This is a genomic window from Paraburkholderia sejongensis, assembly GCF_020880815.1.
GTDB lineage: Bacteria > Pseudomonadota > Gammaproteobacteria > Burkholderiales > Burkholderiaceae > Paraburkholderia > Paraburkholderia sejongensis.
This window is the reverse complement of record NZ_JAJITD010000002.1, coordinates 458,282-513,233: the sequence shown is the minus strand read 5'-3', so window position 1 is coordinate 513,233 and position 54,952 is coordinate 458,282. Positions and strand designations below refer to the sequence as shown.

Annotated in this window: 58 protein-coding genes, 1 tRNA gene and 1 pseudogene (2 of these 60 cut by a window edge); 33 read left to right on the top strand and 27 right to left on the bottom strand. The window is 64.8% G+C overall.

Annotated features, from left to right (window positions below):
- From LJ656_RS05845 to gpmA, 3 genes are all read right to left on the bottom strand, one after another.
- Positions 1-50 carry the 5' portion of a HesA/MoeB/ThiF family protein gene (locus LJ656_RS05845; protein WP_230508312.1) on the bottom strand. It extends 709 nt beyond the left edge of the window, so the window shows 50 of its 759 coding nt (coding positions 1-50); its start codon is at positions 48-50; its stop codon lies off the left edge, out of view.
- 225 nt (positions 51-275) lie between these two features.
- Positions 276-1,859: a S41 family peptidase gene (locus LJ656_RS05840; protein WP_230508311.1), complete on the bottom strand. Its 1,584-nt coding sequence runs from the start codon at positions 1,857-1,859 to the stop codon at positions 276-278.
- 382 nt (positions 1,860-2,241) lie between these two features.
- Positions 2,242-2,988: a 2,3-diphosphoglycerate-dependent phosphoglycerate mutase gene (gpmA, locus tag LJ656_RS05835; protein WP_230508310.1), complete on the bottom strand. Its 747-nt coding sequence runs from the start codon at positions 2,986-2,988 to the stop codon at positions 2,242-2,244.
- A 136-nt stretch (positions 2,989-3,124) separates the two neighbouring features.
- On the opposite strand from gpmA, the gene LJ656_RS05830 reads away from it, so the two are divergent.
- The 5 genes from LJ656_RS05830 to LJ656_RS05810 all read left to right on the top strand — a co-directional run bounded on the left by LJ656_RS05830 (position 3,125) and on the right by LJ656_RS05810 (position 6,109).
- Positions 3,125-3,550, top strand: a complete 426-nt coding sequence (locus LJ656_RS05830; RefSeq protein WP_230508379.1) for a rhodanese-like domain-containing protein — start codon at positions 3,125-3,127, stop codon at positions 3,548-3,550.
- A complete protein-coding gene (gene grxC / locus LJ656_RS05825) occupies positions 3,547-3,807 on the top strand; it encodes a glutaredoxin 3 (protein WP_230508309.1) in 261 nt (86 codons plus the stop codon). The genes LJ656_RS05830 and grxC overlap by 4 nt, the downstream gene beginning before the upstream one ends.
- A gap of 148 nt (positions 3,808-3,955) precedes the next feature.
- Positions 3,956-4,432, top strand: coding sequence for a protein-export chaperone SecB (secB, locus tag LJ656_RS05820; RefSeq protein ID WP_075295238.1), 477 nt, complete (start codon positions 3,956-3,958; stop codon positions 4,430-4,432).
- Positions 4,433-4,453: 21 nt separating this feature from the next.
- The gene (locus tag LJ656_RS05815) at positions 4,454-5,452 is read left to right on the top strand and encodes an NAD(P)H-dependent glycerol-3-phosphate dehydrogenase (protein WP_230508308.1); all 999 of its coding nucleotides are present in this window, start codon (positions 4,454-4,456) and stop codon (positions 5,450-5,452) included.
- Between the two features lie 96 nt (positions 5,453-5,548).
- On the top strand, positions 5,549-6,109 hold the full coding sequence (locus tag LJ656_RS05810; protein ID WP_230508307.1) for an O-acetyl-ADP-ribose deacetylase: 561 nt from the start codon (positions 5,549-5,551) through the stop codon (positions 6,107-6,109).
- Here the strand turns inward: LJ656_RS05810 and trmL are convergent.
- Together trmL and LJ656_RS05800 are read right to left on the bottom strand one after the other, a co-directional pair.
- Positions 6,082-6,552, bottom strand: coding sequence for a tRNA (uridine(34)/cytosine(34)/5-carboxymethylaminomethyluridine(34)-2'-O)-methyltransferase TrmL (gene trmL / locus LJ656_RS05805; protein WP_230508306.1), 471 nt, complete (start codon positions 6,550-6,552; stop codon positions 6,082-6,084). The two genes, LJ656_RS05810 and trmL, sit on opposite strands and share 28 nt — an antisense overlap.
- Positions 6,553-6,570: 18 nt before the next feature.
- Entirely contained in the window at positions 6,571-7,308 is a 738-nt protein-coding gene (locus LJ656_RS05800; RefSeq protein ID WP_230508305.1) for a ComF family protein, read from the bottom strand.
- A 141-nt stretch (positions 7,309-7,449) separates the two neighbouring features.
- Between LJ656_RS05800 and LJ656_RS05795 the strand changes: the two genes are divergently transcribed.
- The 8 genes from LJ656_RS05795 (at position 7,450) to LJ656_RS05760 (ending at position 14,847) form a co-directional block, all read left to right on the top strand.
- The gene (locus LJ656_RS05795) at positions 7,450-8,415 is read left to right on the top strand and encodes a methyltransferase domain-containing protein (RefSeq protein WP_230508304.1); all 966 of its coding nucleotides are present in this window, start codon (positions 7,450-7,452) and stop codon (positions 8,413-8,415) included.
- A 395-nt stretch (positions 8,416-8,810) separates the two neighbouring features.
- Entirely contained in the window at positions 8,811-9,287 is a 477-nt protein-coding gene (locus tag LJ656_RS05790; protein WP_184026596.1) for a DUF2244 domain-containing protein, read from the top strand.
- 67 nt (positions 9,288-9,354) lie between these two features.
- Positions 9,355-10,959 carry a cytochrome c oxidase subunit II gene (gene coxB, locus LJ656_RS05785; protein ID WP_230508303.1) on the top strand — a complete coding sequence of 535 codons (1,605 nt, stop codon included), beginning with the start codon at positions 9,355-9,357 and terminating at the stop codon, positions 10,957-10,959.
- A 44-nt stretch (positions 10,960-11,003) separates the two neighbouring features.
- The gene (ctaD, locus tag LJ656_RS05780; protein ID WP_075295176.1) at positions 11,004-12,617 is read left to right on the top strand and encodes a cytochrome c oxidase subunit I; all 1,614 of its coding nucleotides are present in this window, start codon (positions 11,004-11,006) and stop codon (positions 12,615-12,617) included.
- Positions 12,618-12,743: 126 nt separating this feature from the next.
- Positions 12,744-12,881 carry a cytochrome oxidase small assembly protein gene (locus LJ656_RS05775; protein ID WP_230508302.1) on the top strand — a complete coding sequence of 46 codons (138 nt, stop codon included), beginning with the start codon at positions 12,744-12,746 and terminating at the stop codon, positions 12,879-12,881.
- Positions 12,882-12,924: 43 nt separating this feature from the next.
- Positions 12,925-13,557, top strand: coding sequence for a cytochrome c oxidase assembly protein (locus tag LJ656_RS05770; protein ID WP_230508301.1), 633 nt, complete (start codon positions 12,925-12,927; stop codon positions 13,555-13,557).
- A gap of 62 nt (positions 13,558-13,619) precedes the next feature.
- Positions 13,620-13,829, top strand: a complete 210-nt coding sequence (locus LJ656_RS05765; protein WP_075295180.1) for a DUF2970 domain-containing protein — start codon at positions 13,620-13,622, stop codon at positions 13,827-13,829.
- Positions 13,830-13,989: 160 nt separating this feature from the next.
- Complete coding sequence (locus LJ656_RS05760) at positions 13,990-14,847, top strand: cytochrome c oxidase subunit 3 (RefSeq protein ID WP_230508300.1); 858 nt, start codon at positions 13,990-13,992, stop codon at positions 14,845-14,847.
- A gap of 149 nt (positions 14,848-14,996) precedes the next feature.
- Here the strand turns inward: LJ656_RS05760 and LJ656_RS05755 are convergent, their stop codons facing one another.
- Positions 14,997-15,206: a twin transmembrane helix small protein gene (locus LJ656_RS05755; protein ID WP_075295184.1), complete on the bottom strand. Its 210-nt coding sequence runs from the start codon at positions 15,204-15,206 to the stop codon at positions 14,997-14,999.
- A 111-nt stretch (positions 15,207-15,317) separates the two neighbouring features.
- On the opposite strand from LJ656_RS05755, the gene LJ656_RS05750 reads away from it, so the two are divergent.
- The 5 genes from LJ656_RS05750 to LJ656_RS05730 are packed head-to-tail and all read left to right on the top strand — an operon-like array spanning position 15,318 to position 19,437.
- Positions 15,318-16,034 (top strand): SURF1 family protein, encoded by a 717-nt coding sequence (locus LJ656_RS05750; RefSeq protein ID WP_230508299.1) that lies wholly within the window; start codon positions 15,318-15,320, stop codon positions 16,032-16,034.
- A 51-nt stretch (positions 16,035-16,085) separates the two neighbouring features.
- Positions 16,086-16,760: an SCO family protein gene (locus LJ656_RS05745; protein WP_230508298.1), complete on the top strand. Its 675-nt coding sequence runs from the start codon at positions 16,086-16,088 to the stop codon at positions 16,758-16,760.
- Positions 16,761-16,782: 22 nt separating this feature from the next.
- Positions 16,783-17,892 (top strand): COX15/CtaA family protein, encoded by a 1,110-nt coding sequence (locus LJ656_RS05740; RefSeq protein WP_230508297.1) that lies wholly within the window; start codon positions 16,783-16,785, stop codon positions 17,890-17,892.
- Between the two features lie 5 nt (positions 17,893-17,897).
- Positions 17,898-18,803: a heme o synthase gene (gene cyoE / locus LJ656_RS05735; RefSeq protein ID WP_230508296.1), complete on the top strand. Its 906-nt coding sequence runs from the start codon at positions 17,898-17,900 to the stop codon at positions 18,801-18,803.
- A 4-nt stretch (positions 18,804-18,807) separates the two neighbouring features.
- The gene (locus tag LJ656_RS05730) at positions 18,808-19,437 is read left to right on the top strand and encodes an SCO family protein (protein ID WP_230508295.1); all 630 of its coding nucleotides are present in this window, start codon (positions 18,808-18,810) and stop codon (positions 19,435-19,437) included.
- Positions 19,438-19,455: 18 nt separating this feature from the next.
- Here the strand turns inward: LJ656_RS05730 and LJ656_RS05725 are convergent, their stop codons facing one another.
- Entirely contained in the window at positions 19,456-19,746 is a 291-nt protein-coding gene (locus LJ656_RS05725) for a YciI family protein (protein ID WP_230508294.1), read from the bottom strand.
- A 252-nt stretch (positions 19,747-19,998) separates the two neighbouring features.
- Between LJ656_RS05725 and LJ656_RS05720 the strand changes: the two genes are divergently transcribed.
- The gene (locus LJ656_RS05720; RefSeq protein ID WP_230508293.1) at positions 19,999-20,811 is read left to right on the top strand and encodes a MetQ/NlpA family ABC transporter substrate-binding protein; all 813 of its coding nucleotides are present in this window, start codon (positions 19,999-20,001) and stop codon (positions 20,809-20,811) included.
- Positions 20,812-20,911: 100 nt separating this feature from the next.
- On the opposite strand, the gene LJ656_RS05715 is transcribed toward LJ656_RS05720, so the two are convergent.
- Complete coding sequence (locus LJ656_RS05715; RefSeq protein ID WP_230508292.1) at positions 20,912-21,838, bottom strand: bifunctional helix-turn-helix transcriptional regulator/GNAT family N-acetyltransferase; 927 nt, start codon at positions 21,836-21,838, stop codon at positions 20,912-20,914.
- Positions 21,839-22,208: 370 nt separating this feature from the next.
- On the opposite strand from LJ656_RS05715, the gene LJ656_RS05710 reads away from it, so the two are divergent.
- The 5 genes from LJ656_RS05710 to nagE all read left to right on the top strand — a co-directional run bounded on the left by LJ656_RS05710 (position 22,209) and on the right by nagE (position 29,729).
- A complete protein-coding gene (locus LJ656_RS05710; RefSeq protein WP_230508291.1) occupies positions 22,209-22,943 on the top strand; it encodes a GntR family transcriptional regulator in 735 nt (244 codons plus the stop codon).
- A gap of 113 nt (positions 22,944-23,056) precedes the next feature.
- On the top strand, positions 23,057-24,160 hold the full coding sequence (gene nagA / locus LJ656_RS05705) for an N-acetylglucosamine-6-phosphate deacetylase (protein ID WP_230508290.1): 1,104 nt from the start codon (positions 23,057-23,059) through the stop codon (positions 24,158-24,160).
- Complete coding sequence (locus tag LJ656_RS05700; protein WP_230508289.1) at positions 24,144-25,160, top strand: SIS domain-containing protein; 1,017 nt, start codon at positions 24,144-24,146, stop codon at positions 25,158-25,160. Before nagA ends, LJ656_RS05700 begins: the two co-directional genes overlap by 17 nt.
- An 11-nt stretch (positions 25,161-25,171) precedes the next feature.
- Positions 25,172-27,763, top strand: a complete 2,592-nt coding sequence (ptsP, locus tag LJ656_RS05695) for a phosphoenolpyruvate--protein phosphotransferase (RefSeq protein ID WP_230508288.1) — start codon at positions 25,172-25,174, stop codon at positions 27,761-27,763.
- Positions 27,764-27,884: 121 nt separating this feature from the next.
- Positions 27,885-29,729, top strand: coding sequence for an N-acetylglucosamine-specific PTS transporter subunit IIBC (gene nagE / locus LJ656_RS05690; RefSeq protein ID WP_230508378.1), 1,845 nt, complete (start codon positions 27,885-27,887; stop codon positions 29,727-29,729).
- Between the two features lie 89 nt (positions 29,730-29,818).
- On the opposite strand, the gene cydX is transcribed toward nagE, so the two are convergent.
- The 5 genes from cydX to rpoH all read right to left on the bottom strand — a co-directional run bounded on the left by cydX (position 29,819) and on the right by rpoH (position 34,342).
- On the bottom strand, positions 29,819-29,935 hold the full coding sequence (gene cydX, locus LJ656_RS05685) for a cytochrome bd-I oxidase subunit CydX (RefSeq protein WP_230508287.1): 117 nt from the start codon (positions 29,933-29,935) through the stop codon (positions 29,819-29,821).
- A gap of 43 nt (positions 29,936-29,978) precedes the next feature.
- Positions 29,979-31,115: a cytochrome d ubiquinol oxidase subunit II gene (gene cydB / locus LJ656_RS05680; RefSeq protein WP_230508286.1), complete on the bottom strand. Its 1,137-nt coding sequence runs from the start codon at positions 31,113-31,115 to the stop codon at positions 29,979-29,981.
- Between the two features lie 34 nt (positions 31,116-31,149).
- A complete protein-coding gene (locus LJ656_RS05675) occupies positions 31,150-32,742 on the bottom strand; it encodes a cytochrome ubiquinol oxidase subunit I (RefSeq protein WP_230508285.1) in 1,593 nt (530 codons plus the stop codon).
- Positions 32,732-32,992, bottom strand: coding sequence for a cytochrome oxidase putative small subunit CydP (gene cydP, locus LJ656_RS05670; protein ID WP_230508284.1), 261 nt, complete (start codon positions 32,990-32,992; stop codon positions 32,732-32,734). Before cydP ends, LJ656_RS05675 begins: the two co-directional genes overlap by 11 nt.
- A gap of 414 nt (positions 32,993-33,406) precedes the next feature.
- Complete coding sequence (gene rpoH / locus LJ656_RS05665; RefSeq protein WP_230508283.1) at positions 33,407-34,342, bottom strand: RNA polymerase sigma factor RpoH; 936 nt, start codon at positions 34,340-34,342, stop codon at positions 33,407-33,409.
- Between the two features lie 316 nt (positions 34,343-34,658).
- Here rpoH and LJ656_RS05660 point away from each other — a divergent pair, with 316 nt between their 5' ends.
- Positions 34,659-35,222, top strand: coding sequence for an acyloxyacyl hydrolase (locus LJ656_RS05660; protein ID WP_230508282.1), 564 nt, complete (start codon positions 34,659-34,661; stop codon positions 35,220-35,222).
- A gap of 41 nt (positions 35,223-35,263) precedes the next feature.
- Positions 35,264-35,647: a nuclear transport factor 2 family protein gene (locus tag LJ656_RS05655; RefSeq protein WP_230508281.1), complete on the top strand. Its 384-nt coding sequence runs from the start codon at positions 35,264-35,266 to the stop codon at positions 35,645-35,647.
- A gap of 350 nt (positions 35,648-35,997) precedes the next feature.
- On the opposite strand, the pseudogene LJ656_RS05650 reads toward LJ656_RS05655, so the two are convergent.
- Together LJ656_RS05650 and ybiB are read right to left on the bottom strand one after the other, a co-directional pair.
- Positions 35,998-36,996 (bottom strand): annotated as a pseudogene (locus LJ656_RS05650) (2-isopropylmalate synthase); the annotation flags it as partial.
- Positions 36,997-37,442: 446 nt separating this feature from the next.
- The gene (gene ybiB, locus LJ656_RS05645; RefSeq protein ID WP_230508280.1) at positions 37,443-38,414 is read right to left on the bottom strand and encodes a DNA-binding protein YbiB; all 972 of its coding nucleotides are present in this window, start codon (positions 38,412-38,414) and stop codon (positions 37,443-37,445) included.
- 209 nt (positions 38,415-38,623) lie between these two features.
- Here ybiB and LJ656_RS05640 point away from each other — a divergent pair, with 209 nt between their 5' ends.
- Positions 38,624-39,322 carry a fumarylacetoacetate hydrolase family protein gene (locus LJ656_RS05640; RefSeq protein WP_230508279.1) on the top strand — a complete coding sequence of 233 codons (699 nt, stop codon included), beginning with the start codon at positions 38,624-38,626 and terminating at the stop codon, positions 39,320-39,322.
- Between the two features lie 34 nt (positions 39,323-39,356).
- Entirely contained in the window at positions 39,357-40,001 is a 645-nt protein-coding gene (maiA, locus tag LJ656_RS05635) for a maleylacetoacetate isomerase (RefSeq protein WP_230508278.1), read from the top strand.
- Positions 40,002-40,132: 131 nt separating this feature from the next.
- On the opposite strand, the gene ftsY is transcribed toward maiA, so the two are convergent.
- Positions 40,133-41,284, bottom strand: a complete 1,152-nt coding sequence (ftsY, locus tag LJ656_RS05630; RefSeq protein ID WP_230508277.1) for a signal recognition particle-docking protein FtsY — start codon at positions 41,282-41,284, stop codon at positions 40,133-40,135.
- Between the two features lie 240 nt (positions 41,285-41,524).
- Here ftsY and rsmD point away from each other — a divergent pair, with 240 nt between their 5' ends.
- The 3 genes from rsmD (at position 41,525) to LJ656_RS05615 (ending at position 43,088) form a co-directional block, all read left to right on the top strand.
- The gene (gene rsmD, locus LJ656_RS05625) at positions 41,525-42,139 is read left to right on the top strand and encodes a 16S rRNA (guanine(966)-N(2))-methyltransferase RsmD (protein ID WP_230508276.1); all 615 of its coding nucleotides are present in this window, start codon (positions 41,525-41,527) and stop codon (positions 42,137-42,139) included.
- Between the two features lie 112 nt (positions 42,140-42,251).
- The gene (gene coaD, locus LJ656_RS05620) at positions 42,252-42,761 is read left to right on the top strand and encodes a pantetheine-phosphate adenylyltransferase (RefSeq protein WP_230508275.1); all 510 of its coding nucleotides are present in this window, start codon (positions 42,252-42,254) and stop codon (positions 42,759-42,761) included.
- Between the two features lie 69 nt (positions 42,762-42,830).
- On the top strand, positions 42,831-43,088 hold the full coding sequence (locus LJ656_RS05615) for a YfhL family 4Fe-4S dicluster ferredoxin (protein ID WP_230508274.1): 258 nt from the start codon (positions 42,831-42,833) through the stop codon (positions 43,086-43,088).
- A 92-nt stretch (positions 43,089-43,180) separates the two neighbouring features.
- Here the strand turns inward: LJ656_RS05615 and hisC are convergent, their stop codons facing one another.
- From hisC to LJ656_RS05575, 8 genes are all read right to left on the bottom strand, one after another.
- Complete coding sequence (hisC, locus tag LJ656_RS05610; protein ID WP_230508273.1) at positions 43,181-44,260, bottom strand: histidinol-phosphate transaminase; 1,080 nt, start codon at positions 44,258-44,260, stop codon at positions 43,181-43,183.
- Positions 44,261-44,323: 63 nt separating this feature from the next.
- A complete protein-coding gene (pth, locus tag LJ656_RS05605) occupies positions 44,324-44,929 on the bottom strand; it encodes an aminoacyl-tRNA hydrolase (protein WP_230508272.1) in 606 nt (201 codons plus the stop codon).
- Between the two features lie 149 nt (positions 44,930-45,078).
- Positions 45,079-45,693 (bottom strand): 50S ribosomal protein L25/general stress protein Ctc, encoded by a 615-nt coding sequence (locus LJ656_RS05600; protein ID WP_230508271.1) that lies wholly within the window; start codon positions 45,691-45,693, stop codon positions 45,079-45,081.
- A gap of 164 nt (positions 45,694-45,857) precedes the next feature.
- Entirely contained in the window at positions 45,858-46,814 is a 957-nt protein-coding gene (locus LJ656_RS05595) for a ribose-phosphate pyrophosphokinase (RefSeq protein WP_075295262.1), read from the bottom strand.
- A 64-nt stretch (positions 46,815-46,878) separates the two neighbouring features.
- Positions 46,879-46,955, bottom strand: a tRNA-Gln gene (locus LJ656_RS05590).
- A 52-nt stretch (positions 46,956-47,007) separates the two neighbouring features.
- Entirely contained in the window at positions 47,008-47,889 is an 882-nt protein-coding gene (gene ispE / locus LJ656_RS05585; RefSeq protein ID WP_230508270.1) for a 4-(cytidine 5'-diphospho)-2-C-methyl-D-erythritol kinase, read from the bottom strand.
- Between the two features lie 112 nt (positions 47,890-48,001).
- The gene (gene lolB / locus LJ656_RS05580; RefSeq protein WP_230508269.1) at positions 48,002-48,634 is read right to left on the bottom strand and encodes a lipoprotein insertase outer membrane protein LolB; all 633 of its coding nucleotides are present in this window, start codon (positions 48,632-48,634) and stop codon (positions 48,002-48,004) included.
- A complete protein-coding gene (locus LJ656_RS05575; RefSeq protein WP_230508268.1) occupies positions 48,634-50,475 on the bottom strand; it encodes a tetratricopeptide repeat protein in 1,842 nt (613 codons plus the stop codon). Before LJ656_RS05575 ends, lolB begins: the two co-directional genes overlap by 1 nt.
- 86 nt (positions 50,476-50,561) lie before the next feature.
- On the opposite strand from LJ656_RS05575, the gene mutM reads away from it, so the two are divergent.
- Positions 50,562-51,392, top strand: a complete 831-nt coding sequence (mutM, locus tag LJ656_RS05570) for a bifunctional DNA-formamidopyrimidine glycosylase/DNA-(apurinic or apyrimidinic site) lyase (protein WP_230508267.1) — start codon at positions 50,562-50,564, stop codon at positions 51,390-51,392.
- 10 nt (positions 51,393-51,402) lie between these two features.
- Positions 51,403-52,560 carry an A/G-specific adenine glycosylase gene (gene mutY, locus LJ656_RS05565; RefSeq protein ID WP_230508266.1) on the top strand — a complete coding sequence of 386 codons (1,158 nt, stop codon included), beginning with the start codon at positions 51,403-51,405 and terminating at the stop codon, positions 52,558-52,560.
- A gap of 60 nt (positions 52,561-52,620) precedes the next feature.
- Here the strand turns inward: mutY and LJ656_RS05560 are convergent, their stop codons facing one another.
- The 3 genes from LJ656_RS05560 to hprK form a co-directional block, all read right to left on the bottom strand.
- Positions 52,621-53,256, bottom strand: coding sequence for an LON peptidase substrate-binding domain-containing protein (locus tag LJ656_RS05560; protein WP_230508265.1), 636 nt, complete (start codon positions 53,254-53,256; stop codon positions 52,621-52,623).
- A gap of 39 nt (positions 53,257-53,295) precedes the next feature.
- Positions 53,296-54,189: an RNase adapter RapZ gene (gene rapZ / locus LJ656_RS05555; protein ID WP_075295274.1), complete on the bottom strand. Its 894-nt coding sequence runs from the start codon at positions 54,187-54,189 to the stop codon at positions 53,296-53,298.
- 97 nt (positions 54,190-54,286) lie between these two features.
- On the bottom strand, positions 54,287-54,952 hold the 3' portion of the coding sequence (gene hprK / locus LJ656_RS05550; protein ID WP_230508264.1) for an HPr(Ser) kinase/phosphatase. 303 nt of this gene lie beyond the right edge of the window; 666 of the gene's 969 nt are visible here — the last part of the coding sequence; its start codon lies beyond the right edge, outside the window; the stop codon is at positions 54,287-54,289.

The following is a 54,952-nucleotide window of genomic DNA, read 5'->3' as shown; positions in this document are numbered from 1 at the left end:
TCGTCGACGAGAATATGGCGGGAGTAACGGAGGAGTTGATCGTCATTCATGGCGGGGGCGCGCGAGTGTGTCGCGCATCGGGATACGGACTGGCACGGTCCGCGGCGCGCGTGTTTGTCGCTATTTTAGTCGCGCGGGGAGGGTGGGGTTGGTGCGGCTTGCTGCGTCTGTTGCAGGCGATGCGACGAGGTGCTGCGAGGGACTACGGAGGGGCCGCAAGGTTACCGCGTGTCTTCGCAGCCCGACTCGCTGCGAAGACACGTACGGATGACTGCTTACTTGCCAGCCGGAGCCGGCACGGGGGCCGAAGCCGGCGCCGGTCCCGATGCACCCGGCACCGGTTGGGTCGGCTTCACCGCGACCGGCGCGGAAGCCGACGTGGCCGGCTTGTTCTGCGCGAGACGGCGTTCCATGATCGACTTCGATTGCTGCACCGCCTTGCCCTCGAGCTTGTTGAGCGCCTGCTGCAGCATGTAGTCGTCGGCCGAACCGAATTCCACCGGCTTGCGCTCGCGATCCTTCTGGCGCTGTTCCGGGGTCTTCTTGTCGTTCTGCTCTTCGAGCTGGCGCAACTGCTCCATGCGCTCCTGTTCGCGTTGCTCCGCTTCCTTCTTCTCGTTCGGATCCTGGGTGTTCGCGAGGTGATTCGAGTAGTCGACTTCGCGGGTCACCAGCGCGTCGTCCGGGTCGCCGTCCGCGTATTGATCGACCGGTAGATCGGGGCGGATGCCCTTGTTCTGGATCGAGCGGCCGCTCGGCGTGTAGTAGTACGCGGTGGTCAGGCGCAGCGCGGTGTCGGCGGTCATCGGCCGCACGGTCTGCACCGAGCCCTTGCCGAACGTGGTCTTGCCGAGGATCAGCGCGCGATGCTGGTCCTGCAGCGCGCCCGCGACGATTTCCGACGCCGACGCCGAGTACGCGTTGGTCAGCACGATCATCGGCACGGTCTTGAAGATCGCCGGGACGTCCTTCAGCGGATCGCTGTCGAAGGATTGCAGGCGATAGTTGTCGTAGGTGTCGCGATAGATCTGCTTCGAATCCGGGATCTGGCCGTTGGTCGATACCACCACCGAATTCGGCGGCAGGAACGCGCCGGCGACGCCGACCGCGCTTTGCAGCAGACCGCCACCGTTGTTGCGCAGGTCGAGGATCACGCCCTTCAGGTTCGGTTCCTGGCGCGCGAGGTCCTGCAGCTTGGCCGCGAGATCAGGCGTGGTGCGTTCCTGGAAGCTGGTGATGCGCACGTACGCGAAGCCCGGCGCAACGATCTTGCCCTTGACCGACTGCACCTTGATGACGGCGCGCGTCACGGTGAGCGGGAAGGTGCGGTCGTCGGTCTTGCGGAAGATGGTCAGCGTGACCTTGGTGCCCGGCTCGCCGCGCATCTGCTTGACCGCCTGGTCGAGCGTCATGCCGCGCACGGGCTTGTCGTTGATACGCGTGATCAGGTCGCCCGGACGGATGCCGGCGCGGAATGCGGGCGTGTCCTCGATCGGCGAAATCACCTTAATCAGGCCGTCTTCCGACGAAATTTCGATGCCGAGGCCCGCGAAGCGGCCCTTGGTCTGCTCCTGCAGCTCTTCGTAATCGGTCTTGTCGAGATACGACGAGTGCGGGTCGAGGCTCGACACCATGCCCTTGATCGCGGAGGTGAGGAGCTTTTTGTCGTCGACCGGTTCGACGTATTCGTGCTTGATCTGCCCGAACACTTCGGCGAAGAGCCTGAGCTGGTCTAGCGGCAGGGGGGCAACCACGGCACTCGCGGGTTGCTCAGCCGAGGCGGAGAATTGCAGGGTGGCAAAGACACCGGTAGCAAGGCCCGCGGCAATCAGGCCGATATTTTTCAGGTTCTTTCGCATAGAGTCTGTTGCGGTCGGGAGCGCGTGGCAGCGTCGATAAAGATTGGACGGACAAGTATAACTGCACACCCGCCCGGACAGGGCGCGGTGCAGGCAATCGTGCTTCGACAGTACGGGAAGGTCCTGGTTCGCGCTGGCCGGTCCACAGCTCGCAAAGTCGCGCGATGACGCGGTAGAGGGACGGGTGGCGACTGCGGCGCGTCCGCCGCACGAGGGCAGCGATCGCAGGGGGCCCGTGACCGGTAACTTTGCCCGTTGCGCGAGGCGCTTAGGTGACCGCGACTCTGCCCGCCGGGCGCAATACAGTATTTCCCGTGCGCCCTGCCGACGACATGCGGCCCGTGCGGTTTTGCCGCGCCGGGCCGCATGGTGGGACGGGTGCTTAGCCCGCCTTGCCCTGGCTTGCGACCGCGGCTTGCGCCTTCGCGATCGCGTCCTGGTCGCCGAGGTAGTAATGCTTGATCGGCTTCAGGTCGGCGTCGAGTTCATACACGAGCGGCACGCCGTTCGGAATGTTGAGGCCGACGATGTCGTTGTCCGAGATGTTGTCGAGGTACTTGACCAGCGCGCGGATCGAGTTGCCGTGCGCGGCGATCAGGATGTTGCGGCCCGACTTGATGGCCGGCGCAATCGACTCGTTCCACAGCGGCAACACGCGCGCCACCGTGTCCTTCAGGCATTCGGTGAGCGGCAGCTGCTCGCGCGGCACCTTCGCGTAGCGCGGGTCGCTGTACGGCGCGCGCTCGTCGGTCGGCTCGAGCGCGGGCGGCGGCGTGTCGTAGCTGCGGCGCCAGACCAGCACCTGCTCGTCGCCGAACTTGGCGGCGGTTTCGGCCTTGTTCAGACCCGACAGCGCGCCGTAGTGGCGCTCGTTCAGACGCCACGAATGCACGACCGGCAGGTACATCAGGTCCATCTTGTCCTGCACGTGCCACAGCGTGCGGATCGCGCGCTTGAGCACCGACGTATAAGCGATGTCGAACGTGTAGCCCGATTCCTTGAGCAGCACGCCTGCCTGCTGCGCCTCGCGGTTGCCCTGCTCGGTAAGGTCGACGTCGACCCAGCCGGTAAAGCGGTTTTCCTTGTTCCACGTCGATTCGCCGTGGCGGATGAGAACGAGTTTGTACATGAGAATTGCCGGTCGGTAGTGAGGAAGCGGTCAGCGCTGCATGGCGCGCCCGCAGGAGCGTCGCCATCGCGTCAAACGGTTATTTTATAATGCGCGGATTCCTCTTTCCGATTTCTCTCTTACCGGCGACCTCTCTGTGAAGTTTTTCACCGATTACACCAACCTTGTACTGATCGCAATCGTCCTCATTTCTGGTGGGTTGCTGCTGTGGCCGACCATCAGCCGGCGCGGCCGCGGCGGCCTGTCGGCCGCCGAAGCGACCCAACTGATCAACCGGCGCAACGCGGTCGTGGTCGACGTACGGCCTGTCGCCGCGTACGCCGGCGGGCATCTGCCGTCGGCACGGCATCTGGATTTCGCGGAATTGCAGGCGAAGGTCGCGCAACTCGCGAAGAACAAGAGCAACCCGGTGCTGCTGGTGTGCCAGACCGGCCAGCAGTCGAACAAGGCAGCGCGTATCGTGCAGGAAGCGGGATACACGGAAGTCCATGTTCTCGAAGGCGGCGTCGACGCCTGGCAGAAAGCCGGTATGCCGGTTGTGAAACAAGGAGCAGCCAAGTGAATAAAGTGATCATGTACAGCACCCAGGTGTGCCCGTATTGCCAGATGGCCGAACGTCTTTTAAAGTCGCGCGGCGTCGAGCACGTTGAAAAAGTACTGATCGACAAGGACCCGGCCCGTCGTGAGGAGATGATGACCCGGACCGGTCGTCGCACGGTGCCGCAGGTGTTCATCGGCAAGACGCACGTCGGCGGCTACGACGATCTGTCCGCGCTCGATCGCGCCGGCGGTCTGATGCCGCTGCTCGAAGCAGCCTGAGTTCGACTGCCGCGCGGCGCGCGGGCGGATGACTCGGCCGGCCGGCGCAGGCGCGCCTCACGTGAGGCGCGCCTGCGCCGGCGCAACAATTCGGCGGCCCATGCGTGCATCGGCCGCCGCCATGCACACCTATCAGGGAATCACCATCATGTCCGACGAGAATAACCAGCCGTTCTTCAATATCCAGCGCATCTATCTGAAGGACATGTCGCTCGAGCAGCCGAATTCGCCGGCCATCTTCCTCGAGCAGGAAATGCCGTCGGTCGAAGTCGAAGTCGACGTGAAGGCCGAGCGCCTCGCCGAAACCGTGTTCGAGATCCTCGTGACGGGTACGGTTACCGCCAAGGTCGCGGACAAGGTTGCGTTCCTGATCGAAGCGAAGCAGGCCGGCATTTTTGACATCCGTAACATTCCTGCCGAACAGATCGATCCGCTCGTCGGCATCGCCTGCCCGACCATCCTGTTCCCGTATCTGCGCTCGAACATCGCCGACGCGATCACCCGCGCAGGCTTCCCGCCGATCCACCTCGCCGAGATCAACTTCCAGGCGCTGTACGAACAGCGTCTCGCGCAACTGGGCGCGGCCCAGCAGGACGGCGCGGCGCAAAACGGCGTCACGCATTAACGCGCCACAACGGTGCCGGCTATGAAGATTGCCGTTCTTGGCGCCGGCGCATGGGGCACCGCCCTCGCCGGTCATCTGGCCTTAAGGCACGACACGGTGCTATGGGCGCGCGAGCCCGCGCTCATCGCCGAACTTTCCGCTGCGCACGAAAACGCCCGCTATCTGGCGGGCGTTGCGTTGCCGCCGGCGCTTCGCTACGAGGCGCAGTTCGGCGCAGCGCTCGAGCATGTGCTCGCCGACGATGCGCTGTGCGTCGTCGCGACGCCTGTCGCGGGTCTGCGCGGGCTGCTGCGCACGATGCGCGACGCCGGCAAGGTGCCCGCGCACATCGTCTGGCTGTGCAAGGGTTTCGAAGCCGATTCGCAATTGCTGCCGCATCAGGCGGTCGCCGCTGAGTTGCCCGGGCACGCGAGCAACGGCGTGCTGTCCGGGCCGAGCTTCGCGCGCGAAGTGGGGCAGGGGCTGCCGGTCGCGTTGACGATCGCGAGTGCGTCGGCGGCCTGCCGCGAGCGCACGGTCGCCGCGTTCCATCACGACGCGATGCGCATCTATACCGGCGACGACGTCGTCGGTGTCGAAGTGGGCGGCGCGGTGAAAAACGTGCTGGCGATCGCAACGGGCATCGCCGATGGTCTCGGGCTCGGTCTTAATGCGCGTGCCGCGCTGATCACGCGCGGTCTCGCCGAAATGTCGCGCCTTGGCGTGACGCTCGGCGGTCGCGCGGAAACCTTCACGGGTTTGACCGGCCTCGGCGATCTGATCCTGACCGCGACCGGCGACCTGTCGCGCAACCGGACCGTGGGTTTGCAGCTTGCCACCGGCCGTACGCTCGACGATATCCTCGGCGCCCTCGGTCACGTGGCCGAAGGCGTGCGCTGCGCGCAGGCTGTGCTCTCGATCGCGCGTGCGCACTCGATCGAGATGCCGATCACGCAAGCAGTCTGCGCGGTGCTGTTCGACGGCGTGGCGCCGCGCGATGCGGTGAGCGCGCTGCTGCGGCGCGACTCGAAAGCCGAATAAGCCTTTCTCTTCAGCCGTTTAGCGCCGCTGCGCGTTGAACGGCTGCCTCACCTTGCTGTCCACTTCAGTATCGATGCACGGACCAGCGAGGCTCGCATGCCCACCTTCACTCTCAGTCACGGAACCTGCTCGCTCGAAGCACGCGTGGTCGACATCACGACGCTCGCGGTCGATGCGATCGTCAATGCCGCGAATACGTCGCTATTGGGCGGGGGCGGTGTGGATGGCGCGATTCATCGCGCGGCCGGCAAAGAGTTGCTGCGCGAATGCGAAACGCTCGGCGGCTGCGCGACCGGCGACGCGAAGATCACCGGCGGCTATCGTCTGCCCGCCACGCACGTGATTCACGCGGTGGGCCCGATATGGCGCGGCGGCGCGCACGGCGAGGCCGACCTGCTCGCATCGTGCTACCAGCGCTCGCTCGAAGTCGCGCGCGATGCGCATTGCACGAGCATCGCCTTTCCGGCGATCAGTTGCGGCATCTACCGTTTCCCCGCCGACGATGCGGCACGCATCGCGGTCGCCACCGTGCTTGACACGCTGCCGCGCACGCCGCGCATCAAACACGTGACGTTCGCCTGTTTCGACGACGCGATGTTCACGCGCTACGCGCTCGAACTCGAACGGGTTCAGCTGCCGCCTTCAAAGCCGGCCTGACGCCACGCTTCGAACACGACGACCGCGACGGTATTCGACAGATTCAGGCTGCGGTTGCCGGGGCGCATCGGCAGCCGCACGCGCTGCTGGTTCGGGAATTGTTCGAGCACGCCATCGGGCAATCCGCGCGTCTCGGCGCCGAACACGAACCAGTCGCCGGGCTGGAACGCATGGTCGTGAAAGCGGCCCGAGCCGCGCGTCGTGAACGCGAACATCCGCGCGGGATCCGGCGTTTCTTTCGCGACGAACGCGGCCCAATCGGCGTGCACGTTCATCTGCGCGTACTCGTGATAGTCGAGGCCGGCGCGGCGCATCCTGGCGTCGTCGAGCGGAAAGCCGAGCGGCTCGATCAGGTGCAGGCGCGCGCCGGTGTTTGCGCACAGGCGAATCACGTTGCCGGTGTTCGGCGGGATTTCAGGTTCTACGAGAACGACATTGAACATACAGGGACCACCTGGGGACTAGTTTTTTGGAGTGCGCAGCGCGACGAAGTTGGTGACCCGCCGCGCGCCCGCCGCCTTCAGCGTATGCGCGAGCGCTTCGAGCGTCGCGCCGCTCGTCATCACGTCGTCGACGATGCCGATGTGCAGACCGCGCACCGGATGCGCGAGCCGGAAAGCGCGACCGACGTTCCGCCGCCGGGCGTCGAGATCGAGCCGTGATTGCGGCGCGGTGTCGAGCGTGCGGGCGATCAGCGTAGCGTCGCTGCGCACGCCGAGCGCGCGGGCGAGCGGCTTCGCAATCTGCCACGCCTGGTTGTAGCCGCGCTCGACCAGCCGACGCTGTGCGAGCGGCACCGGCGCAATCACATCGGGCCACTCGCGCGGCTCGCGCCAGCTGTCCTGCGCGAGCCGCGCGAGGCGCTGCGCGAAGTCGCGCGCGAGCCGCAGCCTGGCGCGGAACTTGAGGCCGACCGCGAGCGTGTCGAGCGGCGCGCGATAGTCGGCGAGCGCGAAGCTCGCGTCGAACGGCGGCGGCGCGGTCACGCAATCGGCGCAGCGATAGTGCGCGCGAGCAGCCCACCGCGACGCGGCCAGCGGCACCGCGCAGACGGTGCAACGCAGGCGAGGCTCGTTCCAGTAAGCGTCGTCGCAACCGTCGCACAGCGCGTTATGCGACAAATTGCCGCATAACGCGCACAGATTCGGCAACGCGACTTGCAGCACGCGCGACGAGAGTGGATGCAGATCGCGCGCCAAACGCGCGACGCGCTCGCGACAGGACGAAGAAAGTGACTGAAATCGCACGAGTGGGCGCCCGGAAGGGCGTTGCAGGACCGTTCACGCTGAATGCGGGGAAGCGAACGAGTATACTTCGAGCTCTACGCCAGCACGACACTCATGTCTCCAACACCCGCTCAATCTGGCCGTCCGGCCAATGATTCACGGCGCCTCAGGCGTATTTTCGATCGCCGCGCCACCAGCTTCGACGAGGTTGCATTCCTGCCGCGCGAGATTGCGCAGCGGATGCGCGAGCGTCTCGATTACATCAAGGTGGCGCCCGCGAGCGTGCTCGACGCCGGCTGCGGCGCCGGCGACGACATACCCGGCTTGCGCGAACGCTTCCCCGAGGCGCCGGTGTTCGGCACCGATCTCTCGCACGGGATGCTGAGCCGCGCGCTGCGTCACGATGCGGGTGACACCAGCTGGCGGCGCTTTCTGCCGGCTTCGCTCGGCAAGGCGCTCGGCGCGCGCGGCCCGCGTTTCGCGCAGGCCGACTTCTCGGCGCTGCCGTTCGCGGCCGGCGCGTTCGAATTCATCTGGTCCAATCTCGCGCTGCACTGGCATTCGCGGCCCGATCTGGTGTTGCCGGAATGGCAGCGCGTGCTGAAGGTCAACGGCCTGCTGATGTTCAGCACGCTCGGTCCCGATACGCTGAAGGAGTTGCGCGGCGCGTATGCCGAGATCGAGGCCGCGCACGGCGTCGCGTCGCGCAAGCATGTGATCGACTTCGTCGATATGCACGATCTCGGCGACATGCTGGTCGAGGCCGGTTTCGAGATTCCGGTGATGGACCAGGAGACGCTGACAATCACCTACAAGTCGCCCGAGTCGCTGCTCGCGGACGTGCGCCGCTGGGGCGCCTATCCGTTCGAGCGCGGAGCGCTGCCGGGCGCCCTCGCGCGGCGGCTGCACAAGGCTTTGCTGGCTGCGCTCGAAGCGCGCCGGCGCGCCGACGGCACGATCGCGCTGACCTTCGAAGTGATCTACGGCCACGCATGGAAAGCGGTGCCGCGCACGACCGCCGAGGGGCACGGAATCGTGCGGCTCGAGGACATCGGACGGGGGCCGTCGAAGCGTCGTTAGCAGATTGCGCGCTTGTCATCAATAGCTTGTCGACGTTGCGGACGACGTGTTGTTAAAGCGGTAAAGACGACATCTGTTATGCCTGGAATTTGCTCTCCGGGAGAGCCGTAAAAGCCCGCAAAAAATGGCGCTAAGGCTTGTCGCGCCGGGCTTGCGGGCCATTCTGGGCTTGCTTGTCGTGCCTATGGATCGCGCCTATAATGCGTCAGTTTGTCGCCCGAGGTTCCTACATTTGGGGCGACGAGCGCCAACGCGCAGGGCTGCAATATGGGGTGATGCGGTAGTGGTTCGGGCGGTCGCACGCAGTGATGCAAGTGCAGGCAAACGCGGCGGCCGCAAGATGCATCCGGAGTAGAAGAAGGCAGGCCGGACGCGACGATTCGCAGGAGGCAGCGATGGGCGCTTCAGATCATCTGCTGGCGGATTCGGAGCCGGTCCTCAGGGACTGGACCATGAAACGCAACTGTTCGATATCGCCGCGGCAATTCGTCTGTCTGTACGTGTCGCTTGCGTTGTTCTCGCTGGCAATAGCTTTCATGCTGGTTCTGGTCGGCGCCTGGCTGGTGCTGCCGTTCACCGGAATCGAGTTGCTGGCGGTGGGCATCGCGTTTGCAATATATGCGCGTCATGCTGTCGATTACGAGCGCATCCGGTTGTTTCCGAACCGGCTCGTGATCGAGCAGGTCAGCGCCGAGCAGATTACGCAGTTCGAATTCAATCCGCGCTGGGTGCGGATCGAGCCGGGCGCAACGCCGCGCGATCAGATCAAGCTGGTCTCGCGCGGGCAGACGATCATGATCGGGCAGCATCTCGCGCAGAATCGGCGCGCGCAGTTCGCAGGCGAACTGCGGATGTGGCTGGCACGGTGTTGAAGGTGGTGCCGGGCACGCGGCGTTCAAGGGGCGCGCGACACGTTGCCAGCGGGGTCGAGGGGTTTGAATGGAAAATTTGGGTAAGGAAGCTATGAAAACAATCAAGCGAGCGCTCACGAGCGTGCTGGCGACGAGCGGAATGCTTTTCGCCGGTGCGGCCCTGGCAGTGGGCGATGCTCCCGGCGGCCCCGCCGTCAATGCGATCAATCTCCAGCCGCCTGCAACGAGAATCGCTGAGGAGCTGTTCAGCCTCCACATGTTCATGCTGGTCCTGTGCACGGTGATCTTCATCGGCGTGTTCGCGGTGATGTTCTATTCGGTCTTCGCGCACCGCAAGTCGAAGGGCTACAAGGCAGCCAATTTCCACGAAAGCACCACCGTCGAAATCATCTGGACGATCGTGCCGTTCGTCATCGTCGTGCTGATGGCGCTCCCCGCCACCAAGGCCGTCGTCGCGATGAAGGACACCTCGAACGCCGATCTCACGATCAAGGTCACCGGCTACCAGTGGAAGTGGGGCTACGACTACGTGAAGGGTCCGGGCGAAGGCATCAACTTTCTGTCGACGCTGTCCACCCCGCGCGCGCAGACCGAAGGCCGCGAGCCGATTTCCACGCTGTATCTGCAGGAAGTCGACAACCCGCTGGTGGTGCCGGTCGACAAAAAAGTGCGCATCATCACAACCGCGAACGACGTAGTCCACTCCTGGTACGTGCCGGCTTTCGGCGTGAAGCAGGATGCGATTCCGGGCTTCGTGCGCGACACCTGGTTCAAGGCTAATCGCACCGGCACGTTCCGCGGCTTCTGTACCGAACTGTGCGGCAAGGAACACGCGTTCATGCCGGTCGTCGTCGAAGTGCTGTCCGCCGAGGACTACGCGAAGTGGGTCGACGCGCAGAAGAAGAAAATGGCCGCCGGCCAGGACGATCCGAACAAGACCTACACGATGGCCGAGCTGATGGAGCGCGGCGGCAAGGTGTATGCGGCGAACTGCGCGGTCTGCCACCAGCCGACCGGCAAGGGCGCGGGCGCATTCCCGGCGCTCGACGGCAGCAAGATCGCCAACGGCCCGCTCGCGGAACACGTGAGCCTCGTGCTGAAGGGCAAGAATGCGATGCCGTCGTGGGCGCCGACGCTGAACGACGTCGAAATCGCTTCGGTGGTCACGTACGAACGTAACTCGTGGGGCAACCACACCGGCGACATTCTGCAGCCGAAGCAGGTGGCCGACGCGCGCAACGGCAAGCTGCCCGAAGGCGGCAACCATCTGGCCGACGCGGGCGCGGCTGCCGCGGCATCGGCTCCGGAAGCGGCCTCCGCGCCGGCTGCGGGCGCGGACAACGGCGCAGCTGCGGCCACGCTGCCGGCGAGCGTCTACTTCGAGACCGGCAAGAGCACGCTGCCGGCCGACGCGAAAGCGGCGGTCGACGCCGCTAGCGCGTACGCGAAGGCGCATCCGGATGCGAAATTCACGCTGTCGGGCTTCACCGACGCAAGCGGTTCCGCCGATCTGAACGCGAAGCTCGCAAAGGATCGTGCCGAAGCCGTGCGCGACGCACTGAAAGCAGCCGGCATTGCCGAAGACCATATTATTTTGAAGAAGCCGGAATCGATCACGGGCGGCACCGACGCGAAGGAAGCGCGGCGTGTCCAGATCAGTCCGGCGGCCTGACGTGTTCATGGTCAGCACCGCAGAATTCGCTTTAGGAGATAGTCATGTCTAGCATCGGACACGATGTAGTCGCGGGCCACGAGCACGTGCACGGCGACCACGGCCACGAAACGCCGCACGGCTGGCGTCGCTGGCTGTTCGCAACCAACCACAAGGACATCGGTACGCTGTACCTGATCTTCTCGTTCACCATGTTCCTGTCCGGGGGCGTGATGGCGCTGATGATCCGTGCCGAGTTGTTCGAGCCGGGCCTGCAGATCATGCGGCCCGAGTTCTTCAACCAGTTGACCACCATGCACGGGCTGATCATGGTGTTCGGCGCGATCATGCCGGCCTTCGTCGGCTTCGCGAACTGGATGGTGCCGCTGCAGATCGGCGCGTCGGACATGGCCTTCGCGCGGATGAACAACTTCAGCTTCTGGCTGCTGCCGGTTGCCGCGGTGCTGCTGGTCGGTTCGTTCTTCTCGCCGGGCGGCGCGACCGCCGCGGGCTGGACGCTGTACGCGCCGCTCTCCACGCAGATGGGCCCGGGCATGGACTTCGCGATTTTCGCGGTCCACCTGATGGGGGCGTCGTCGATCATGGGCGGTATCAACATCGTCGTGACGATCCTGAACATGCGCGCTCCCGGCCTCACGCTGATGAAGATGCCGATGTTCGTGTGGACCTGGCTGATCACCGCGTACCTGCTGATCGCCGTGATGCCGGTTCTGGCGGGCGCGATCACGATGGTGCTGTTCGACCGTCACTTCGGCACGTCGTTCTTCAATGCGGCGGGCGGCGGCGACCCGGTCATGTACCAGCACATCTTCTGGTTCTTCGGGCACCCCGAGGTGTACATCATGATCTTGCCGGCGTTCGGGATCGTCTCGCAGGTGATTCCGGCGTTCGCGCGCAAGCCGCTGTTCGGCTATAGCTCGATGGTCTACGCGACGGCATCGATCGCGATCCTGTCGTTCATGGTCTGGGCGCACCACATGTTCGTAACCGGCATGCCGGTCACCGGCCAGCTGTTCTTCATGTACGCGACGATGCTGATCGCGGTGCCGACCGGCGTGAAGGTGTTCAACTGGGTTGCAACGATGTGGCGCGGCGCGCTGTCGTTCGAAACCCCGATGCTGTTCGCGGTCGGCTTTCTGATCGTGTTCACGTTCGGCGGCCTGTCGGGTCTGATGCTCGCAATGGCGCCGCTCGACATCCAGTATCACGGCACTTACTTCGTGGTCGCGCACTTCCACTACGTGCTGGTGGCCGGGTCATTGTTCGCGCTGTTCTCCGGGTGGTACTACTGGGCGCCGAAGTGGACCGGCTGGATGTACAACGAGACGCGCGGCAAGATCCACTTCTGGGCGTCGATGTTCTTCTTCAACCTCGCGTTCCTGCCGATGCACTTCGTCGGTCTTGCCGGCATGCCGCGTCGTTATGCGGACTACCCGGCCCAGTTCACGGACTGGAACCAGGTGATCTCGATCGGCGCGTTCGGCTTCGGTCTCGCGCAGGTCTACTTCCTGTTCGCGGTCGCGCTGCCGGCCTACCGTGGCGGCGGCGAACACGTCGAAGCGGGCGACAAGCCGTGGGACGGCGCAACCGGCCTCGAGTGGACCGTACCGAGCCCGGCTCCGTTCCACACGTTCGAGCATCCGCCGACCGTCGAGTAAGCAGCACCGGTCGAGGTGCCGGGTTGCCGGGCTGCGCTAGCGCGCAGCCGGACAAGCCGGTGCTTCGCGAGGCGGCCGCCGCCAGCGCGGCGGCGCCACCCGAGACAGGTATTAAGAATGTCGAGCATGACGCGCAATCCACACGAACGACGTACGCCGGAGCAGATTCGCGCGGGCAACCGGCGCATCGGGCTGGTGATGCTGGCCATCGCGGCGATGTTTTTCGCCAGCATCGTTGTCAAGCAGTGCTGGTTCAGCGGCTGACGCCGTCGCTTGAAGTCTGTTAGCAGGTTTGTTGAGGATTCAGATGTCGACGCAACCGCCGGCCGAGGCCGACCGCTCTTTCAACCGTTCGATGCTGATCAAGCTGTTCGTCGTCGCGTTGATGATGTTCGGCTTCGGTTTCGCACTGATCCCGATCTATCGGGCGATCTGCGAGATCACCGGCGTGAACAACCTTGTGCAGCGCGACACCAGCGCGCGCGAGGCGAAGAACACGCAGGTCGACATGAGCCGCACGGTGTCGATCGAATTCGACGCGAACGCGCGTGGTCCGTTGGGTTTCATGCCGGAGCAGCGCAGTATGGACGTGCATCCGGGCGAAGTGACGACGGTCATGTACGACGTCAGCAATCAGCAGGCGCGCACGATTCGCGCGCAGGCGATTCCGAGCTACGCGCCGAAGCAGGCGACCGAGTTTTTCAAAAAGATCGAGTGTTTCTGTTTCACGCAGCAGACGTTGACGGCGAACGAGAGCAAGCGGATGCCGGTGGTGTTCGTGGTCGACCCGAAGTTGCCGAAGGACGTGAAGACGATCACGCTGTCGTACACCTTTTTTGAGTTGAATACGCCGGCGGCGGCGAACGCGGACGAGGCGCTGCCCAAGGCGAATGCGGGCAACGCGGCCAACCCCGCGGCGACCGCCGCGAAGCCGACCTGAAGCCGACCTGAGGCCGGCGTAAGCGGTGAAGCCGGCGGAAGAAACGAGGAAGACGAAGCAAGATGAGCGATAACGGCGGCGGTCCGCGCAAAAGCAGTTTCGGGCAGTCGATGCGCGCAGTGTTCTGGTCGTTTTTCGGGGTGCGCAAGCGCAGCCATCTGGAGGCGGATGCGACGCAGTTGAACCCGCTGCACGTGATCGTGGCGGCGCTGATCGGCGCGGCGATCTTCATCGGGGTGCTGATCCTGATCGTGCGCGCGGTCGTCGGTTGAGCGGTCTTCAGTGCGCGCGCGTGCCGTGAGAGCGGCGGGCGCGAGCAGCAGCGGGGCGCGGCGGCGCCCACGAATTAGAGTGAAGCGGTGCGGTATCGACGCGCCGCCGAGGATACAGCCGGGGATTCCGGAACAACTGGACTGAAGTGGAGAATCAAGAATGAGCGGTCAAAACGAGAGCCCGTACTATTTCGTACCGCATCCGTCGCGGCATCCGATCAGCGCCGCTGCCGGGTTGCTGGTCATGCTCGGATCGCTTGCGGCGTGGATCAACGAGCAGAGCTGGGCGCCGCTCGGCGTGTTCGCCGGTTTGCTGTGGCTGCTGTTCACGCTGTGGCACTGGTTCGGCGACGCGATCGCCGAGTCGGAAGGCGGGATGTACGGCAAGAACGTCGACCGCTCGTATCGCTGGAGCATGAGCTGGTTCATCTTCTCCGAAGTGATGTTCTTCGGCGCGTTCTTCGGTGCGCTGTTCTATGCGCGCGAAATCGCGCTGCATCAGCTCGGCAGCCTCGACTTCAAGCTGATCTGGCCGGATTTCACCGCGGTGTGGCCCAACAACGGTCCGGCGGCGCTGGTGTCGACCTACAAGTCGATGCAACCGTGGCCGGTGCCGACCATCAACACCGCGCTGCTGCTGTCGTCGGGCGCGACGCTGACGGTCTCGCACCATGCGCTGCGCGACAACCATCGCAAGAAGGCGATCGGCTGGCTGGCGGCGACGCTGGTGCTGGGCGTCTGCTTCCTGTTCCTGCAGGGATTCGAATATTTCCACGCGTACAACGAACTGAACCTGACGCTGTCGTCGGGCATCTACGGTTCGACGTTCTTCCTGCTGACGGGCTTCCACGGTTTTCACGTGTTCCTCGGTGGCACGATGCTGGCAGTGGTTCTGGTGCGGCTGATTCGCGGCCACTTCACGGCCGAGCATCACTTCGCGTTCGAAGGCGCGGCCTGGTACTGGCACTTCGTCGACGTCGTGTGGCTGGGTCTGTACGTCGTCGTGTACTGGCTGTAACGCAGTCGGACCCGCGCGAGCCGCGGGTCGTGCGCGAAAACGCCCGCCGGGCGGCGCGCACGAGCAGTATGCAAGGATCAATGCAGCGCCGCCCTCGACCTGTCGGGGCGGCGTTTTGTTTGCTCGGGGGCGATTGCGGCGCGGCTGGCTCAGCGCCCGTATGGGATCCCGGTCGACTGAATCCAGCCCATCCAGTGCGCGAACAGGATCAGCAGGAACAGCGAGATCGACAGCCCGACCCGCGTGGCGAGCGACCAGACCATCCGCTTGGTCTTGCCTTTGTCGTGCATCATGAAATACAGCGCTGAAATCATGCTGGCGATGATCAGTGCAAAGGCAATGGGAACGATGATGTGCATGGAACCGACTGAAACCGGAAAGCGCAGTGGCAAGACATTTATTATCGCACCGCGCGCGGGCCTCTGCCGCAGGTCCCCGGCGGCCCTGAACACGGTGCCGGAGCGCCTCTCATGAAGTCTCGCCTGATTCCCGCGCTGCTGATCATGCTGGTGGTCGCCGTGACCGTGCGGCTCGGTTTCTGGCAGCGCGATCGCGCGCATCAGAAGGAAGCGCTCGAAGCGCGCATCACGCAGTTCGAGAACGCGCCCGCGCTGCCGGTCGGCGCCGCGCCGCTCGCGCTGAAGGACGTCGAATTTCATCGCGTGAAGGCGCGCGGCAGTTTCGTCGCGGACAAAGTCGTGTACCTCGATAATCGTCCGTATAACGACCAGCCCGGTTTTTACGTCGTGATGCCTTTTAAACTGGCCGACGGCGGCTACGTGCTGGTCAATCGCGGCTGGCTGCCGCGCAATATGAGCAATCGCGAGACGATCGCGCCGTACTCGACGCCCGCGGGCGAGGTCGAGATCGAAGGGATCGCGCGCGCCGATGCGTCGCGCGCGTTCGAACTCGGGCAGGGCGGTTCCGCCGCGCATCAGCGGATCCGCCAGAATCTCGACGTCCGCGCGTATGCGGCCGAAACCGGGCTGCCGTTGCAGGCGTTCGTGATCCAGCAAACCGGCAAGACCGGCGACGGCCTCGTGCGCGACTGGCCCGCGCCGACCACCGGCGTCGAGCGCAACTACGGCTACATGCTGCAGTGGTGGGGCATGGCCGCCGCCGCGCTCGGCTTCGGCCTCTATGCGGCGCGCCGCGCGGGCAGAAGGCGGCACGCGCCGGGCGCTTGAGGTAGTCTACGGCCGGCCGCGCGCCGTCCAATCATCGAAAGAGGTTCTGTAGTGTCGACTCAAACTCCCCGTTCGCCGCAAGCTGGCAAACCCGCCGGCAAGCCCGCCACGACCAAGCCGATCCCCGGTCAACCGAACGGCCCGGGCTCGTGGCAGCGCGGCCGCTGGGTGCTGTTGCTGCTCGCGGTGGTCTGCGCGGCGCCGATCGCGATCTCGTACTTCGTCTATTACGTGGTGAAGCCGGCGGGCGGCAGCACCAACTACGGCACGCTGATCCAACCGCAGCGGCCGATTCCCGACGCGCTGACGGTCACCGGCGAGGACGGCAAGCCGCTCAAGCTTGCGTCGCTGCGCGGGCACTGGCTGATGATTTCGGTCGACGGCAGCGAGTGCGACAAAGCCTGCGTGACCAAGCTCTACTTCATGCGACAAATCCGCGCAGCCCAGGGTCCGGAACGCGAGCGCGTCGTGGAGGTGTGGCTGCGCACCGATGCGGGCAAGGTCGCCGATGTGATACAAACCGCCTACCCCGACACCAACATACTGATCGCCGACCCCGCGCAGGTCGCCGCGTGGCTGCCGGCCGATACGGGGACGCGCGACACCGACCATATCTACCTGGTCGATCCGAACGGCAATCTGATGATGCGTTTCCCGAAGGACGCAAATCCGAGCAAGATCAAGAGCGATCTGACCAAGCTGCTGAAATGGTCGCGGATCGGCTGATGCCGCAAACAGGGTAACCAAGATGTTCGTACTGCAACTGGCCTTGATCGGCCTGTGTATCGCGTTGCTGCCGCTGTCCTACGTATGGGTCAAGGCCGACGACAACAAATTCCGCAAGCTGGTCTGGCTCACTACCTTCCTGACACTCGATCTGGTGATGTTCGGCGGCTTCACCCGCCTCACCGATTCCGGTCTCGGCTGCCCGGACTGGCCGGGCTGCTACGGCACCTCGTCGCCGTTCATCGCGCACGCGGCGATCTCCGCCGCCTATCAGGCGATGCCGAGCGGTCCCGTCAGCATGACCAAGGCGTGGATCGAGATGATCCACCGCTACTTCGCGATGGCGATCGGCGTGCTGATCATCGCGCAGACGGTGATCGCGTGGACCGCGCGCATCAAGCGCCGGCCGCTGCACGTGTCGCCGTGGTGGCCGACCTCGCTGCTGCTGCTGATCCTCGTGCAGGGCGCGTTCGGCGCGTGGACCGTGACGATGAAGCTGCAACCGGTGATCGTGACCATTCACCTGCTGCTCGGTCTCGCGCTGCTCGGCACGCTCGGCTGGCTCGCAGCGCGGCTGACGCCGCTGCCCGCCTACGAGCCGCAGATCGCGCGCTGGCGCGCGGCGGCGCTCGCGGGGCTGGCGCTGCTGGTCGTGCAGATCGCGCTCGGCGGCTGGGTCAGCACCAATTACGCGGTGCTCGCCTGCACCGACTTCCCGACCTGCAACGGCCAATGGCTTCCGCCGATGGACTTCGCGCACGGTTTCCACCTGTGGCGCGCGCTCGGCATGACCGCCAGCGGCGACGTGATCACGCAGGACGCGCTAGTCGCGATTCACTGGACCCATCGCACCTTCGCGTTCGTCGTGATCGCCTATCTGGTGTGGTTCGCGGTGAAAATGCGCCGCTTCGAATCGCTGCGCCGGCCGGCCGACGGCGTGCTGCTGGTGGTGCTGATCCAGTTCGTCACGGGCTTGTCGAACATCGTGCTGCAATGGCCGCTACCGGTCGCGGTCGCCCACAACGGTGGCGCCGCGATCCTGCTGCTATTGCTCGTTATGTTAAACTTTCGGATCGCTTATAGCCGTCCCGGCCGCGCCGTGCTCCCCGCGCGCGATGCCGCGCCAGCGTGACTCACATGGACAGCACGACACTCTCCCAGACGCCCGGTAGCCGGGTCTCCCAATATCTTGCACTCACCAAGCCGCGCGTTACGCAACTCGCGGTTTTTTGCGCGGTCATCGGCATGTTTCTGTCGACGCCCGGCATGGTTCCGTGGACCGTCCTGATCGGCGGCACCGTCGGCATCTGGCTGCTGGCCGGCGCCGCGTTCGCGATCAATTGCCTCGTCGAACAACAGATCGACGCGAAGATGCGCCGCACATCGTGGCGTCCGTCCGCGCGCGGCGAAATCACCACCACGCAGATTCTGCTGTTTTCGGCCGTGCTCGGCGGCCTCGGCATGTGGACGCTGTACACGTTCGCCAATCCGCTGACCATGTGGCTCACGCTCGCCACCTTCGTCGGTTATGCGGTCATCTATACGCTGTTGCTGAAGCCGGCCACGCCGCAGAACATCGTGATCGGCGGCGCGTCGGGCGCGATGCCGCCGGCGCTCGGCTGGGCCGCGGTCACCGGTCATGTGCCGGGCGACGCTTGGATTCTGGTGCTGATCATCTTCGTGTGGACGCCGCCGCATTTCTGGGCGCTCGCGCTGTATCGCCGCAAGGACTACGAAAACGCCGGTCTGCCGATGCTGCCGAACACCCACGGCGAAAAATACACGCGTCTGCATATCCTGCTCTATACGGTGATCCTGTTCGCGGTGTCGCTGATGCCGTTTATCTCGGACATGAGCGGCGTTGTGTATCTCGTGTCTGCGGTGCTGCTCGGCGCCGTGTTCCTCGCGTATGCGTGGAAGATCTACCGGGAGTATTCGGACGATCTCGCCCGCGCAACCTTCCGTTATTCGATCGTTTATCTGTCGCTGCTGTTCGCGGCGTTGCTGATCGACCATTACGCGCGCGTCGTGATCGGCGCGTAACACCATGCTCAAGAACCGCTTTGCGCGCGTCGCGCGCGCCGCTGTGATGGCTTGCGCGCTCGGCGGCGCGCTGGGCGCCACCTTGATGGTGACGGGCTGCGGCCAGCAGCCGCCGGCCTTCTCGAATCTCGACATCACCGGCAACACCCAGTTCGGCAGCGACTTCGCGTTGCCCGATACCTCCGGCAAGGTCCACACGTTGGCCGACTACAAGGGCAAGGTGGTGGTGCTGTTCTTCGGCTATACGCATTGTCCAGACGTCTGCCCGACGACGATGGCCGAACTGTCGCAGGCCTTGCAGCAGCTCGGCCCGGAAGACGCGAAGCGCGTGCAGGTGCTGTTCGTGACCGTCGATCCCGAGCGCGATACGCCGCAATTGCTCGCGCAATACGTGCCGGCGTTCAATCCGGGCTTTGTCGGTCTGCGTCCGGAAAACGACGCGCAGCTCGCGAAGATCGCGAAGGACTTCCGCGTCTATTATGCGAAGGTGCCCGGCAAGACGCCCGACAGCTACACGATGGATCACACGGCCGCGAGCTACGTGTTCGACACCGACGGCAAGCTGCGGCTGTTCGTCCGTGACGGGCAGGGTGCGACGCCGTGGGTGCACGACATCAAGCTGCTGCTTGGGTGATTCGTTATCTTCTAGCGCTCAAACCGGGATCGGTACATTCAGCCCCGCTGCGAGCCGCGTCGTTTTGAACTCCGTCACTTCATAGCGCGCCAGCCCCTGTTCGGCGAACGGATCGCTAGCGAGAATCCTGTCGAGCCGGTCGCGCTCGATGCGCACCGCAATGATGATGCCGCCGTCGCGCGGCACCTTCGGCCCCGCCGCTACGAAAATGCCCGCGTCGAACTGCTTCGCGAGAAACGCGCGATGCGCGTCGAGTGCGTCGTCGATGCGATCGAGCGGGGCGGTGTAGACGAGGTTGATTACGTACATGGTTGTTCTCAGTGGCGATCGAGTGGGGCCGTCGGCGGCCGCGGCCTTGATTATGCGACCATTCACGAACACTTAGCCCCGCATACCCATATGCGATCAGGGTATTTCCCAACTTGCCGGCCATATGAAACAATTCGTGGTTTGGCCGACGGCGCGCCTGCCTGAACGAGTGCGCCGCGAGTTTTCTTATCCGGTTCCGGCACTGTCCGGAGTCCGATCGACATCGAGTCGATCAGCAACAGCGAGAAACACATGCAGCGCAGAAATCTCCTCAAAGCCCTTATCGCGGTCGTCACCGGCGCGGCAATCCTGACCAGCTTCGGCGCGCACGCCGACGACAAGGTCATCAAGGTCGGCACGATCGGCGGCCCGGACGCGCAGATCTGGGAAGTCGTCACCAAGGTCGCGAAGCGCGACGGCCTGAACGTGAAGGTCGTCGAATTCAACGACTACATCCAGCCGAACGCCGCGCTCGACGCAGGCGACCTCGACGCGAACAGCTTCCAGCATCAGCCGTATCTCGACAGCCAGATCAAGCAGCGCGGCTACAAGCTCGCGAACGCGGGCCTCACGTACATCTCGCCGCTCGGCGCGTACTCGAAGAAGCTGAAGTCGCTGAAGGATCTGCCGCAGGGCGGCAAGGTCGCGGTGCCGAACGATCCGTCGAACGAAAACCGCGCGCTGCTGTTGCTGCAGTCGCAAGGCGTGATCAAGCTGAAGGCTGGCGCGGGCACCGGCGGCAACAATGCGACGCCGCTCGACATCGCCGAGAACCCGAAGAAGATCAAGTTCGTCGAACTCGACGCCGCGCAGCTGCCGCGCTCGCTCGCCGATGTCGACGCCGCCGTGATCAACACGAACTTCGCGCTGGCCGCCAACCTGCAGCCGACCAAAGACGCGATCGCGCTCGAAGACATCCACAGCCCGTACGCGAACCTGATCGCGGTGCGCGCGAAGGACAAGGATCAGCCGTGGGTCAAGAAGCTGGTCGCCGCGTACCAGTCGGAAGACGTGCGCCAGTTCATCAAGACGCAGTTCAAGGGTTCGATGGTGCCGTCGTTCTAACGACCACGGCGGTCGCGCTCACGCGCTGAGCGCGCCGCAGCGAATCATCGAATCATCGAATCAGAAGAAGGCACGTAGCCCCCGCGGCGCGTGCCTTTTTTCATAGCTCCAGCTCCCATCGTTCGATCGTCAGCTCGTGGCCAAAGCGGCGCTCCGCCGCCGCGCCGGCTAGCCTGAAGCCGGCGCGCTCGCACAGCCGCCGCGGTTCGACGAACATGCTCGCGGTGGTCAACGTGAGTTTCGTGTAGCCCGCGCGCCGCGCGAAGCGCACGCATTCGCCGAGCAGGTCGGTGCCGACGCCGAGCCGCCGCGCGTCCGGCTCGACCCACAGTAGACGCACGCCCGCCACGGTCGTGGAGACTCCGACGACGCATACCGAACCAACCACCACGCCATCCTGCTCGGCGATCCAGCAGCGCTCGCGCAGCGGATCGTTGCGCTGCGCATAGTCGGCCACGATGCGCGCCAGCAGGCCCTCGAAGGTCTGATCCCAGCCGTGTTGCGCGGCAAACCACTGCGCCTGGCGATGGACGAGCCAGCCGCACTCGCCGCTGCGCGGCAGGCGCAGTAGCACGCGCGCCTGCGTCGGCCGCTCGTCGAGCAGCCGTTCGATCCGCTTCATCGCGGCGATCAGATGTTCCTGTGACAGCGCGTTCAACTGGTCGAGCAGGCCCAGCACTTCCTGCACGGCGGCCGCATCGAGCGGCGCGTAGGTCGCGTGACCGTGTTCGGTGAGCGCGATCAGCGACTGGCGCGCGTCGGTATCGGACGGGCGGCGCGAGATCAGGTTGCGGCGCTCGAAACTGGTCAGCAGGCGGCTCAGATAGCCGCTGTCGAGCCCGAGCGCCCGCCCGAGCACCGACGCGGTTTGCGCGCGCCCGCGCGACAGCTCGTGCAGCACGCGCACTTCGGTGAGCGAGAACTCGCTTTTCGCCAGATGCTCGTGGAGCGCGCCAATGCGCCGCGTATAGAAGCGGTTGAAATGGCGGACGGCCTGAGCGCGTCGCAGCGCCTCGGAATCGGTCAAGGGCGACTCCCCGGGGAGTTTTTATCGATGGCTACACCGCACTATATTGGCCCGGCCCTGTTTTACCAAGCAGCGCGATCCGGTCGCTGACGATTGGTATTAAACAGGTATCAATCGAGGGGGCTGTCGCGGGTAAAGGAAGCGTTTAAGAAAGCCCGCTGGTATGTTTATCTCGCCGCTGATACGGGTAAATCCCGATCAATAAATCGCCCCATCCAGTCCCGCTGTAGAGGGCTGTGAGCCTTGCCCAGCAAGGCTCACAGCCCGGTCGATCCAGCATAGAACCAGTTTATTGACTGGTATTATGTTGGTTATATAATGGGCTCTCAAATTTTCGGGTCGCGCTGTCTGCGGCGTTGCTTGGAGCACCATGGAAACTCGCTGGTCCGCCTTGATGCCTGACGCGCGCAACGTCACGCCGCTATACCTGCAACTCGCCCGCAATCTTGCGACCGCGATCCATTGCGGCGTGTGGTCGGCCGGCGAGGCGCTGCCGTCGGAGCGCACGCTGTCCGATGCGATCGGCGTGTCCCGCATCACCGCGCGCAAGGCGATCGAACTGCTGGTCGAGCAGGGGCTGATCCGGCGCGCGCGTGGCGCGGGCAGCTTCATCACGCCGCGCGTCGAGGATCCGCTGTCGCGCCTAACCGGCTTCACGAAGAAGATGGAGCAGCGCGGCTTCCGGCCGGACTCGGTATGGCTCGAGCGTGAGGTGCGCGCCGCCAATCGCGACGAGCTGCTGCATCTCGGCCTGTCGCCGGGCGCGGCGGTCGCGAGCCTGCGGCGGCTGCGGCGCGCGGACGGGATCGTGATGGCGGTCGAGCACTCGGCGCTGCCGGTCGCGACGGTGCCGGATCCGCACGCGATCGGCGACTCGCTGTACAGCTATCTCGAACAACGCGGCGCGGCGGTCGTGCGCGCGCTGCAGCACTTTCGCGCGGTCAACGCGTCGAGCGAGATCGCCGCGCTGATGGACCTAGAACCGCGCACCGCGCTGCTGGTCATTACCCGTATCGGCTATAGCGCCGATCAGCGCGCGATCGAGCTGACCGATACTTACTGCCGCGACGACTACTACGATTTCGTCGCTGAGTTACGCACGTGAGTTGCGTACCTGAAGCGCGCATCTGCAACGCACCCCCGACGACGCGGCCCGAGCAGGCCGCGAACCCGGCGAACCCGAATTTGCCGCACACGTATCACGCACCAGAGAGACTCATGCTGACCGGAAACATACTCACCACTGATGGCTGGATCCACGGCACGCTCGAATTCGAAAACGGCCGCATCACGGCGCTGAACGGCACGCCCGTCGATCCGTCGAAGAACGACGCGCCGTACATCCTGCCCGGCTTCATCGATCTGCACGTGCACGGCGGCGGCGGCGCCGACGTGATGGAGGCCGGCAACGCGATCGAAACGATCACCCGCACGCATGCGCGCTATGGCACCACTAGCCTCCTCGCGACCACGATGACCGCGCCGCGCGACGAGCTGATGAGCGTGGTCGCCGGGCTCGGCGACGTCGCGCGGGTGCGCACACCGGGTTGCGCGCGCGTGCTCGGCGTGCATCTGGAAGGGCCTTACATCAACCCCGGCAAGCTCGGCGCGCAACCTGACGCGGCGGTCTCGGCGGTGATGGACGAGGTGCTCAAGTATCTGTCGATCGCGCCGATCCGCGTCGTTACGCTCGCGCCCGAAATCGCCGGCCATATGGAGATCATCTCCGAGATGGCGGCGCGCGGCGTGCGCGTACAGCTCGGCCATTCGCTCGGCACCTACGACGACGCGGTCGCCGCGCTCAAGCACGGCGCGTGCGGCTTCACCCATCTGTTCAACGCGATGTCGCCGCTGCATCACCGCAATCCCGGACTTGTCGGCGCCGCGCTCGCGCATGCGGAGTACGCCGAAATCATTCCCGATCTGCTGCACGTTCATCCGGGCGCGATCCGCGGCGCGTTGCGCGCGATCCCTCGCCTGTACGTGGTGACGGACAGCACCTCGGCCACCGGCATGCCCGACGGCGAATACCGCCTCGGCAGCCAGCACGTCACCAAGTGCCTCGGCGGCGTGCGCCTTGCCGATGGCACGCTCGCCGGCAGCACGCTGACGATGGACCAGGCGCTGCGCAATCTTGTCTCGATCGGCCTGCCGATCGCCGATGTATCCAATCGTTTGTCGCGCTATGCCGCCGATTATCTCGGCATCGAAGACCGTGGCCGCATCGCGCGCGGCGCGTGGGCCGACGTGGTCGTGTTCGATCGCGAACTGGCGCTCGCCGCAACTTACGTCGAAGGAGAAGCCATTGTCGAATATGCTTAAAGAGGCGCTCGCGTCCGCTGCCACGGTCGCCGCGCAACTCTCGGACACCTCGCGGGTCGCGGCGCTCGCCGCGAAGCTCGCGCAACAACCGCGTCACGTCGCGCTGACGGTCGCGCGCGGCAGCTCGGACCACGCCGCCAGTTACTTCGCATCCCTGACGATGAGCCGCCTCGGCGTGCCGGTCGCGTCGCTGCCGATGTCGGTCGCGACGTTGCAGCAGGCGCCGTTGCAGGTGCGCGATCAGCTCGCGCTGGCATTTTCGCAGTCGGGCAAGAGCCCGGATCTGGTCGGCACGATGAACGCGCTGCGCGCCGCCGGTGCGTTGACGGTCGCGGCGGTGAACGCGCCGTCCTCGCCGCTTGCCGACGCATGCGAATGGCAATTGCCGCTCCTCGCCGGGCCGGAACTGAGCGTTGCGGCCACCAAGAGCTATATCGCGATGCTGTCGATTTCCGCGCAGCTGGTCGCGCATTGGCAGAACGACGCCGAGCTGCTCGGCGCGCTCGCGTCGCTGCCCGATGCGCTGGAACGCGCGGGCCGGCTCGACTGGTCGATGGCGGTGGGCGAATTGCGCGGCATCGAGCGGATGATCGTGATCGGCCGCGGTCTCGGTCTCGCGATCGCGCAGGAAGCCGCGCTGAAGCTGAAGGAAACCTCCGGCATTCAGGCCGAGGCGTTTTCGAGCGCGGAAGTACGGCACGGTCCGATGGAGCTGATCGATCGCGACTATCCGCTGCTGGTGTTCGCGCCGCGCGGGCCGGAGCAGGCGGGTCTGCTGCAACTCGCGCACGACATGCGCGCGCGGGGCGCGCGCGTGCTGCTGGCGGCGCCGGACGATGTCGCGGAGGCGTCGCTGCCGCTCGCGCCGACCGCTCACGCGGCGCTCGATCCGATCGCCGCGATCCTGTCCTTTTACGTGATGGCTGCGGATCTTGCCGCCGCGCGCGGGCGCAATCCCGATGCGCCACGTCATCTCAACAAAGTCACCGAAACTCACTGACGAGAATGCAGATGCGACGTGTCGAGAAGTCCAGCCTGATGAGTCATTCCGAAGCTCACATTGTTTTGCTCGCGCCGTTGACCGGTCCGGTCGTGCCGCTCGCGAACGTGCCGGACCCGGTGTTTTCGGGTGGCATGTTCGGCGACGGCATCGGCATCGATCCGCTCGAGGGGCGTCTGGTCGCGCCGTGCGACGGCGTCGTCACGCATCTCGCGCGCACTGGTCACGCGGTCACGCTGGCGAGCGCCGAGGGTGTGGAAATTCTGCTGCATATCGGTATCGACACGGTCGAGCTGAACGGCAAGGGTTTTGCGCCGATGGTCGAGCAGGGTACACAGGTGCACGCCGGCGACGTGCTGATCGAGTTCGACCAGGACCAGGTTGCGCTGACTGCGCCGAGCCTCGTGTCAGTGATCGCGATTGCGAACTCGGATGCATTCGAGGTGCTCGAGCGCGCGCCGGCCGGGCTGGCACGCGCCGGTGAAACGCGGCTGCTGGTGGTGCGTGCTCGCGACGGCGTCAGCCATGATGCGGCGCGCGAGGCGAGCGCCGCGCAGGTCGTCGAGGAAGCGCGCCGGCAGATCACGTTGACGCAGCCCGGCGGTTTGCATGCACGGCCGGCGGCCCGCGCGCGTGAAGCGGCGCGCGCTTTCGACGCGCGCGTCGAGGTGCGTTACGACGGTCGCAAGGCGGCGATCGGCAGCGTGGTCGGTCTGCTGGGGCTGGGCGCAGGCGAAGGCGCGAGCGTCGAGTTGCTTGCTGTCGGTCCGCAGGCGCAGGCCGCCGTCGATGCGGTCGCTCACGAGCTGACCCGCGAGGTCCACGGCGAAGTCGAACAGAAACCGGCGCGCCAGCCGGCCGCGGCTGCGGCCGCTGCGCGTCCGACCAGCGGCGAGGCGCTCGCGCCGAACACCCTTGCGGGTGTGTGCGCGGCGCCGGGCGTCGCGGTCGGCAAGCTGGTGCGCTGGGACGACGCCGACCTCGATCCGCCCGAGCAGGCGAGCGGCACGTCGGCGGCGGAAAGCCGCCTGCTCGACAAGGCGATTGCCCTCGTCGACAGCGATCTCGACACGGTGGTGCGCGACGCGTCGCAACGCGGCGCGGTCGGCGAGGCGGGCATTTTCGCCGTGCATCGGGTGCTGCTCGAAGATCCGACGCTGCTCGATGCCGCGCGGGATCTGATTAGCCTCGGCAAAAGCGCCGGCTTTGCGTGGCGTGAAGCGATCCGCGCACAGATCGGTGTCCTTAGCAATGTCGAGGATGCATTGCTCGCCGAACGCGCGGCCGATCTGCGCGACATCGAAAAACGCGTGCTGCGCGCGCTCGGCTATACCAGCAGCGCGGCACGTGTGCTGCCCGACGAAGCGGTGCTCGCGGCCGAGGAATTCACGCCGTCCGATCTGTCGTCGCTCGATCGCACGCGGGTCACCGCGCTCGTGATGGCGCGCGGCGGCGCGACCTCGCACGCGGCGATTCTCGCGCGCCAGGCCGGCATTCCCGCGCTGGTCGCGATCGGCGACGCGCTGCATGCGATTCCGGAAGGCACGCAAGTGGTGGTGAACGCGGGCACCGGCCGGCTCGAATTCGCGCCGACCGAACTCGATGTCGAACGCGCGCGGCGCGAACGCAGCCGGCTCGCCGACGTGCGCGAAGCGAACCGCCGCACGTCGCAACAGGCGGCGGCGACCGCCGACGGCCGCGCGATCGAAGTGGCCGCGAACATCGCCACGCTCGACGACGCGAAGGCGGCCGCCGACAACGGCGCCGACTCGGTCGGCCTGCTGCGCACCGAGCTGCTGTTCATCCATCGCCCGGCCGCGCCGAGCGCCGACGAACATCGTCAGAGCTACCAGGCAATCGTCGACGCACTGGCCGGTCGCACCGCGATCATCCGCACGCTCGATGTCGGCGCCGACAAGGAAGTCGATTATCTGACGCTGCCGCCCGAACCGAACCCGGCGCTCGGCCTGCGCGGCGTGCGGCTCGCGCAGGTGCGCCCCGATCTGCTCGACGATCAGTTGCGCGGCCTGCTCGCGGTGCGCCCGCTCGGCGCGGTGCGCATCCTGCTGCCGATGATCACCGACGCCGCCGAACTCGTGCGGATCCGCAAGCGGATCGACGAACTCGCGCGCGAGGCAGGCCGCACCGAGCCGGTCGAAGTCGGCGTGATGATCGAAGTGCCGTCGGCGGCGCTGCTTGCCGACCAGCTCGCGCAGTACGCGGATTTCCTTTCGATCGGCACCAACGATCTGACCCAGTACACGCTCGCAATGGACCGCTGCCAGCCCGATCTCGCGGCCCAGGCCGACGGTCTGCATCCGGCGGTGCTGCGCCTGATCGCGGCGACCGTCGAAGGCGCGGCGAAGCACGGCAAGTGGGTCGGCGTGTGCGGCGCGCTCGCGGGCGATCCGCTCGCAATGCCGCTGCTCGTCGGGCTCGGCGTGACCGAGCTGTCGGTCGATCCGGTGTCGGTGCCCGGCATCAAGGCGCGGGTTCGCACGCTCGACTACCCGCTGTGCCGCCAGCGCGCGCAGGATGCGCTCGCGCTCGACTCCGCGCAGGCAGTCCGCGCGGCGAGCCGCGCGACCTGGCCGCTCGACTGAATTTACCCACCCGCTGCGCGTTAGCTGCTGCACACCAGCCGACGCGCGAGCGGCTTCAACCTCAATTAGCTGTGCAAATCAATCAACACGTTCGACTACGAGACAAGGATTGGAGATGGCCATGGATGGGAATCCGTTTCTGAAAATTCAGCAGCTGGGACGCGCGCTGATGCTGCCGATCGCGGTGCTGCCGGTTGCCGGCCTGCTGCTGCGCCTCGGCCAGCCCGATGTGTTCAACATCAAGATGATCGCCGATGCGGGCGGCGCGATCTTCGACAACCTGCCGCTGCTGTTCGCGATCGGCGTGGCGGTCGGCTTCGCGAAGGACAACAACGGCGTCGCGGGTCTGGCCGGCGCGGTCGGCTATCTGGTGCAGATCGCGGTGATGAAGGACATCAACGACAAGCTCAACATGGGCGTGCTGTCGGGGATCATCGCGGGGATCGTCGCGGGGCTGCTGTACAACCGCTACAAGGACATCAAACTGCCCGACTACCTCGCGTTCTTCGGCGGCAAACGCTTCGTACCGATAGCGACAGGGGTGGCCTGCGTGGTGCTCGGGATCATATTCGGGCACGTGTGGGCGCCGGTGCAGGGGGCGATCGACGTCGCCGGACACTGGCTGACCACCGCTGGCGCGCTGGGCGCGTTCGTGTTCGGCGTGCTGAACCGGCTGCTGCTCGTTACCGGTCTGCATCACATCCTCAACTCGCTGACGTGGTTCGTGTTCGGCACCTTCACGCCGGCCGGCGGCGCGCCGGTCACCGGCGACCTGCATCGCTTCTTCGCCGGCGATCCGACCGCGGGCACCTTCATGACCGGCTTCTTCCCGGTGATGATGTTCGGCCTGCCGGCCGCGTGTCTGGCGATGTATCACGAGGCGCGCAAGGAACGCCGCGCGATGGTGTTCGGCCTGCTCGCGTCGATGGCGCTGACCTCGTTCCTGACCGGTGTCACCGAGCCGATCGAATTCAGCTTCATGTTTCTCGCGCCGGTGCTGTATGCGATCCACGCGCTGCTGACGGGGCTGTCGCTCGCGATCTGCTCGGCGCTCGGCATTCACCTGGGCTTCACGTTCTCGGCGGGCTTCATTGATTACGTGCTGAACTTCGGTCTGTCGACCAAGGGCTGGTGGGCGATTCCGCTCGGCATCGTGTACTCGATCGTGTATTACGGGCTGTTCCGCTTCTTCATCCGCAAGTTCAACATGGCGACGCCGGGCCGCGAGCCGGCCGCCGCCGACGCGCCGGCAGAGCCGGTCGCGGCGAGCGGTGGTTTGGTGGCGCCGGCTGCGGCAACCGCAGCAGCTCCGCGTGCGCTGCGCTATATCGCGGCGCTCGGCGGCGCGGCGAATCTGTCGGTCGTCGATGCGTGCACGACGCGTCTGCGTCTGTCGGTCGTCGATGCGGACAAGGTGTCGGAGAGTGAGCTGAAGTCGATCGGCGCGCGGGGCGTGCTCAAGCGCGGCGGCAATAGCGTGCAGGTGATCATCGGGCCGGAGGCGGACATCATTGCCGATGAGATGCGTACCGCGATTGCGAAGGGTGAGGGCGGCGTAGCCCACGCCGCGGGCAGCGCTGCGGCTGCGGCTGGGGCTGGCGTGGCTGTGTCGAGCGTTCAGGTTGCGCAATCCGCGCAAGCGGCGCAAGGGGCGCAGGCGGCGCAGGCGGCGCAGGCGGCGCAAGGCGCCCCGCTCGGCCACGATCCGTTGCGTTGGCTCGACGCGTTCGGCGGTGCGGCTAACGTGGTGTCGCTCAATGCGGTCGCGGCGACGCGCCTGCGGGTGGTGGTAAACGATCCGGCGGCGGTCGATCGTCAGCGTCTTGCCGCGCTCGATACCGCATGGGTGTCGACCGACACGTTCCATATCGTCGTCGGCGAAGCGGCGCAGCGCTACGCGCAGACACTCGCCGAGCGTCTGCCGTCGCTGGGCGGAGCAGCGGGGGCGGCCGCGGTGCCGGCCTGATCGTCCGGCCCACCGGCCAGAAACAAAAAGCGGCACCTTGATTTCAAGGTGCCGCTTTTGCTTTGGCGCCTACAGCTCGCGCCGCAGAACTAGCGCGTCGTCTGCTTTGCCGCGTGCATCGCGTCGCGCGACTCGAGCCAAAGTACATTGATGACCCCGAACGCCAATGCGACGCCGACGCCGAGCACCCAACTGAAATACCACATCACGAACTCCTGTTGATTCCGTTAAACGTTACGTCGTTCAAGTTCAGTACATCGAATGGTTGTTTTCCTTCAGCGCCGCGGCGGTCACCTTGCCGCGCATCACCCGATACACCCAGCCGGTGTAGAGCAGAATCAGCGGCATGAAGATGATCACCGCGACCAGCATGATTTCGAGCGTCAGGTGGCTCGACGTCGCGTCCCACATGGTCAGGCTGCTGCGGCCGTCGAGCGAGGAAGGCATGATGAACGGGAACATCGAGAAACCCGCTGTCAGGATCACGCCGACGACCATCAGCGAGGTCGCGAGAAACGCCGAGGCCTCGAAGCGCGAGCGTGCGAGCAGCAACGCGAGCACGCCGCCGACGAGACCCGCGAGCGGCGCGATCACCATCCACGGATAGAGCGAGTAATTGGTGAGCCACAGCCCCGGCGCGCCGATCACGGTTTTGAGCAGCGGGTTAGCGACCGCGTCGAGCGGCGGCGCGTCGACGATCTGATAGCCGCCGATCACCGTGGCGACCAGCGCGCCGGCGATCAGGAACAGCACCACCGCGGCCAGCGCGGCGAGCCGCAGCGCTTTCGACGCGCGCTCGTGAATCACGCCGTCGGTCTTCCATTTGACGAACGCGGCCCCATGCGCGGTCAGCATCGCCACGCTGACGAGCCCGGCCAGCAGCGCGAACGGATTGAGCAGGCCCCAGAAGCTGCCGTGATAGGTGGAGCGCAGATCGGTGTCGAACGAGAACGGCACGCCTTGCAGCAGATTTCCGAACGCGACGCCGATCACGAGCGCCGGCACCAGCCCGCCGATGAAGAGGCCCCAGTCCCATGCGGTGCGCCAGCGCGGGTCGTCGCGTTTGCCGCGATAGTCGAAGCCGACCGGGCGGAAGAACAGCGCGAACAGCACCAGCAGCATCGCGAAGTAAAAACCCGAGAACGATGCGGCATAGGCGAGCGGCCACGCGGCGAACATCGCGCCGCCGGCGGTCACGAACCAGACCTGATTGCCTTCCCAGGTCGCGCCGACCGTGTTCACGACGATACGCCGCTCGGAGTCCGTTTTAGCGATGAACGGCAGCAGGATCGCCGCGCCCATATCGAAGCCGTCGGTGAGCGCGAAGCCGATCAGCAGTACACCTATCAAAACCCACCAGATCAGTTTGAGGGTTGCGTAGTCCATAGTGAGGGTTCCTCAAGAACGGTGTGGCGGCGCGTTACGCGGCCGTGCTCGACAGCGGCTGGCTCGCCCGCTGTTCGATTTCGTGGTGATAGCGGCCGGTATGCAGCGACGACGGGCCGAGCCGCGCGTACTTGAACATCAGCATGATCTCAATGATGAACAGCACCGTATAAAACAGCACGAAACCGGCGAGGCTCAGATACACGTCGCGCGGCGTCAGATTCGACGCGGCGAGGGTGGTCGGCAAAATACCCGCGATGCTCCACGGCTGGCGGCCCATTTCCGCGACGATCCAGCCGAGTTCGGCGGCGATCCACGGCAGCGGAATCGCCCATACGGCCCAGCGCAGGAACCAGCGGCGCTTCTCGAGCAGCAGCGTGCGTTGCGCGCAGAACCAGAACGCCAGCACAAAGGTCGCAAGGAACAGCAGGCCGAGGCCGACCATCAAACGGAACGAGAAGAACAGCGGCAGCACCGGCGGAATCGTGCCTTTGGCGGCTTCGGCGATCTGCGCCGGCGTCGCGTCGGTCACGTTCTCGGTGAAACGCTTGAGCAGCAGACCGTAGCCGAGGTCGTCCTTGTGCGCGTCGAACGCGGCGTGCGCTTCGTCGGACGAGTCGCCGCCCTTGAGCCTTTGCAGCGCGGAATACGCGAGCATGCCGTTCTTGATGCGCTCTTCGTTCCGCGTGATCAGCTCGCGCAGGCCGACCACCGGCTCGTCGAGCGTACGCGTGGCGATGATGCCGAGCGCGTACGGCACGCGGATCGCGTAATCGGTGCGTTGCTCCTGCTGGTTCGGAATCCCGAATACGGTGAACGGTGCCGGCGCCGGCGCGGTTTCCCACTCCGATTCGATCGCGGCGAGTTTTACCTGCTGGACTTCGCCGGTGCGGTAGCCGGATTCGTCGCCGAGCACGATCACGCACAGCGTCGACGCGAGGCCGAAGCCGGCCGCGATCGCGAACGAGCGCAACGCGAATTCGATGTCGCGGCGCTTGAGCAGATACCACGACGACACGCCGAGCACGAACATCGCCGCGGTCACGTAGCCGGCCGACACCGTATGCACGAACTTGACCTGCGCGACCGGGTTGAAGATCACCGCGGCGATGCTGTCCAGTTCCATGCGCATCGTCTGGTAGTTGAACCTCGCGCCGACCGGGTTGTTCATCCAGCCATTGGCGACCAGAATCCACAGCGCCGACAGGTTCGAGCCGATCGCGACGAAAAACGTAACGATCAGATGCTGGATTTTCGACAGCCGGTTCCAGCCGAAGAAGAACAGACCGACGAACGTCGATTCGAGAAAGAACGCCATCAGTCCTTCGACCGCGAGCGGCACGCCGAAGATGTCGCCGACGTAGTGCGAGTAGTACGCCCAGTTGGTGCCGAACTGGAACTCCAGCGTGAGGCCGGTGGCGACGCCCATCGCGAAGTTGATCCCGAACAGCTTGCCCCAGAACTGGGTCATGTCCTTGTAGATCTGTTTGCCGGTCATCACGTAGACGGATTCCATGATGACGAGCAGCCAGGTGAGCCCGAGCGTCAGCGGCACGAACAGGAAGTGATAAAGCGCAGTAATGGCGAACTGCAGGCGTGACAGCTCGACGACTTCGTTAACGGGCATGTTGATCACCTTCGGACGGGTGCGGGGCGGACGCGGACAGCAGTGCGTGCGCGACCTGATCAGGCGGCAGCGTCATGTGTCGCGCCTGCGGATGATTGAAGAACGTGTACTTGAGCACCATCAGTAGTACCAACTTGATGGCCAGGATGAGAGCGATATCGCGAGCCAGAGTTGGGCCACGCACCCACCTGGTGAACCGGTTACGCCAGCGCGACCGGACTGAGCTGCTGCGATTGATGGCTAGGGTCATGATCGGTCGAAAACGACTTCACGCCGGAGAGTCCGGCCGGATCCAGCTTGCCCGCGCTAAGGGACAAACTGGCGAATGCATGCCGATTGTATGAGTTGAACCTCGCGGGATCCGGTTTAGCCATGCGGCATCGAGTCGCGAAAATCGCCGCGTTTAGGCAGTATTGCTATGTTGATTGAGCTACGTCAAGAAAGGTGAACATTGCGCGAATTCGTAGCGAGCGAAGGGACTCACGCGAACGCGTAGTTTTGGGGGATGAAAAAAGCCCCACCGTCTTGCGAGGGAGGGGCTTGCGGGCACTGTGCGCGCGGACCGCGCGCTTCAGTCGACCAGTGTCGCGTTGCCTGCGGCTCGGCGAGTGTTACGGAATGTCACGCGACGGCGCTGCGGCCCGGCGTGGACGACCTCGATACGTCAGGCATACTCGGCCAACGCGCCGCGCATCTTCTTCATTGCGCTTGCTTCGATCTGGCGGATACGCTCAGCCGACACACCGAACTCGTCGGCCAGCTCGTGCAGCGTCGAGCCGCCCGAACCGTCGTCTTCGACCGCCAGCCAGCGCGCCTCGATGATGCGGCGGCTACGCGGATCGAGCGCATTGAGCGCGCTGGCGATGCCGTCGCTTTGCAGTCGGTCGCGCTGACGCGAAGCCAGCACCGCGGTCGGCTCGCTATGCGAGTCGGCCAGATAGGCGATCGGCGCGTAAGACTCTTCGCCGTCCTCGACCTGACCTTCGAGCGCGATGTCGCCGCCCGACAGCCGCGTTTCCATCTCCGAGACCTCTTCGCGCTTCACGTTCAGTTCCTTCGCGAGACCGTCGATCTCGTCCGGCGTGAACGCGCCCAGGCCCTGCTTGTGGCTGCGCAGGTTGAAGAACAGCTTGCGCTGGGCCTTGGTGGTGGCGACCTTCACCATCCGCCAGTTGCGCAGAATGTATTCGTGGATCTCGGCCTTGATCCAGTGCATCGCGTACGACACCAGCCGCACGTTCTGCTCCGGGTCGAAGCGCTTGACGGCCTTCATCAGGCCGATGTTGCCTTCCTGGATCAGGTCGGCATGCGGCAACCCGTAACCGAGGTAGTTACGCGCGATCGACACCACGAGGCGCAGGTGCGACAACACAAGACGGCGTGCGCCTTCCAGATTGTCATGCTCGCGAAATTCCGTGGCGAACTGGCGTTCTTCCGCCGGCGTCAGCATCGGGATCCGGTTGACCGCCTGGATATAGGCGTCGATGTTGCCCAACTGGCCGGGCAGCAGCGAGGAATGCGAGAGCGCCAGTGCACCTGCCGGAGCGGCCTTAGCCGACGACGGGCTCAAAGTACTCGGGAGGGTCATTGCATGGCTCACGTGTGAAACTCCTTTGGAATCAGACAATAGCGTACTCAGTAAACGACTCCAGCGATGGATGTTAGCACTCAGATCTAACGAGTGCTAATACTTAGAGGCGGTAGGGGCATCCAAGTTCCCGGCAACCTATTGAAATTTCATTTCTGATAGCCATGATACTCGCTATTTGTTCGGCCTGCCGACATCGTAGAAATTACCGGTTGAACAGTTTCCTATCTTACTTATCGCATTGTTTTCACGGTCATCCATATTAAGTTTTCATTTAAAATTTTTTGCATCGACGTATTGCTGAAGACGTAGTGAATACGGGTGCCAGATGAAAAGCCAAAATGCTGTGTTGCGTGGGCTGACTCTAAAAAGTCTGCTCCCAGCGCTGTTGCTCGGCGGAGCGGGCACGGCGTCGGCGGATCAGTTCGGTATTCAGGTCGCGGGCGGCGTGGGCGACCACCACGTCAAGAAACTCGATCTGGCTGCCGTGTGGGACCCGAATCTGACATGGTGGCAGATCGGTGACTGGCACTTCACGCTGCTCGGCGAAGCGCACGTCGCGTGGTGGCACACCAATGAAGGCAATGTGCATGGCGACATCGGCGAAGTCGGCGTAACGCCGGTGATTCGCTTCATCAAATCGTCGGGCCTCGTGCGGCCGTTCGTCGAGGTTGGCGCCGGCGTGCGGCTGTTGACGAGCCCGCGCATCTCGTCCGACTTCACGCTCAGCACCGCGTTCCAGTTTGCCGATATGGCGGGCGTCGGCCTGCAATTCGGCGGGCATCAGCAGTACGTCGCCGGCTACCGCTTTCAGCATGTCTCCAATGGCGGTATCAAAGAGCCCAATCCTGGTATAAATTTCAGCCAGCTATATTTGCAATATAACTTCTGACCGTGACCGCCTGCGGCCCACGGCGTGCGAGGGGCTCTGCAATGGCGGCAAAGATGATCGAAGCGATTCGCGGACTCGAACGGGAGCGTTTTCGCGCGATGGTCGACGGCGACGGCCAGTCGCTCGATACGCTGCTCGCGGACAACGTGAGCTACGTTCATACGAACGGCAAGCGCGAGACGAAGCGGCAGTTCATCGACGGAATCACGGCCGGGCGCCGGCGTTACCGGCAGATCGAGGTGCAGTCGCAGGAGGTGCTGCCGGCGGGCCGCGAGACCTACATCGTCACCGGGCGCGCGCTGATCGAGATGGAAGCGAACAACGGCGCCTTGCTGTTTCCGATTGCCTATACCGCGATTCATACGCACGAAGATGGCCAATGGCGGCTGATCGCGTGGCAGGCGACACGGTGCGCGCTGGAGTAGGTCACGCGTGATGTGAGCATGCACTGCGCGGTGCGCGTCGCGACGGCGGGAGATGGATGGTAGACGGGGTCGGCTGGCTCGCAGATCGTGCGAGCCAGCGCTGAATTCCCGGTGCGATTCCCGTCGGCTTCGGATCGAAGCGGTGACCGCTCGCCGGTCGCGCTTCGTGAGCGCGGCGGCGGCAGCAGCGGGCAATGCGGGTACGCATGCCGCTGCAATCAACTGATGTTTTCCAACCTGGTTCAGATGCAGGCGGCCTCGCGCTCGTGCGCCTGAGCATCGTTTTCCCGAGCAGGTTCGATCTCGCGACTCCCTGCGGTGGCGGAATCCTCGCCGCGTTCCACCTGCGCCGCGCGCAGCGCAACGTCGCCCGCGTACGGATGCCCCGCGGCCACCGGAAGCCGCGTGCAGCGCTCCGCGATCTGCCGAATCGCGGCGAGCGCCGAAAAGTCCAAACCGCTGTCGATCCCCATCGCGTCGAGATTCATCGCGAGCGTCACGAGATCGACGTTGCCGGTGCGCTCGCCATTGCCGAACAGGCAACCTTCGACGCGATCCGCGCCCGCCAGCAGCGCGAGTTCGGTGGCGGCCACCGCGGTGCCGCGATCGTTGTGCGGATGCACCGACAGCACGATGCTGTCGCGATAGCCGAGATTGCGGTGCATCCATTCGATCTGGTCGGCGAACACATTGGGCGTGGCCGCTTCGACGCTCGCGGGCAGATTGACGATCATCTTGTGATCCCGGGTCGGCCGCCACGTCTGCGCGACCGCGTCGCAGACCTCGCGCGCGAACGGCAACTCGGTCGTGTTGAAGGTCTCCGGCGAGTACTGGAAGGTCCAGTGCGTGCCGGGCCGCGCCGCCGCCTGCGCCTTGATCAGCCGCGTGCCTTCGACGGCCAGCGCCTTGATCTCGTCCTTCGACTGCCTGAACACGATGCGCCGGAACGACGGGCAGATCGCGTTGTACAGATGGACGATCGCGCGCGGCGCGCCGTCGAGTGCAGCGAACGTGCGCTCGATCAGTTCCGCTCGCGACGGCACGAACACCTCGATCGTGACGTCGTCGGGAATGCGTCGCTCGACGATCAGCCTTCGCACGAAATCGAAATCCGTTTGCGACGCCGACGGGAAGCCGACCTCGATTTCCTTGAAACCGATCGCGACCAGCATTTCGAAGTATTCGAGCTTCTGCGCGGCGTTCATCGGTTCGATCAGCGCCTGATTGCCGTCGCGCAGGTCGGTGCTCATCCAGACCGGGGCGGCGTCGAGCGTGCGGCTCGGCCATTTGCGGCCGGTCAGGCGGACGGTGGGAAACGGACGGTATTTGTCAGCGGGATTGCGCAACATGATGAGATGCCTCATTCGTGGTGTCGCCGGCGGGAGGGTGGGGCGTCGAGCGGTTAGCCGACTGCCCGGATGCACGCCGGAGCGTGCACTGAGTCCTCTCGCTTCGTCCGCGCGGTAAACGGACGAATGCAAACGACGACGGGTTGTGAAGAACTACGATTGGGGGTGAAACGAGCTGCGGGAACTGCCGGGAGGACCGCCGCTGGCAACTGGAGCTGCCGGCATGCGGCGCTACGCGTGACTTACGCCAGACGTAGCGATAGGGGCCGAGCTAGTCGGCCGAAGGTAATTCGGAGGGTGTTCGGAATGGAACGCATGGGCGCCAATGTATGACGGCGGGCGGCGGGCTGTCAACCCGCGGTGGCTGCGCGCGGCGCGTTAGCGTGAACTGGGACGCCTGGACCGAGGGAGCGCCGCTAGACGCGAGCCGCCTCGTCCGGACCATGTCAGCCCGCCGTTTTCGCGACGTCGGCGATCAGTTCGACCTGCCGCTCGATCGCGCTCGGCACCGGCGCTTCGCCGCGCAGCACCGCGTCGATCCACGCGGCGGTGGTGGCCGCATCGCGCGCTTCGGGCAACTCGACTTCGGGCGCATCGGCCGACGAACGCTCGTGCGGCAAGCGCGTTTCGCACACGCCGTCATGCAGCCAGTCCACTTGCACCTGGCGCCGCGTGTCGGCGACCGCTTCGCCCTCGGTGCCGCGCGCGAGCAGCGCGCCGCCGACCGCAGCGTCCGGGTGCGAATTGAACAATTTCGTGAGGCTGTCGCGATACGGCGGATGCGTATAGTTCACGAGCCGCAGTCCGGCGGGCGCGAACGGCTGCAGCAGCTTAACCAGCGTGTGCGTCGAATTGCGCACGCCCATGCGCCGGCGCAGCCCGAGCAGGCGCGCGAGTTTCGGCGCGAGCACGTCGATCGACGTGAACGCGACGCGCCGCTCGGCGAGGCCGTCTTCGATCTGCGCATGCGACTGCGCGTGCGCGATCCGCAGCTGCGCGAAGATTTCCGCGCTGGTCACCCGGCCCGGATCTTCGGTGACGCCGTGCACCAGCACCGGCACGCCTTCGCGCGCGAGCAGCAGCGCCAGCAGCGGCACGAGGTTCGGCTGTTTGCGCGCGCCGTTGTACGACGGAATCGACACCGGCCGGTACGCGCCATGCGGCAGCCGCACCGGCTCGAACGACGAGTGCGCGGCGGCCAGCATCGCGGCAAGTTCGTCGGCGGTCTCGCCTTTCACTCGATATGCGAGCAGCACCGCGCCGAGTTCGAGGTCGTCGACGCGACCGTCCAGCATCGCGGTGTAGAGCGCGCGGGTATCGTCGGCGGTCAGTGCACGGGCGCCGTTCGGCCCGCGGCCGATTTCCTTGATGAAACGGGCGCAGGGGAAGGGGGAGGCGGTGTCGGTGGAGTCGGTCATCGGGCGCAAGGGGGCGGGGCGTCGCGCGCCGCGCGGGCGGGGCGACGTCATTTAACAAATGCTGGTGGGTGTGAGTATCGCATCTATGACGGCCGCGCGAGAGAGGAGGCGCCGGCCACCGGCGCGCACCGCACCACTGCCGCGCGTTACACTCGATGCTTTCTCGCCGCCGCGGCGGCGTCACTCGAAAACGGAACACGGAGAACGCAATGGGTTACGTATTTGCACCCGCACCGCAGGTCGCGGTGCCGGTCGTTGGGTCGGACGAACAGTTCGCGGTACGGCGCATCTACTGCGTGGGGCGCAACTACGAGGCGCACGCGCGCGAGATGGGCCACGATCCGGATCGCGAGCCGCCGTTCTTCTTCACAAAACCGGCCGATGCGATCGTCTACGTTGCACCTGGCGCGACCGGCGAATTCCCGTATCCGTCGCAAACGGAGAACGTCCATTTCGAAATGGAAATGGTCGCGGCGATCGGCAAGGGCGGCAAGAACATCCCCGCCGACAGCGCGCTCAAACACGTGTACGGCTACGCGCTCGGCCTCGACATGACGCGCCGCGATCTGCAGGGCGAGGCGAAGAAATTGGGCCGGCCGTGGGACACCGCCAAGGGCTTCGATCACTCGGCGCCGCTCGGTCCGATCCATCCGGCGGCGACGGTCGGCCATATCGTCAAGGGCGCGATCTGGCTGTCGGTGAACGGCGAGGACAAGCAGCGCGCGGACGTGTCGCAACTGATCTGGTCGGTGGCCGAGACCGTTGCCTATCTGTCGACGTTGTTCGAGCTGCAGCCGGGCGACCTGATTTTCACCGGCACGCCGGAAGGTGTCGGCGCGGTCGTGCAAGGGGATCTGATGAAGGGCGGGGTCGACGGACTTGGCGAATTCAGCGTGCGGGTCGTCTGAAGCGGCTCGCGGGCAGGTGGAGGAGGTAGTCATCATGAAGCTTTACAGCTATTTCCGTAGCTCCGCGTCGTACCGCGTACGCATCGCGCTGAACGTGAAGAACCTGCCGTACGACTACGTGCCCGTGCACCTCGTGCGCGACGGCGGCGAGCAGTTGAAACCCGACTATCGCAAGGTCAATCGGGACGGCATCGTGCCGACGCTGGTCGACGGCCACGACGCGTTGCCGCAGTCGCTCGCGATCATCGAGTATCTGGAGGAGACGCATCCGGAGCCGCCGTTGCTGCCGAAGGCGCCGCTCGATCGCGCGTATGTGCGCTCGGTGGCGTTGCAGGTCGCGTGCGAGATTCATCCGCTGAACAATCTGCGCGTGCTGAAGTACCTGAAGCACACGCTGTGCGTGGATAACGACGCGAAAGATGCGTGGTACCGACACTGGATCGATGCGGGCTTCTCGACGCTGGACGCGCATCTGGCCGGCGACGCGCGAACCGGCAAACTGTGTTTCGGTGACACGCCGACCCTCGCGGACGCGTGCCTGATCCCGCAGGTGTTCAACGCGCAGCGCTTTAACATCGATACGACGAAGTATTCAACCATCCAGCGCATCTACGATCACGCGATGCAGCTCGATGCGTTCGCGCGCGCGGCGCCGGGCGTGCAGCCGGATGCGGAGTGATGGGGGCTCGCCTCCCGCTGTTCATTGAGAGGTAGAAACGAAAAAAGGGCACTCCGAGGAGTGCCCTTTTTGCTGTCTGGCGCGGGGATGAGCCTGCTTGCGCTCGCCGCGTGCTTGCCGCTCGCGCGCGCTCAGCCGCCCAGCAGCGCGTCCGAAAACTCTTCGGCGCTGAACGGCTGCAAATCCTCGACCTTTTCGCCGACGCCGATGAAATACACCGGAATCGGCCGCTGCCGCGCGATCGCCGCCAGAATCCCGCCCTTCGCGGTGCCGTCGAGCTTGGTGACGATCAGGCCGGTGAGGCCGAGCGCGTCGTCGAACGCCTTGACCTGGGTGAGCGCGTTCTGGCCGGTGTTCGCGTCGATCACCAGCAGCACCTCGTGCGGCGCGCCGTCCTGTGCCTTGCCGATCACCCGTTTGACCTTGCGCAGCTCTTCCATCAGATGCAGCTGGGTCGGCAGACGGCCGGCCGTGTCGGCCATCATCACGTCGATCTTGCGCGCACGCGCGGCGCCGACCGCGTCGAAGATCACCGCGGCCGGGTCGCCGCTTTCCTGCGCGACCACGGTCACGTTGTTGCGCTGGCCCCAGACCGCCAACTGTTCGCGCGCGGCTGCGCGGAACGTGTCGCCGGCGGCCAGCAGCACCGATTGATCGAAGCTTTGCAGATGCTTGGCGAGTTTGCCGATGCTGGTGGTTTTGCCCGCGCCGTTGACGCCTGCGATCATCATTACCAGCGGCTTCGCGCGGCCGAGCATCAGCGACTTCTCGAGCGGCTTGAGCAGCTCGATGAGCAGCGAACGCAGCGCCGTCTTGACCTGTTGCGGGTCGGTCAGCCGCTCGTTGCGAACCTTTTCGCGCAGCGATTCGAGCAGGAACTCGGTCGCCTCGACGCCGGCGTCCGACATCAGCAGTGCGGTTTCGAGCTCTTCGTACAGGTCCTCGTCGATCTTCGTGCCGACGAAGATGCCGGTCAGGCTCGAACTCGTTTTCGACAGCCCGCTTTTCAGGCGGGTGAGCCACGAACGCTTCGCGCTCGCATCCAGCATCGGCGGAGGGACGACTTCGACCGCGCCGGAGACGGCATCTTCCGGCTCGGGCTGCGGCTCGATGATGGTCGTGACCGCCGGCGCGGCGGACTCGGGGAACTCGAAGGCCTCGATTGGCGCATCCGGCTCGACAGGCGCGGCTTCGAGCGTCGCGTCTTCTGGCGCCGCCTGCGATTCGTCTGCCGCGGTATCGGACTCTTTCGAACCCTTGAATCGTTTGAAAAAGCTGAACATGATCTGGCGTATGGGAGAACGCGCCGGTGGCGCGCAGCCGGCACGGGACCGGCGAAGCGGAGGGCAGCGCCGCGCTGCGGATCGCAGGGCGCTGGCAGCCGCACATTTTATCAGGCGTGCCGCGGCGCGTCGTATCGGCTGATCGGCCAGGCTGGACGCGCGCCACCCCTGTGGTAACGTGGGCGCTCCGAACCCCGCGCAACGGCGCGGCGGGCGTTTTCATCACGTAATCGAAACTGCATGCCTCGTTCTGCACCCTCACGCGCCGCCGGCGCTTCGTCCAAAAGCGGTAAGCCCCATGCCATTCGCATCATCGGCGGCGACTGGAAACGCACGCCGCTGCCCGTGCTCGATCTGGACGGCCTGCGCCCGACCCCCGACCGCGTCCGAGAGACGCTGTTCAACTGGCTCGGCCAGCGTCTGGACGGCCAGCACTGCCTGGATCTGTTTGCCGGCAGCGGCGCGCTCGGCTTCGAGGCCGCGTCGCGCGGCGCGGCGCGCGTGCTGATGGTGGAGCGCAACGGGCGCGCCGCCGGTCAGTTGCGCGCGAACCAGCAACGGCTGGACGCGCGCATGATCGAAATCGCCGAAGCGGACGGCTTGCGGCTTGCTGCGAGTCTCGCGCCCGCGTCGTTCGACGTCGTGTTCCTCGATCCGCCGTTCGACGCCGACCTGCTCGGCAAGGCGCTCGAACTCAGCGCGCCGCTGGTGCGCGCGGACGGTTTCCTGTACGTGGAGTCGGGCGATGCGCTCGAGCCGGCCAATCACGCGCCGCTGGCGGGCTGGGAGCTCGTGCGGCAGGGCAAGGCAGGCGCTGTCCACTTTCATTTGCTGCAGCGCGAAAATAAGGAATAATGCGCGTTCCAAAAAGGGGCCGGGCGGTTTATCGTCACCCGCGGTATCGAGCAGGAAGCGTCGCGTGGATGCGCAGAAGTGTGCTTTTGTCTGAGAGAAGAGGAGAAGTCTCATGGTAGTCGCCGTGTACCCGGGCACGTTTGACCCGCTGACGCGCGGTCACGAAGACCTCGTTCGGCGCGCGTCGAGCATTTTCGACACGCTGGTGGTGGGCGTGGCCGACAGCCGCAACAAAAAGCCGTTTTTCACGCTGCACGAGCGTCTCGCGATCGCGCATGAGGTGCTCGGACATTATCCGAATGTCCAGGTGATGAGCTTCTCGGGGCTACTCAAGGATTTCGTGCGGACCAATAACGCGCGGGTCATCGTGCGCGGCCTGCGTGCGGTGTCGGATTTCGAATACGAGTTCCAGATGGCGGGGATGAACCGCTACCTGCTGCCCGACGTCGAGACGATGTTCATGACGCCGTCCGACCAGTACCAGTTCATCTCGGGCACGATCGTGCGCGAGATCGCGCAGCTCGGCGGCGACGTCAGCAAGTTCGTGTTCCCGTCGGTCGAAAAATGGCTGAAGGAGAAGGTCGCATCGATAGGGCCGCAAAGCGGCGCTCAGGCGACGTAGGCCGAACCGGCGTAAACTGTCGGTTTTGACGGATCAAAGCCGGCCGCGCCGGCATGAAGTGAGAAGAGCATGGCCCTGATGATTACCGACGAGTGCATCAATTGCGACGTCTGCGAGCCCGAGTGCCCGAACGACGCGATTTCGATGGGCCCGGAAATCTATGTGATCGACCCGAAGAAGTGCACCGAGTGCGTCGGGCATTTCGACGAGCCGCAGTGCATTCAGGTGTGCCCGGTGGAGTGCATTCCGCGCGATCCGGACCATCTGGAAACGGCGGAAGGTCTGATGGCGAAGTATCACGCGCTGCAGGCGGCCAAGGGCGCTTGAGTTTCGCGAGTCGGATGTAAAAAACGGCGAAGGCTGGAAGGCCTTCGCCGTTTTTCTTTTGCCGCGGCGCCTGGGTGTGTCTGCCTGGCCGCTTAGCCGACGTACGCGCTGAAAATCCCGCGCAGCGCGTCGAGCAGGATGTCGCATTCGGCGTCGGTGCCGACCGAGATCCGCAGATGCTGGTCGATGCGCGGCGCGTTGAAGTGGCGCACGAAAATTTCCTTCTCCCGCAGTCGCGCCACCAGCATCGCCGCGTCGTAGCCGGGATGGCGCGCGAACAGCAGATTCGCGGCCGACGGCACGACTTCGAAGCCAAGCGACGTCAACTGCGCCGCGAGTCGCTCGCGGCTCGCGATGACCTTCGCGCGGCAGTCGCGGAACCATGCGTCGTCTTCGTACGCGGCGGTCGCCGCGACTTGCGCGAGACGGTCGAGCGGATAGGAGTTGAAGCTGTCCTTCACGCGATTGAGCGCGTCGATCAACGCCGGGTCGCCGAACGCAAAGCCGACCCGCATGCCTGCCAGCGAACGCGACTTCGACACGGTTTGCACGACCAGCAGATTCGGATAGCGATCGATCAGCGCGATCGCCGACTGCGCGCCGAAATCGACATAGGCTTCATCGACGACCACCACCGATTCCGGCTGACTCGCGACCAGCCGCTCGATGTCCGCAAGCGGAAGCGGCCTGCCGGTCGGCGCGTTCGGGTTCGGGAACAGGATGCCGCCGTTCGGCGCCGCGTAGTCGTCGATCCTGATCGCGAAGTTTTCGTCGAGCGGGATGGTCCGGTAGTCGACCTCGAACAGCTTCGCGTAGGTGGGGTAGAAGCTGTACGTGATGTCCGGGAACAGCAGCGGCTTGTCGTGCTTGAGCAAAGCCTGGAACGTCAGCGCTAGCACTTCGTCGGAGCCATTGCCCGCGAACACCTGGTCGGCGCGGATGCCGTGATACGCCGCCACCGTTTCGCGCAGCTTGCGCGCGGTTGGGTCCGGATAGCGGCGCAGCGCGTCGGCGGTGTCGCCGAGCTCGCCGCGGATCGCGTCGAGCACGCGCGGCGACGGCGGGTACGGATTTTCGTTGGTGTTCAGCTTCACCGGATGCGCGAGCGCGGGCTGTTCGCCCGGCACATACGGCGTCAGACGGTGAACGATGTCACTCCAGTAGCGGCTCAAGCGATTCTCCTCGAGGGGCGGTTGCAGTATCGATGCAGCTGGCGCGTTTTTCAGCGCGCTCGGCTAGCTGTTGTTGCGATGCAGTTGCATCATTGCGCGCTCGAGCTCGCCCTTGATCACGTGTGGCATCACCGCGAGCGCGCGTTCGATCGACGCGTCGATCACGTCCTGCTCTTCGCGCCGCGGGGGCTTCAGCACGTAGTTCGCGACGTCCGGCTTCGCAGCGGCGCGCGCGCTTTCCGGAATCAGGTCGCGCGGATGGCCGATGCCGATGCGCAGCCGCCAGTATTGTTGCGACGACAGATGCGCGCTGATGTCCTTAAGCCCATTATGGCCGCCGCTGCCGCCGCCGAGCTTGAGCTTGACGCTGCCGGGCGGCATGTCGAGCTCGTCGTGCGCGACGAGGATCTCATCGGGAAGAATCTTGAAGAACTGCGCGAGCGCGACCACCGATTGCCCGGAGCGGTTCATATACGTTTGCGGCTCCAGCAGATGCACTTCTTCGCCGTGCAGCCGCGCCTTCGCGTAAAAGCCGTGAAAGCGCCGCTCGTCGCGCAGCGTCGTGCCGGCTTCGCGGGCGAGTTGATCGACCAGCCAGAAACCAGCATTGTGGCGCGTCGCGGTGTATTCGGCGCCCGGATTGCCGAGCCCGACGATCAGCTTGATCATGATTGAGTGGATCCAACTGGCCCGGCGGTGCAGCGCGGCCGGGTAAATTAAGCCGAAAAAAAACCCGCCAGGGCGAACCTCGGCGGGTCACATCGACCGTCTCATACGAAACGGATCGAGAGGATTGCTTGCTTCGAACCCGTGGGTTCTTAGGCAGCCGGCGTTTCGCCTTCGGCAGCAGCTGCGTCTTCAGCGATCGCACCAGCCGGGATCGTTGCGGAAGCAACGACCGGGTTTTCCGCGTCGACGTGAGCGACCAGCGCAACACCTGCCGGCAGCGGGATGTCCTTGGCGTGAACCGATTGACCAGCTTCGATCTTCGCGAGGTCGACTTCGATGAATTCCGGCAGTGCCGACGGCAGGCACTCGATTTCGATTTCGTTGATGACGTGCGAGATCACCGCGCTCGACAGCTTGACTGCCGGGTTGGTTTCCTGGTTCATGAAGTGCAGCGGCACCTTGGTGTGCAGCTTCTTCGACGCGTCGACGCGCTGGAAGTCCACGTGCAGCACGAGCTGACGGAACGGGTGGTATTGCACGTCGCGCAGCAGAACCTGTTGCGACTTGCCTGCCACTTCCAGGTCGAGGATCGACGAATGGAAAACTTCTTTCTTCAGCGCGTGCCACAGGGCGTTGTGATCGAGTTCGATCAGTTGCGTGTCAGCACCGGCGCCATAAACGATACCCGGGGTCTTGCCCGAGTTACGCAGGCGGCGGCTCGCACCCGTACCTTGCAGGGAACGCTCGAAAGCGACTACTTTCATGTTGAATCTCCAATGCACTGCCCGCGACCAGGCAGTAAAAAGCAGGGCCTCGAAGCCATAACGGCTGAGGCCCGGGATAGCGGCACGAACCTTCGTTCGTTCATGCCGATTGTGCAAAAACGCCGCGTTTCGCATGAAGCGATACGCGGCGTCTTCGCAAATGCTTAGCTTTCGGCGAACAGCGACATCACCGAATCGCCGCGGCGGATCCGCGAGAACGTTTCGGCGAGCAGGCCCGCGCTCGTCAGCGAACGGATCTTTGCGCACGAACGGGCTTCTTCGCCGAGCGGGATCGTGTCCGTGACTACCAGTTCGTCGAGTGCCGAAGCAGCGATTCGCTCGCCCGCGCCGCCCGACAGAACCGGGTGCGTAGCGTAGGCGAACACCTGCTTCGCACCGCGTTCCTTCAGAACCTGCGCAGCCTTGCACAGCGTGCCGGCGGTGTCGACCATGTCGTCCATGATCACGCAGGTGCGGCCGTCGACTTCACCGATGATGTTCATCACTTCGGCGACGTTCGCCTTCGGACGACGCTTGTCGATGATCGCGAGATCGCAATTGAGCTGCTTCGCCAGCGCCCGGGCACGCACCACGCCGCCGACGTCCGGCGAAACGACCAGCAGGTTCTCGTGATTCTGCTTGCGCAGATCGCCGAGCAACACGGGCGTTGCGTAGATGTTGTCGACCGGGATGTCGAAGAAGCCCTGAATCTGGTCGGCGTGCAGATCCATCGTGATGATCCGCTCGACGCCGGCGATTTCCAGCATGTTCGCCACGACCTTCGCCGAGATGGCGACGCGCGCCGAACGCGGGCGACGATCCTGACGGGCATAACCGAAGTAGGGGATGGCTGCGGTGATCCGGCCAGCGGATGCGCGTTTGAGCGCATCGACCATGATCATCAGTTCCATCAGATTGTCGTTTGCCGGCGCGCACGTGGATTGCAGGACGAAGACATCCTTGCCACGCACGTTTTCCTGAATCTCGACCTGAATTTCACCGTCCGAGAAACGGCTGACCATTGCTTTGCCGAGGGGAATACCGAGGTTTTTGACGACTTCCTGTGCAAGCGCGGGATTTGCGTTGCCAGTAAAAACCATCAGGCCGTCATGGCTGCTCATCGTGCACCTACTTCAGGCTGGGGGCGGGGAGAGAAATTGAACTACAGCGAACTACGAGAGTATTTGGCAGGGGAGAAAGGATTCGAACCTTTGCATGCCGGAATCAAAATCCGGTGCCTTAACCAGCTTGGCGACTCCCCTACACTAACTTTGAGCTCCGCCGAACGTGGAGTTTCGTTCGACGATGCAAAACTTATGACGCGAAAGCAAAGAGTGGATGTTGATCCAGGCCGGCGGCTACTGCGCTGTTCCATTCGCCGGGCAGTTTGGCTTGCGCCGCTTCTGCTTCAGCTTTACTGCGGAACGCTGCAAAAACGCTTGCACCTGATCCGGACATCCGCGCCGGCGCGATGTTTTCAAACCATCGCAACACTTGCGCTACTTCCGCGTACTTTTCTGCGACAACCTGCTGCATGTCATTCCGGCCAAAACTTTCTGGCCATTCAGTGTTGCAGCTAAGCCCTGCAGGAAAGTCCGTAATTATGAGAGGCTTCGAATCTCTTGTCAACGTTTTTTCTGAAAAAATCGCTGCCGTTGGAACCTGCACTCTCGGCGTCACTACCAGAAAGTGACGCGGCGGCAATTGTACAACGTCCAACGCTTCACCGACACCCTCTGCAAACGCATTTTTTCCGAACACGAAAAAAGGTACGTCCGCGCCGAGCTTCAGCGCGAGATCCTGCAATTCCTGGCGCGGCAGATTGAGCTTCCAGAGTCGATTGAGCGCGAGCAATACGGTCGCCGCGTCTGAACTGCCGCCGCCGAGGCCCGCGCCCATCGGCAGGCGCTTCTCGATTTCGATCTCAACGCCTTCGTTCGAGCCCGTATGCGCTTTCAGCAACACTGCTGCGCGCACGATGAGGTCCTGCTCGGCCGGCACGCCGGCGATTTCAGTGCGGCGCGTGATGAGGCCGTCGTTACGCCGCGTGAAGTGCAGCGTGTCGCCCCAGTCGAGCAGCTGGAATACCGTTTGCAGCGTGTGATAACCATCCGGCCGGCGGCCGGTGATATGCAGGAAGAGATTCAGTTTCGCTGGTGCGAGGCAGTCGCGCAGCGAATCGGCTGTTTCGATCATGAGTGAAAACTAAAACGACATGCGCCATGGACGGCGCTGAAGCGAAAACAATTGAAGAGCGAGAGGTCGGTCGAGGCGTTGTGGCCACAGCGTTGGCCGTGGCTACAACGTCTCACCGATCCAGCACCAGCTTGATGTCGAGCGGCGGGTCCGCGCGGCTCAGATTGACGCGCTTCACGCCGGTGGCGGGCGCATCGGCGTACGCGAGATAGTCGATGGTCCAGCCGTCCTGGGTGATCTGCTTCAGGCGCGACGGTTGTTCGGGGTCCTTCTCGGTTTGCGCGCGCGAGGTCGGGGCAGGCGACGGCTGCAGCCAGTACCGCAGTCCTTCGACCGGCAGCGTGAAGCCGAGCGCGTTCTGCATCAAGGTCGATACGTTATCCGCGGTGAGCGGCTCGCGGTTCGGCAATTCGAGCGTGGCCGAAGCGGGCGACGACGTGACGATCGCGAGCGTCTGACCGAGCGGATTGCGCAACTGCAGGGTGACGGTATTGCCGGTCTCCTGCCACGAGAAATTGCCGTAAGCGTTTTGCTGGTGGCCGTACTGGTCGCTGTACTGGACCGCGAAGCGGCCCTGGTACGAGCGGCTCGTCTGCGCGGTGACTTCGGTCGCGGCGTTCGACGTGGACGGCCCCTGCGGTTTCACCGATGCACAACCGGCCAGCGCGACAACCGCTGCCGCCGCGAAACCGAGCGCCATACCGCGCGGCGCCCGGGGAAAGGAGATCAAACGGGAAAGACGCATCAAAGATCGTTTACCTGAAGACGTTGCAACGTTTTGACGAGGGTTTCGTTGTCCGGTTCGAGCTTGCGGGCCTCGCGGAACGCTGCGCGTGCCTGCTCCTGCTCGCCGGCCTTCCACAGCACTTCGCCGAGGTGCGCGCCGATTTCGGCGTTCGGCTGGATGCTGTACGCCTTGCGCAGCAGCTTGATTGCTTCGGTCTTGTCGCCCATCCGGTATTTGACCCAGCCGACGCTGTCCATGATGAACGCGTCGTTCGGCGCCAGCGCCGACGCTTTCTCGACCAGCTTGTCCGCTTCCGGAAGGCGCTGGTTGCGATCGGCGAGCGAATAGCCGAGTGCGTTATATGCCTGTGGATTGTCCGGTTGAGTCTGGATCAGCTTGCGCAACTGCGCTTCCATCACGTCGTAATGGCCGGTTTTTTCGGCGACCATCGCGTAGTCGTAGGTCAGATCCGGGTCGTCCGGGAAGCGGGCGGTCGCTTGCTGCAACTGCTGTTCGGCTTCCTGATAGCGCTTCGCGTCGAACAGGATGGCCGCGTCGGTGCGGGCGATCAGCGCCATGTCGCGCGGATCGGAAGCGGGCAGATCGGCGAGCAGCTTGCGCGCGTCGTCGGTCTTGCCCTGCTTCGCGAGCAGTTGCGCGCGGGTGATCTGCGCGGCCAGGTATTGCTGGCTGGTCGGCGCGATTTTGTTCAACCAGTCGCTCGCGGCCGCTTCGTTCTTCTGTTCGAGCGACAACTGCGCGAGATAGATATACGCCTGACCCGGGTCCGCGCCCGGTGTTTTTTCAGCCTGCTGCGCGTACTGCGTCAGATAGCCCTGCGCGTCGGCGAAATTCTTCTGCTGGATCTTGATCAGCGCGAGCGCCATCAACGGCGTCAGGTCGTTCGGATTCGCTTTGCGCATGAGCTCGAACTGCTTCTGCGCGTCGTCGAGGCGGTCGCTCGCCAGATACATCTGCGCGAGCGCGAGCCGCGCGTCGTGCGATTTCGGATTCTGCTGCACGTACTTTTCGAGCGACGCGATGCCTTCCTTGCGCTCTTCCGGGCCCATCTGCGACAGCATCAGCGCGGCCGGCAGATAGTCGGGCTTGAGCGTCAGCGCCTGTTCGAGCGACTTGCGCGCGCCCGGCGCGTCGTCGGCCAGCAATTGCTGGCGCGCCAGCGCCAGTTGCGCTTCCGGCCGGTTCAGGTCGTTCTTCAGCAAATCCTGCAACACGTGCAGGCCGCCGACGCGGTTCGGCCCGCGCGACAGCAACAGTTGCAGCGCGAGGATCGCGCTGCCGCGATTTTCGGTGGGCACCTTCGCGAGTTCGCGCGACAGGATCGGGGCCGCGTCGTCGGGCTTGCCCGACAGCACCAGCAGCGACGCATCGATTTGCGCGGCGCGTTCCGAATTGGGCGCGTACTGTTGCCACAATTGCGCGGCCGTCAGCGCATCCGACGGGCTTTGCGCGGCCAGCGCGATTTCCGTGGCGCGTTGCGCCATGCGCGGATCGTGGGTGTCGCGAGTGAGTGCGAGGTAGGTTTGATAGGCGGGTGCCGGCTGATTGCGTTGCAACGCGATTTCGGCGGCGAGCACCTGGAACACGATCTGGCTCGACAGCGGCACGCCCGGCAGCGACTTCTCTTCTTCCGGCGTCGACGGACCCAGTGCGTCCGGTATCGTCACCGACGTGTCGTCCGAGTCCGGTGACGGATCCTGCGCATACGCGGACCCTGCGGCCAGCGCCCAGACCGCCAGCGCGGCTGCGCCGAGCATGCGCCGGGCGGACACCGCGAGCGGCACGTTGGACACGCGCGCGCGGCGCTTTGAGAGCAGCTTCACGAAGGACACGTTCATGGAAATCCAGTCAATGTTTCAGTCGATTGTAACGCGCTCGCTACAATACGCGCACCACCACTGACGCAAGTAGCAGACCAATAGACATGCCAGAGTTGCCAGAAGTCGAGGTTACCCGACGCGGGATCGAACCGTATGTGTCCGGCCGCAAGGTTGAGCGCGTCGACGTGCGTACCGGGGCGTTGCGCTGGCCGATTCCGGCCGAACTTGCGAAAACCTTGCGAGGTCACGTGGTGCGTAAGGTCGAGCGGCGCGGCAAGTATCTGCTGTTCGAGATCGACGCGGGCTGGTTCATCGTGCACCTCGGTATGACCGGCACGCTGCGGGTGCTGCGGCATGTGCCGCATCCGCCGGCCGCGGCGAAGCACGATCACGTCGACTGGGTCTTCGACGACTTCATCCTGCGCTACCGCGACCCGCGCCGCTTCGGCGCGGTGCTGTGGCATCCGCGCGAGGCCGGCGACATTCTCGAGCATCCGCTGCTCGCGAGCCTCGGCGTCGAGCCTTTTTCGCCGGCGTTTTCCGGCGCGCTGATGCACCGGCTGACGCGCGGGCGCAAGGTGGCGGTGAAACAGGCTTTGCTGGCCGGCGACATCGTCGTCGGAGTAGGCAATATTTATGCGTCGGAAAGCCTGTTTCGCGCGGGCATCCGGCCGACCACCGCCGCGGGCCGCGTATCGCTGGTGCGCTATGACCTGCTCGCCGACGCGGTGCGGGTCACGCTTGCCGCCGCGATCGAGAAGGGCGGCAGCACGCTGCGCGATTTCGTCGGCAGCGATGGCGAAAGCGGTTATTTCCAGCTCGACTACTTCGTCTATGATCGCGCGGGTCTGCCATGCCGCGTGTGTGGAACGCCAATCAAACAGATCGTGCAGGGGCAGCGCTCCACGTACTTCTGTCCTACCTGCCAGCGCTAGATTTTCTTCGATGCCTTCTCGTCTGACTCCAACTACCGACGCCCGCGCCGGATCGCGCCCGGCGACGCCCGCCACTACGCCCGCAGGTACGCCCGCATTTCCCGCGCTACCCGATTTCTCCGCGCGCCTGATCGCATGGCAGCGTCAGCATGGCCGCCATGATCTGCCGTGGCAGAACACCCGCGACCCGTACCGCATCTGGCTGTCGGAGATCATGCTGCAGCAGACCCAGGTGTCGACCGTGATTCCGTACTACGCGAAGTTTCTCGCGCGTTTTCCGGACGTCGCCGCGCTCGCGGCCGCGCCGTCCGACGACGTGATGGCGCTGTGGGCCGGCCTCGGCTACTACACGCGTGCACGCAATCTGCATCGTTGCGCGCAGGTCGTGGTCGAGCAGCATGGCGGTGCATTTCCTGCCTCGGTCGAGGAGCTCGCGGAGCTGCCGGGCATCGGTCGCTCGACGGCTGCGGCGATCGCGTCGTTCGCGTTCGGCGCGCGCGCGACGATTCTCGACGGCAACGTGAAGCGGGTGCTCGCGCGCGTGTTCGGGGTCGAAGGTTTTCCGGGCGAGAAGAAAGTCGAGAATGCGATGTGGACGCTGGCGGAATCGCTGCTGCCGTCGAATGCATCGAACGAGCAGGTCAGCTCTTATACGCAAGGGTTGATGGATCTCGGCGCGACGCTGTGCGTGCGCGGCAAGCCCGATTGTCTGCGCTGCCCTTTCGCGCCCGATTGCGTCGCCAACGTCACCGGCCGTCAGCGCGAACTGCCGACCGCGCGGCCGAAGAAGGCGGTGCCGACGCGCCGCACGTGGATGCTGGTGCTACGCGACGGTAACGCGGTGATGCTCGAAAAGCGTCCGCCGACGGGTATCTGGGGCGGCCTGTGGAGCCTGCCCGAAGCCGCCGACGAGGCGTCGCTCGCCGAACGCGCGCGCGCTTTGGGCAGCGACGGAACGGTGGCGCCGCTCGCACCGTTCGCGCACGTGTTCACGCATTTCAAGCTGGATATCGAACCGCGGCTCGCCGAGCTGGATCGCGGCGTCGGCGCATTGGCCGCGCTGAACGACGCCGATACCGCGTGGGTCTCGCTCAACGATCTCGATTCGTTCGGCGTGCCGGCGCCCGTGCGCAAGCTGCTCGCCAGCCTGCACGGTTCGTTGATCTGACAGGGTGGTCCGAAGGCGCCGTATCCGCGGCATGCAGCGCGAGCGGCGGCCTTGACGGATTCACAGCAGCTGGTGCTGCTGCATGTAGTGATGCACGACGTCGATGCGCGCGCCCGCATCGGTCAGTTCCATCAGTTTCTGGCGCGCGCGCAACGCGATCGGCAGAACTTCGGCGAGTCGGTTCGACACCCATGACGGATCGTCGAGCCTGAACGGTTCCGCGAACGGCAGACTATCCGGATCGCGTTCGCGGATCGTCGCGATGATCCGTTCCAGCACCTCCGCGCACGCGCCGAATTTGGCCAGCAGCTCGTTGCCTTCGAGAGGTTGATCGTCGGCGAGCGGCTCGGCCATTCCGACCAGCAGACCGCTCGCTTCGACGCGATGCGACAGCAGCCGAAAGCGTTTGGTGCCGCGCGCGCGGATCAGCAGCATGCCGAACGCTTCGACATCGCACTCCTCGATTTCGGCAAGACAGCCAATCGTTTCGGGCACCGAAGGTTCTTCCTCGCGGGCCACTTCGGCGCCGCTTTTCAGCATGCATACGCCGAACGGCGTTTTTTCGCGCAGACAGTCGCGCGCCATGTCGAGGTAGCGCGCTTCGAAGATCTTGAGCGGCAGCAAGCCATCGGGAAACAGCACCGTATGCAGCGGAAACAGCGGCAAATCGGCGAACACAGTAGGCGTAGAGGACATGGCGCAACGCTTCGGGTTAAGGCCGCGCGATGCGGCCGGTTAAGCCACAAGCTTCGATGATTCGCCGACGTCGACCGGCGCATCACGGTGCCGCACGATTACATTCGCCGATGTTGCGAGACGCGCGGCAAGCGTCTCCGCGATGAATACCGAGCGGTGCTGGCCGCCCGTACAACCGATTGCGACGGTTAGATAGCTGCGATTGTCGTCGCGGAAATGCGGCAGCCACTTGGACAGGTACTTCTCGATGTCGTCGATCATTTCGTGGACCACCGGCTGTGCATCGAGAAAATCCATCACCGGCTGGTCGAGACCGGTGAGCGGCCTCAATTCGTGATCGTAATAGGGGTTCGGCAGCGTGCGGACGTCGAACACGAAGTCCGCGTCGAGCGGCACGCCGCGTTTGAAGCCGAACGATTCGAACATCAGCACGAGGCCCGCATCTTCCTGCTCGATAAAGCGTTTGACCCATGCGCGCAGCACGTTCGCGCGCAGATTGCTGGTGTCGATCTGATGGCCGAATTCGGCCAGACCGGCGACCAGTTCGCGCTCGCGCTCGATCGCTTCGGCGAGCGACGTGAGCAGGCCCACGTCCGCGTCGTGCGCGGGGGAGCCCGACAGCGGATGGCGGCGGCGGGTTTCCGAAAAGCGCTGAATCAGCGATTGGGTGCTTGCGCTCAGGAACAGCACGCGCACGTCGTGCGAGCGCTTCAGGTCGCGGATCATCGCGGGCATTTCGTCGAGCGATGAGCCGGAACGCGCGTCGATCGCAACCGCGAGACGATCCTGGCCGTCCTCGGCGAGGTAGGTGGCGAGCTGCGGCAGGAAGCGCGGCGGCAGATTGTCGACGCAGTAATAACCTGCGTCTTCAAGCGCATTCAGCGCAACCGACTTGCCGGAGCCAGAGATACCGGTGATGAGAATTATGCGCATGGAGTCGTCGAAAGCGTACGTTTCATCATAGCATCAGGCCTCCCGGCGCGTACCTGGGGCATGCGCTGCGCCGCGGCTGTCGCCGCGCGCCGCCGGCTCAGATCAGCTTGCCCGGGAACTGGCTGTCGGGATCCTGCATGGCGAGGCGCTGGCGATCCATGAAGTCGCGCAATGTATCGATGCCGCGCAGTTGCAGGATCGTGTTGCGCACCGCCGCTTCGACCAGCACCGCGAGGTTGCGGCCCGCGGCCACTTGAATGGTGACCTTGCTGATCGGCAGGCCGAGCACGTCGACGGTCTGGCTTTCCAGCGGCAGGCGCTGGAATTCGCCGTCGGGGCGGCGCACCAGTTGCACGATCAGCTTCAGCTTCATTTTGCGGCGTACCGCGGTTTCGCCGAAGATCGTCTTGATGTCGAGCAGACCGAGGCCGCGCACTTCGAGCAGGTTCTGCAGCAGAGGCGGGCAGCGCCCTTCGACGAAGTCCGGGCCGAGCCGTACGAAGTCCACTGCGTCGTCGGCGACGAGACCGTGGCCGCGGCTGATCAGCTCGAGACCGAGTTCGCTCTTGCCGAGGCCCGAGTCGCCGGTGAGCAGCACGCCCATGCCGAGAATGTCGAGAAATACGCCGTGTAGCGTCGCGCGCGGCGCCAGAATGCGTGACATATAAAGGCGCAGGCTGTCGATCACCGCGGCCGCCGAGGTTGGCGTCGTGAACAGCGGCGTCGACGAACGCGTGCAGCGCAGTACCAGTTCGGGCGGCGC

Bases quoted from the DNA above. Each gene is read 5' to 3' on its own strand.
- LJ656_RS05615 (WP_230508274.1), top strand. From the start codon at position 42,831: ATGGCCCTGATGATTACCGACGAGTGCATCAATTGCGACGTCTGCGAG.
- LJ656_RS05765 (WP_075295180.1), top strand. From the start codon at position 13,620: ATGAGCGATAACGGCGGCGGTCCGCGCAAAAGCAGTTTCGGGCAGTCG.
- LJ656_RS05675 (WP_230508285.1), bottom strand. From the start codon at position 32,742: ATGCCCGTTAACGAAGTCGTCGAGCTGTCACGCCTGCAGTTCGCCATT.
- maiA (WP_230508278.1), top strand. From the start codon at position 39,357: ATGAAGCTTTACAGCTATTTCCGTAGCTCCGCGTCGTACCGCGTACGC.
- LJ656_RS05790 (WP_184026596.1), top strand. From the start codon at position 8,811: ATGGGCGCTTCAGATCATCTGCTGGCGGATTCGGAGCCGGTCCTCAGG.
- LJ656_RS05655 (WP_230508281.1), top strand. From the start codon at position 35,264: ATGGCGGCAAAGATGATCGAAGCGATTCGCGGACTCGAACGGGAGCGT.
- coxB (WP_230508303.1), top strand. From the start codon at position 9,355: ATGGAAAATTTGGGTAAGGAAGCTATGAAAACAATCAAGCGAGCGCTC.
- LJ656_RS05840 (WP_230508311.1), bottom strand. From the start codon at position 1,859: ATGCGAAAGAACCTGAAAAATATCGGCCTGATTGCCGCGGGCCTTGCT.
- LJ656_RS05660 (WP_230508282.1), top strand. From the start codon at position 34,659: ATGAAAAGCCAAAATGCTGTGTTGCGTGGGCTGACTCTAAAAAGTCTG.
- lolB (WP_230508269.1), bottom strand. From the start codon at position 48,634: ATGCGTCTTTCCCGTTTGATCTCCTTTCCCCGGGCGCCGCGCGGTATG.
- pth (WP_230508272.1), bottom strand. From the start codon at position 44,929: ATGATCAAGCTGATCGTCGGGCTCGGCAATCCGGGCGCCGAATACACC.
- LJ656_RS05730 (WP_230508295.1), top strand. From the start codon at position 18,808: ATGCTCAAGAACCGCTTTGCGCGCGTCGCGCGCGCCGCTGTGATGGCT.
- rapZ (WP_075295274.1), bottom strand. From the start codon at position 54,189: ATGCGCATAATTCTCATCACCGGTATCTCTGGCTCCGGCAAGTCGGTT.
- LJ656_RS05725 (WP_230508294.1), bottom strand. From the start codon at position 19,746: ATGTACGTAATCAACCTCGTCTACACCGCCCCGCTCGATCGCATCGAC.
- LJ656_RS05775 (WP_230508302.1), top strand. From the start codon at position 12,744: ATGACGCGCAATCCACACGAACGACGTACGCCGGAGCAGATTCGCGCG.
- mutY (WP_230508266.1), top strand. From the start codon at position 51,403: ATGCCTTCTCGTCTGACTCCAACTACCGACGCCCGCGCCGGATCGCGC.
- nagE (WP_230508378.1), top strand. From the start codon at position 27,885: ATGGATGGGAATCCGTTTCTGAAAATTCAGCAGCTGGGACGCGCGCTG.
- LJ656_RS05575 (WP_230508268.1), bottom strand. From the start codon at position 50,475: ATGAACGTGTCCTTCGTGAAGCTGCTCTCAAAGCGCCGCGCGCGCGTG.
- cyoE (WP_230508296.1), top strand. From the start codon at position 17,898: ATGGACAGCACGACACTCTCCCAGACGCCCGGTAGCCGGGTCTCCCAA.
- LJ656_RS05560 (WP_230508265.1), bottom strand. From the start codon at position 53,256: ATGTCCTCTACGCCTACTGTGTTCGCCGATTTGCCGCTGTTTCCGCTG.
- LJ656_RS05770 (WP_230508301.1), top strand. From the start codon at position 12,925: ATGTCGACGCAACCGCCGGCCGAGGCCGACCGCTCTTTCAACCGTTCG.
- gpmA (WP_230508310.1), bottom strand. From the start codon at position 2,988: ATGTACAAACTCGTTCTCATCCGCCACGGCGAATCGACGTGGAACAAG.
- LJ656_RS05755 (WP_075295184.1), bottom strand. From the start codon at position 15,206: ATGCACATCATCGTTCCCATTGCCTTTGCACTGATCATCGCCAGCATG.
- LJ656_RS05595 (WP_075295262.1), bottom strand. From the start codon at position 46,814: ATGAGCAGCCATGACGGCCTGATGGTTTTTACTGGCAACGCAAATCCC.
- LJ656_RS05600 (WP_230508271.1), bottom strand. From the start codon at position 45,693: ATGAAAGTAGTCGCTTTCGAGCGTTCCCTGCAAGGTACGGGTGCGAGC.
- LJ656_RS05740 (WP_230508297.1), top strand. From the start codon at position 16,783: ATGTTCGTACTGCAACTGGCCTTGATCGGCCTGTGTATCGCGTTGCTG.
- ftsY (WP_230508277.1), bottom strand. From the start codon at position 41,284: ATGTTCAGCTTTTTCAAACGATTCAAGGGTTCGAAAGAGTCCGATACC.
- ctaD (WP_075295176.1), top strand. From the start codon at position 11,004: ATGTCTAGCATCGGACACGATGTAGTCGCGGGCCACGAGCACGTGCAC.
- LJ656_RS05710 (WP_230508291.1), top strand. From the start codon at position 22,209: ATGGAAACTCGCTGGTCCGCCTTGATGCCTGACGCGCGCAACGTCACG.
- LJ656_RS05720 (WP_230508293.1), top strand. From the start codon at position 19,999: ATGCAGCGCAGAAATCTCCTCAAAGCCCTTATCGCGGTCGTCACCGGC.
- LJ656_RS05810 (WP_230508307.1), top strand. From the start codon at position 5,549: ATGCCCACCTTCACTCTCAGTCACGGAACCTGCTCGCTCGAAGCACGC.
- secB (WP_075295238.1), top strand. From the start codon at position 3,956: ATGTCCGACGAGAATAACCAGCCGTTCTTCAATATCCAGCGCATCTAT.
- mutM (WP_230508267.1), top strand. From the start codon at position 50,562: ATGCCAGAGTTGCCAGAAGTCGAGGTTACCCGACGCGGGATCGAACCG.
- ybiB (WP_230508280.1), bottom strand. From the start codon at position 38,414: ATGACCGACTCCACCGACACCGCCTCCCCCTTCCCCTGCGCCCGTTTC.
- cydB (WP_230508286.1), bottom strand. From the start codon at position 31,115: ATGGACTACGCAACCCTCAAACTGATCTGGTGGGTTTTGATAGGTGTA.
- LJ656_RS05760 (WP_230508300.1), top strand. From the start codon at position 13,990: ATGAGCGGTCAAAACGAGAGCCCGTACTATTTCGTACCGCATCCGTCG.
- rsmD (WP_230508276.1), top strand. From the start codon at position 41,525: ATGCCTCGTTCTGCACCCTCACGCGCCGCCGGCGCTTCGTCCAAAAGC.
- cydP (WP_230508284.1), bottom strand. From the start codon at position 32,992: ATGACCCTAGCCATCAATCGCAGCAGCTCAGTCCGGTCGCGCTGGCGT.
- ispE (WP_230508270.1), bottom strand. From the start codon at position 47,889: ATGATCGAAACAGCCGATTCGCTGCGCGACTGCCTCGCACCAGCGAAA.
- LJ656_RS05795 (WP_230508304.1), top strand. From the start codon at position 7,450: ATGTCTCCAACACCCGCTCAATCTGGCCGTCCGGCCAATGATTCACGG.
- LJ656_RS05815 (WP_230508308.1), top strand. From the start codon at position 4,454: ATGAAGATTGCCGTTCTTGGCGCCGGCGCATGGGGCACCGCCCTCGCC.
- LJ656_RS05640 (WP_230508279.1), top strand. From the start codon at position 38,624: ATGGGTTACGTATTTGCACCCGCACCGCAGGTCGCGGTGCCGGTCGTT.
- coaD (WP_230508275.1), top strand. From the start codon at position 42,252: ATGGTAGTCGCCGTGTACCCGGGCACGTTTGACCCGCTGACGCGCGGT.
- ptsP (WP_230508288.1), top strand. From the start codon at position 25,172: ATGCGACGTGTCGAGAAGTCCAGCCTGATGAGTCATTCCGAAGCTCAC.
- trmL (WP_230508306.1), bottom strand. From the start codon at position 6,552: ATGTTCAATGTCGTTCTCGTAGAACCTGAAATCCCGCCGAACACCGGC.
- cydX (WP_230508287.1), bottom strand. From the start codon at position 29,935: ATGTGGTATTTCAGTTGGGTGCTCGGCGTCGGCGTCGCATTGGCGTTC.
- nagA (WP_230508290.1), top strand. From the start codon at position 23,057: ATGCTGACCGGAAACATACTCACCACTGATGGCTGGATCCACGGCACG.
- LJ656_RS05750 (WP_230508299.1), top strand. From the start codon at position 15,318: ATGAAGTCTCGCCTGATTCCCGCGCTGCTGATCATGCTGGTGGTCGCC.